50 protein-coding genes, 1 tRNA gene and 1 riboswitch are annotated in these 55,014 nt (G+C 73.2%); of the genes, 21 read left to right on the forward strand and 30 right to left on the reverse strand.

Annotated features, from left to right (window positions below; all coding sequences use genetic code 11):
* Window positions 1-502: 502 nt before the first annotated feature.
* Together ACZ5GT_RS04740 and metX are read left to right on the forward strand one after the other, a co-directional pair.
* Window positions 503-1,864, forward strand: coding sequence for a bifunctional o-acetylhomoserine/o-acetylserine sulfhydrylase (locus ACZ5GT_RS04740; RefSeq protein WP_469014193.1), 1,362 nt, complete (start codon window positions 503-505; stop codon window positions 1,862-1,864).
* Window positions 1,861-3,021, forward strand: coding sequence for a homoserine O-acetyltransferase MetX (gene metX / locus ACZ5GT_RS04745; protein WP_469014761.1), 1,161 nt, complete (start codon window positions 1,861-1,863; stop codon window positions 3,019-3,021). Before ACZ5GT_RS04740 ends, metX begins: the two co-directional genes overlap by 4 nt.
* A 12-nt stretch (window positions 3,022-3,033) precedes the next feature.
* Here metX and ACZ5GT_RS04750 read toward each other — a convergent pair whose 3' ends face one another.
* Window positions 3,034-3,375 carry a DUF5713 family protein gene (locus ACZ5GT_RS04750; RefSeq protein WP_469014195.1) on the reverse strand — a complete coding sequence of 114 codons (342 nt, stop codon included), beginning with the start codon at window positions 3,373-3,375 and terminating at the stop codon, window positions 3,034-3,036.
* A 97-nt stretch (window positions 3,376-3,472) separates the two neighbouring features.
* Here ACZ5GT_RS04750 and ACZ5GT_RS04755 point away from each other — a divergent pair, with 97 nt between their 5' ends.
* On the forward strand, window positions 3,473-4,273 hold the full coding sequence (locus tag ACZ5GT_RS04755; protein WP_469014196.1) for an N-formylglutamate amidohydrolase: 801 nt from the start codon (window positions 3,473-3,475) through the stop codon (window positions 4,271-4,273).
* Between the two features lie 84 nt (window positions 4,274-4,357).
* On the opposite strand, the gene ACZ5GT_RS04760 is transcribed toward ACZ5GT_RS04755, so the two are convergent.
* Genes ACZ5GT_RS04760 through ACZ5GT_RS04770 form a run of 3 tightly spaced genes read right to left on the reverse strand, consistent with a single transcriptional unit; the run spans window position 4,358 to window position 6,968 of the window.
* Window positions 4,358-4,900 carry a hypothetical protein gene (locus ACZ5GT_RS04760; RefSeq protein ID WP_469014198.1) on the reverse strand — a complete coding sequence of 181 codons (543 nt, stop codon included), beginning with the start codon at window positions 4,898-4,900 and terminating at the stop codon, window positions 4,358-4,360.
* Window positions 4,897-5,472: an RNA polymerase sigma factor gene (locus tag ACZ5GT_RS04765; RefSeq protein WP_469014200.1), complete on the reverse strand. Its 576-nt coding sequence runs from the start codon at window positions 5,470-5,472 to the stop codon at window positions 4,897-4,899. The genes ACZ5GT_RS04760 and ACZ5GT_RS04765 overlap by 4 nt, the downstream gene beginning before the upstream one ends.
* Before the next feature lie 59 nt (window positions 5,473-5,531).
* Window positions 5,532-6,968, reverse strand: a complete 1,437-nt coding sequence (locus ACZ5GT_RS04770; protein ID WP_469014202.1) for a S8/S53 family peptidase — start codon at window positions 6,966-6,968, stop codon at window positions 5,532-5,534.
* A gap of 147 nt (window positions 6,969-7,115) precedes the next feature.
* Between ACZ5GT_RS04770 and ACZ5GT_RS04775 the strand changes: the two genes are divergently transcribed.
* Window positions 7,116-9,680 carry a CHAT domain-containing protein gene (locus ACZ5GT_RS04775; RefSeq protein ID WP_469014767.1) on the forward strand — a complete coding sequence of 855 codons (2,565 nt, stop codon included), beginning with the start codon at window positions 7,116-7,118 and terminating at the stop codon, window positions 9,678-9,680.
* A 108-nt stretch (window positions 9,681-9,788) separates the two neighbouring features.
* Here ACZ5GT_RS04775 and ACZ5GT_RS04780 read toward each other — a convergent pair whose 3' ends face one another.
* Window positions 9,789-11,765: a LuxR C-terminal-related transcriptional regulator gene (locus tag ACZ5GT_RS04780; protein ID WP_469014205.1), complete on the reverse strand. Its 1,977-nt coding sequence runs from the start codon at window positions 11,763-11,765 to the stop codon at window positions 9,789-9,791.
* A gap of 71 nt (window positions 11,766-11,836) precedes the next feature.
* On the opposite strand from ACZ5GT_RS04780, the gene absR1 reads away from it, so the two are divergent.
* Both absR1 and ACZ5GT_RS04790 read left to right on the forward strand, forming a co-directional pair.
* Complete coding sequence (gene absR1, locus ACZ5GT_RS04785) at window positions 11,837-12,928, forward strand: beta-glucuronidase AbsR1 (RefSeq protein WP_469014207.1); 1,092 nt, start codon at window positions 11,837-11,839, stop codon at window positions 12,926-12,928.
* A 146-nt stretch (window positions 12,929-13,074) separates the two neighbouring features.
* A complete protein-coding gene (locus tag ACZ5GT_RS04790; RefSeq protein ID WP_469014209.1) occupies window positions 13,075-13,506 on the forward strand; it encodes a hypothetical protein in 432 nt (143 codons plus the stop codon).
* 17 nt (window positions 13,507-13,523) lie between these two features.
* Here the strand turns inward: ACZ5GT_RS04790 and ACZ5GT_RS04795 are convergent, their stop codons facing one another.
* The 15 genes from ACZ5GT_RS04795 to ACZ5GT_RS04865 form a co-directional block, all read right to left on the reverse strand.
* The gene (locus tag ACZ5GT_RS04795; protein WP_469014212.1) at window positions 13,524-14,900 is read right to left on the reverse strand and encodes an NtaA/DmoA family FMN-dependent monooxygenase; all 1,377 of its coding nucleotides are present in this window, start codon (window positions 14,898-14,900) and stop codon (window positions 13,524-13,526) included.
* 20 nt (window positions 14,901-14,920) lie between these two features.
* On the reverse strand, window positions 14,921-16,123 hold the full coding sequence (locus ACZ5GT_RS04800; protein ID WP_469014214.1) for an LLM class flavin-dependent oxidoreductase: 1,203 nt from the start codon (window positions 16,121-16,123) through the stop codon (window positions 14,921-14,923).
* A gap of 131 nt (window positions 16,124-16,254) precedes the next feature.
* A complete protein-coding gene (locus tag ACZ5GT_RS04805; RefSeq protein ID WP_469014216.1) occupies window positions 16,255-17,280 on the reverse strand; it encodes an ABC transporter substrate-binding protein in 1,026 nt (341 codons plus the stop codon).
* 63 nt (window positions 17,281-17,343) lie between these two features.
* Complete coding sequence (locus ACZ5GT_RS04810) at window positions 17,344-18,129, reverse strand: amino acid ABC transporter ATP-binding protein (RefSeq protein WP_469014218.1); 786 nt, start codon at window positions 18,127-18,129, stop codon at window positions 17,344-17,346.
* On the reverse strand, window positions 18,126-19,106 hold the full coding sequence (locus ACZ5GT_RS04815; RefSeq protein WP_469014220.1) for an amino acid ABC transporter permease: 981 nt from the start codon (window positions 19,104-19,106) through the stop codon (window positions 18,126-18,128). Before ACZ5GT_RS04815 ends, ACZ5GT_RS04810 begins: the two co-directional genes overlap by 4 nt.
* Before the next feature lie 193 nt (window positions 19,107-19,299).
* On the reverse strand, window positions 19,300-19,449 hold the full coding sequence (locus tag ACZ5GT_RS04820) for a hypothetical protein (RefSeq protein ID WP_469014224.1): 150 nt from the start codon (window positions 19,447-19,449) through the stop codon (window positions 19,300-19,302).
* A 30-nt stretch (window positions 19,450-19,479) separates the two neighbouring features.
* Window positions 19,480-19,591, reverse strand: a riboswitch (SAM riboswitch).
* A 68-nt stretch (window positions 19,592-19,659) separates the two neighbouring features.
* Complete coding sequence (locus ACZ5GT_RS04825) at window positions 19,660-20,520, reverse strand: glutathione S-transferase C-terminal domain-containing protein (RefSeq protein WP_469014226.1); 861 nt, start codon at window positions 20,518-20,520, stop codon at window positions 19,660-19,662.
* Window positions 20,521-20,645: 125 nt separating this feature from the next.
* Window positions 20,646-20,756 carry a putative leader peptide gene (locus ACZ5GT_RS04830; protein WP_469014229.1) on the reverse strand — a complete coding sequence of 37 codons (111 nt, stop codon included), beginning with the start codon at window positions 20,754-20,756 and terminating at the stop codon, window positions 20,646-20,648.
* A gap of 251 nt (window positions 20,757-21,007) precedes the next feature.
* Window positions 21,008-21,081, reverse strand: a tRNA-Pro gene (locus tag ACZ5GT_RS04835).
* 165 nt (window positions 21,082-21,246) lie between these two features.
* Window positions 21,247-22,572, reverse strand: coding sequence for an MFS transporter (locus ACZ5GT_RS04840; RefSeq protein ID WP_469014231.1), 1,326 nt, complete (start codon window positions 22,570-22,572; stop codon window positions 21,247-21,249).
* A gap of 250 nt (window positions 22,573-22,822) precedes the next feature.
* Window positions 22,823-23,773: a catechol 2,3-dioxygenase gene (locus ACZ5GT_RS04845; RefSeq protein WP_469014236.1), complete on the reverse strand. Its 951-nt coding sequence runs from the start codon at window positions 23,771-23,773 to the stop codon at window positions 22,823-22,825.
* Window positions 23,770-24,846 carry a 4-oxalomesaconate tautomerase gene (locus ACZ5GT_RS04850; protein ID WP_469014772.1) on the reverse strand — a complete coding sequence of 359 codons (1,077 nt, stop codon included), beginning with the start codon at window positions 24,844-24,846 and terminating at the stop codon, window positions 23,770-23,772. Before ACZ5GT_RS04850 ends, ACZ5GT_RS04845 begins: the two co-directional genes overlap by 4 nt.
* A gap of 23 nt (window positions 24,847-24,869) precedes the next feature.
* The gene (locus ACZ5GT_RS04855; protein ID WP_469014238.1) at window positions 24,870-25,583 is read right to left on the reverse strand and encodes a 4-carboxy-4-hydroxy-2-oxoadipate aldolase/oxaloacetate decarboxylase; all 714 of its coding nucleotides are present in this window, start codon (window positions 25,581-25,583) and stop codon (window positions 24,870-24,872) included.
* Window positions 25,580-26,329 carry a PIG-L deacetylase family protein gene (locus tag ACZ5GT_RS04860; RefSeq protein WP_469014240.1) on the reverse strand — a complete coding sequence of 250 codons (750 nt, stop codon included), beginning with the start codon at window positions 26,327-26,329 and terminating at the stop codon, window positions 25,580-25,582. Before ACZ5GT_RS04860 ends, ACZ5GT_RS04855 begins: the two co-directional genes overlap by 4 nt.
* A gap of 65 nt (window positions 26,330-26,394) precedes the next feature.
* The gene (locus tag ACZ5GT_RS04865; protein WP_469014241.1) at window positions 26,395-27,045 is read right to left on the reverse strand and encodes a GntR family transcriptional regulator; all 651 of its coding nucleotides are present in this window, start codon (window positions 27,043-27,045) and stop codon (window positions 26,395-26,397) included.
* Between the two features lie 223 nt (window positions 27,046-27,268).
* Between ACZ5GT_RS04865 and ACZ5GT_RS04870 the strand changes: the two genes are divergently transcribed.
* Complete coding sequence (locus ACZ5GT_RS04870) at window positions 27,269-27,613, forward strand: cupin domain-containing protein (RefSeq protein WP_469014243.1); 345 nt, start codon at window positions 27,269-27,271, stop codon at window positions 27,611-27,613.
* Window positions 27,614-27,696: 83 nt separating this feature from the next.
* Here ACZ5GT_RS04870 and ACZ5GT_RS04875 read toward each other — a convergent pair whose 3' ends face one another.
* Together ACZ5GT_RS04875 and ACZ5GT_RS04880 are read right to left on the reverse strand one after the other, a co-directional pair.
* Window positions 27,697-28,302, reverse strand: coding sequence for a poly-gamma-glutamate hydrolase family protein (locus ACZ5GT_RS04875; RefSeq protein ID WP_469014245.1), 606 nt, complete (start codon window positions 28,300-28,302; stop codon window positions 27,697-27,699).
* A 9-nt stretch (window positions 28,303-28,311) separates the two neighbouring features.
* Window positions 28,312-29,343, reverse strand: coding sequence for a LacI family DNA-binding transcriptional regulator (locus ACZ5GT_RS04880; RefSeq protein WP_469014246.1), 1,032 nt, complete (start codon window positions 29,341-29,343; stop codon window positions 28,312-28,314).
* Window positions 29,344-29,504: 161 nt separating this feature from the next.
* Between ACZ5GT_RS04880 and ACZ5GT_RS04885 the strand changes: the two genes are divergently transcribed.
* The 6 genes from ACZ5GT_RS04885 to ACZ5GT_RS04910 all read left to right on the forward strand — a co-directional run bounded on the left by ACZ5GT_RS04885 (window position 29,505) and on the right by ACZ5GT_RS04910 (window position 35,730).
* Window positions 29,505-30,704 carry a phytanoyl-CoA dioxygenase family protein gene (locus ACZ5GT_RS04885; RefSeq protein WP_469014248.1) on the forward strand — a complete coding sequence of 400 codons (1,200 nt, stop codon included), beginning with the start codon at window positions 29,505-29,507 and terminating at the stop codon, window positions 30,702-30,704.
* Window positions 30,705-30,718: 14 nt separating this feature from the next.
* A complete protein-coding gene (locus ACZ5GT_RS04890; protein WP_469014250.1) occupies window positions 30,719-31,495 on the forward strand; it encodes an SDR family oxidoreductase in 777 nt (258 codons plus the stop codon).
* 60 nt (window positions 31,496-31,555) lie between these two features.
* Window positions 31,556-32,578, forward strand: coding sequence for a Gfo/Idh/MocA family protein (locus ACZ5GT_RS04895; protein ID WP_469014251.1), 1,023 nt, complete (start codon window positions 31,556-31,558; stop codon window positions 32,576-32,578).
* Window positions 32,579-32,867: 289 nt separating this feature from the next.
* Window positions 32,868-34,229 carry a protoporphyrinogen/coproporphyrinogen oxidase gene (locus tag ACZ5GT_RS04900; protein ID WP_469014253.1) on the forward strand — a complete coding sequence of 454 codons (1,362 nt, stop codon included), beginning with the start codon at window positions 32,868-32,870 and terminating at the stop codon, window positions 34,227-34,229.
* Window positions 34,226-35,257: a Gfo/Idh/MocA family protein gene (locus ACZ5GT_RS04905; protein WP_469014254.1), complete on the forward strand. Its 1,032-nt coding sequence runs from the start codon at window positions 34,226-34,228 to the stop codon at window positions 35,255-35,257. Before ACZ5GT_RS04900 ends, ACZ5GT_RS04905 begins: the two co-directional genes overlap by 4 nt.
* The gene (locus ACZ5GT_RS04910) at window positions 35,254-35,730 is read left to right on the forward strand and encodes a GNAT family N-acetyltransferase (RefSeq protein ID WP_469014256.1); all 477 of its coding nucleotides are present in this window, start codon (window positions 35,254-35,256) and stop codon (window positions 35,728-35,730) included. The genes ACZ5GT_RS04905 and ACZ5GT_RS04910 overlap by 4 nt, the downstream gene beginning before the upstream one ends.
* A gap of 25 nt (window positions 35,731-35,755) precedes the next feature.
* Here ACZ5GT_RS04910 and ACZ5GT_RS04915 read toward each other — a convergent pair whose 3' ends face one another.
* From ACZ5GT_RS04915 to ACZ5GT_RS04935, 5 genes are read right to left on the reverse strand one after another with little or no spacing between them, the layout of a single operon-like run.
* Entirely contained in the window at window positions 35,756-36,775 is a 1,020-nt protein-coding gene (locus ACZ5GT_RS04915; RefSeq protein WP_469014258.1) for a Gfo/Idh/MocA family protein, read from the reverse strand.
* 44 nt (window positions 36,776-36,819) lie between these two features.
* The gene (locus tag ACZ5GT_RS04920; RefSeq protein WP_469014259.1) at window positions 36,820-37,722 is read right to left on the reverse strand and encodes a sugar phosphate isomerase/epimerase family protein; all 903 of its coding nucleotides are present in this window, start codon (window positions 37,720-37,722) and stop codon (window positions 36,820-36,822) included.
* A 1-nt stretch (window position 37,723) separates the two neighbouring features.
* A complete protein-coding gene (locus ACZ5GT_RS04925; RefSeq protein ID WP_469014261.1) occupies window positions 37,724-38,650 on the reverse strand; it encodes an ATP-binding cassette domain-containing protein in 927 nt (308 codons plus the stop codon).
* A complete protein-coding gene (locus tag ACZ5GT_RS04930; RefSeq protein ID WP_469014263.1) occupies window positions 38,647-39,726 on the reverse strand; it encodes an ABC transporter permease in 1,080 nt (359 codons plus the stop codon). The genes ACZ5GT_RS04925 and ACZ5GT_RS04930 overlap by 4 nt, the downstream gene beginning before the upstream one ends.
* Window positions 39,726-40,739 carry a sugar ABC transporter substrate-binding protein gene (locus ACZ5GT_RS04935; protein WP_469014265.1) on the reverse strand — a complete coding sequence of 338 codons (1,014 nt, stop codon included), beginning with the start codon at window positions 40,737-40,739 and terminating at the stop codon, window positions 39,726-39,728. The genes ACZ5GT_RS04930 and ACZ5GT_RS04935 overlap by 1 nt, the downstream gene beginning before the upstream one ends.
* Before the next feature lie 296 nt (window positions 40,740-41,035).
* Here ACZ5GT_RS04935 and iolC point away from each other — a divergent pair, with 296 nt between their 5' ends.
* The 5 genes from iolC (at window position 41,036) to ACZ5GT_RS04960 (ending at window position 46,669) form a co-directional block, all read left to right on the forward strand.
* The gene (gene iolC, locus ACZ5GT_RS04940) at window positions 41,036-42,010 is read left to right on the forward strand and encodes a 5-dehydro-2-deoxygluconokinase (protein WP_469014266.1); all 975 of its coding nucleotides are present in this window, start codon (window positions 41,036-41,038) and stop codon (window positions 42,008-42,010) included.
* Window positions 42,011-42,033: 23 nt separating this feature from the next.
* Complete coding sequence (locus ACZ5GT_RS04945; protein WP_469014268.1) at window positions 42,034-42,912, forward strand: Cgl0159 family (beta/alpha)8-fold protein; 879 nt, start codon at window positions 42,034-42,036, stop codon at window positions 42,910-42,912.
* A 124-nt stretch (window positions 42,913-43,036) separates the two neighbouring features.
* Window positions 43,037-43,927 (forward strand): 5-deoxy-glucuronate isomerase, encoded by an 891-nt coding sequence (iolB, locus tag ACZ5GT_RS04950; protein WP_469014269.1) that lies wholly within the window; start codon window positions 43,037-43,039, stop codon window positions 43,925-43,927.
* Window positions 43,927-45,813: a 3D-(3,5/4)-trihydroxycyclohexane-1,2-dione acylhydrolase (decyclizing) gene (gene iolD / locus ACZ5GT_RS04955; RefSeq protein WP_469014271.1), complete on the forward strand. Its 1,887-nt coding sequence runs from the start codon at window positions 43,927-43,929 to the stop codon at window positions 45,811-45,813. Before iolB ends, iolD begins: the two co-directional genes overlap by 1 nt.
* Window positions 45,814-45,883: 70 nt before the next feature.
* A complete protein-coding gene (locus ACZ5GT_RS04960; RefSeq protein WP_469014272.1) occupies window positions 45,884-46,669 on the forward strand; it encodes a GntR family transcriptional regulator in 786 nt (261 codons plus the stop codon).
* Here ACZ5GT_RS04960 and ACZ5GT_RS04965 read toward each other — a convergent pair.
* Together ACZ5GT_RS04965 and ACZ5GT_RS04970 are read right to left on the reverse strand one after the other, a co-directional pair.
* Window positions 46,659-48,470 (reverse strand): ABC transporter ATP-binding protein, encoded by a 1,812-nt coding sequence (locus ACZ5GT_RS04965; protein ID WP_469014274.1) that lies wholly within the window; start codon window positions 48,468-48,470, stop codon window positions 46,659-46,661. The genes ACZ5GT_RS04960 and ACZ5GT_RS04965 overlap by 11 nt on opposite strands.
* Before the next feature lie 163 nt (window positions 48,471-48,633).
* Window positions 48,634-49,788: a Gfo/Idh/MocA family protein gene (locus tag ACZ5GT_RS04970; RefSeq protein ID WP_469014275.1), complete on the reverse strand. Its 1,155-nt coding sequence runs from the start codon at window positions 49,786-49,788 to the stop codon at window positions 48,634-48,636.
* Between the two features lie 122 nt (window positions 49,789-49,910).
* Here ACZ5GT_RS04970 and ACZ5GT_RS04975 point away from each other — a divergent pair, with 122 nt between their 5' ends.
* The 3 genes from ACZ5GT_RS04975 (at window position 49,911) to ACZ5GT_RS04985 (ending at window position 52,837) form a co-directional block, all read left to right on the forward strand.
* Window positions 49,911-50,918, forward strand: coding sequence for a LacI family DNA-binding transcriptional regulator (locus tag ACZ5GT_RS04975; protein ID WP_469014278.1), 1,008 nt, complete (start codon window positions 49,911-49,913; stop codon window positions 50,916-50,918).
* A 153-nt stretch (window positions 50,919-51,071) separates the two neighbouring features.
* Window positions 51,072-52,295: a hypothetical protein gene (locus ACZ5GT_RS04980; RefSeq protein WP_469014280.1), complete on the forward strand. Its 1,224-nt coding sequence runs from the start codon at window positions 51,072-51,074 to the stop codon at window positions 52,293-52,295.
* The gene (locus ACZ5GT_RS04985) at window positions 52,295-52,837 is read left to right on the forward strand and encodes a hypothetical protein (protein ID WP_469014282.1); all 543 of its coding nucleotides are present in this window, start codon (window positions 52,295-52,297) and stop codon (window positions 52,835-52,837) included. Before ACZ5GT_RS04980 ends, ACZ5GT_RS04985 begins: the two co-directional genes overlap by 1 nt.
* Window positions 52,838-52,848: 11 nt before the next feature.
* Here ACZ5GT_RS04985 and ACZ5GT_RS04990 read toward each other — a convergent pair whose 3' ends face one another.
* The gene (locus ACZ5GT_RS04990; protein WP_469014283.1) at window positions 52,849-54,855 is read right to left on the reverse strand and encodes an ATP-binding protein; all 2,007 of its coding nucleotides are present in this window, start codon (window positions 54,853-54,855) and stop codon (window positions 52,849-52,851) included.
* Window positions 54,856-55,014 lie beyond the last annotated feature (159 nt).

Genomic DNA, 55,014 nt, shown 5'->3' on the forward strand with positions numbered 1-55,014 from the left:
GAGAGGGTGGGGGGGGGAGGGGGGGGGGGAGGGGGGGGGGGGGGAGGGGGGGGGGGGGGGGGGGGGGGGGGGGGAGGGGGGGGGCCCCCCCCCCCCCCCCCCCCCCCCCCGCTTTCGGGGTCGAAGTACCGCTGCGGTACCGGGGGCCGGGTCCGGCAGCGGGCTCCCGCCGCCCGGCGTGACGGACGTGTGCCGTTCGTTCATGAAATTCGTATGTCGGCAGCGGCGCCGGGCTGGTCCGCGGTGGGCGTGTGTGTTTCGCTCTTCGCATGACCTTGCTCGTGACCCGCCGCCACGTCGACCACGGGCGCGTCACGACCACGGGTTGTCGCGCCGTGAGCTGACGCTCCGCCCCGGCCCGTACGTCTCTCCCCGTATGTCTCTCCCCGTTCGCCCCGCCCTCCGGCGTGCCCGCACCCGTACCCCGGGTGCGTCCGCACCGTCCGGATGCGGATCCGCGTATCCGCATCCCGCCGGCACCCAGCAGCAGGAGCCACACATCATGAGCCAGCCCATCGACGCCGTCGCCGCCGGTCACACGCCGGACGACAGCTCCACCGAGCCCGCGACCCCGGCCTGGTCGTTCGAGACCAAGCAGATCCACGCCGGGGCCGTGCCGGACCCGGCGACCGGCGCCCGGGCCACGCCGATCTACCAGACGTCGTCGTTCGTCTTCCGGGACACCCAGCACGCCGCGGACCTGTTCTCGCTCGCCGAGCCCGGCAACATCTACACCCGCATCCACAACCCCACCCAGGACGTCTTCGAGCAGCGGATCGCCGCTCTGGAGGGCGGTGTCGCGGCGGTGGCACTGGCATCTGGGCAGGCCGCGGAGACCCTGGCGATCCTGACCGTGGCCGGGGCCGGCGACCACATCGTCTCCAGCGCCTCGCTGTACGGCGGGACCTACAACCTCCTGCGGCACACGCTGCCGAGGTTCGGCGTCGAGGTGTCCTTCGTCGACGACCCGGACGACGCCGAGGCCTGGCGGGCGGCGGTCCGGCCGAACACCAAGGCGCTGTTCGCGGAGACGCTCGGCAATCCGCGCGGCAACGTGCTCGACGTGCGGGCGGTCGCGGACGTCGCCCACGCGGCGGGTGTGCCGCTGATCGTGGACAACACGGTGCCGACGCCGTACCTGCTGCGGCCGATCGAGCACGGCGCGGACGTCGTCGTGCACTCGGCGACCAAGTTCCTCGGCGGGCACGGCACCACCATCGCGGGCGTGGTCGTGGACGGCGGCACCTTCGACTTCGGGGCGCACCCCGAGCGGTTCCCCGACTTCTCCGAGCCCGACCCCAGCTACCACGGGCTGCGGTACTGGCCGGCGCTCGGTCCGGGCGCGTTCGCGGTCAAGCTGCGGGTGCAGCTGCTGCGCGATCTGGGCCCGGCCCTGTCCCCGCACTCGGCGTTCCTGCTGCTGCAGGGCGTGGAGACGCTGAGCCTGCGCATCGAACGGCACTCCGCGAACGCGCTGGCGCTCGCCGAGTGGCTGGAGCGGCGCGACGAGGTCGCCGCCGTCCACTATCCGGGCCTCGCGTCCAGCCGCTGGCACGAGGCGGCGCGGACCTACCTGCCGCGCGGTGCGGGCGCGGTGGTCTCCTTCGAGCTGCGGGACGGCGTGGAGGCGGGCAAGCGGTTCGTGGACGCGGTGCGGCTGTTCAGCCACCTCGCCAACATCGGCGACGTGCGCAGCCTGATCATCCACCCGGCGTCCACGACGCACAGCCAGCTCGACGAGGAGCAGCTCGCGGCCACCGGGGCCTCGCCGGGCCTGGTGCGCCTGTCGGTCGGCATCGAGAACCTCGAGGACCTCAAGGCCGACCTGGAGGCGGGTTTCCGCGCGGCCAAGGGCGCGTCCTGAACGCCGTCCCCGCGGGCCCGCGTTCCACGGTCCCCCTCCCGCCGGCCACCGGGGCCTGGCGGGAGGGGGACCCGCCTGGGCGGCGCCGGTGGCACGTCCTGGACGGGCCGCTGCCGCTGGAGGCCGGCGGTGAACTGCCGGGCGCACGGCTCGCGTTCGAGACGTGGGGGCGGCTCGCGCCGGACCGCTCGAACGCCGTGCTGGTGCTGCATGCGCTCACCGGCGACAGCCACGTCGCCGGCCCGGCCGGTCCCGGTCATCCGACCCCGGGCTGGTGGGACGGGCTGGTCGGGCCGGGTCTGCCGCTGGACACCGACAGGTTCTTCGTCGTCGCCCCGAACGTGCTGGGCGGCTGCCAGGGCAGTAGCGGCCCGGCCTCGCCGCGCCCCGGCGGGCGGCGCAGCTGGGGCGGGGCGTTCCCGTTCCTGACCCAGCGCGACCAGGTCGCCGCCGAGGCCGCGCTGGCCGACGCGCTCGGCGTCGAGCGGTGGGCGCTGGTCGTCGGCGGCTCGATGGGCGGGATGCGTGCCGTGGAGTGGGCGGTCACCCACCCGGAGCGCACCGGCGCGCTGCTGCTGCTCGCCACGACGGCGGCGGCGAGCGCGGAGCAGATCGCCTGGGCCGCCGTCCAGCTGCACGCCGTCCGGGCGGACCCGCACTGGCAGGGCGGCGACTACCACGACACCGGGCGCGGCCCGCACGCCGGGCTCGGCCTCGCGCGCCGCCTCGCCCACGTCACCTACCGCAGCGAGCCGGAACTCCAGCTCCGCTTCGGCCGTACGCCCCAGGGCGCCGAGGACCCGTTCGGCGGCGGGCGGTACCAGGTCGAGTCGTACCTCGACCACCACGCCGCCAAGCTGGTACGGCGCTTCGACGCGGGCAGCTACGTGGTGCTGACGCAGGCCATGAACGCGCACGACGTCGGGCGCGGCCGCGGCGGCGTGCGGGCCGCTCTGCGCCGGGTCACCGCCCGCACGCTGGTCGCGGGCGTCGACTCCGACCGGCTCTACCCGCTCGCCCAGCAGGCAGAGCTGGCGGCCCACATCCCAGCCGCGGACCAGCTGAGGGTGATCGAGTCGCCGTACGGGCACGACGGGTTCCTGATCGAGACGGATCAGGTCGCCGCGCTGGTGCGGGAGCTGCTGGCGGAGGGCTGAGCGGTCGCGCGGTCACCAGTCGCGGGTGGCGATCAGCTCCTCCACGTCGGCGCCGGGGAACCCGTAGGCGTGGGCGACGAAGCGGAAGTCGCGGGCTATCTCCTCCCGGGCCACGGTCTCGATCTCGCTGCCGGCCGCCTCGAATTCGGCCTGCAGGGCGTTGAACTCCTCGGTCGCCGCGTGCGTCAGGGCGTACAGCGCGGCGAGGTCGGCGGGCCGCTCTGCCTCGATGCGTTCGCACAGGGCCAGCAGCACCGCCCTGCCGCGGTCCACCACCCGGTCGGGGAAGTAGCCGTCCCGGTACAGCGCCGCCAGGAAGGGGTGTGCGGTCACCTGCTGGTTGTCGATGGGCATGCGGTTCCCCCGGTGCTCGGCTCTTCGGACCAGTTGTCGGTCCCGTGTGGCACCTTGATCCTGCACCACGCCACTGACAACGCCCCCGGAGCAGCCCATGCCGTACCCCGCCGCACCGTCCTTCGAGCTTCTGCCCGGCGCGGACGGCTCCCCCGTGATCCTGCACGTGCCTCACTCGGCGCGGGAGATACCGGCCGATGTGCGCGCCGGCATCGTGCTGGACGACGCGGCGCTGGAGCGGGAGCTCGACCACATCACGGACGCGCACACCGCGGAGCTGGCCGGCGCGGCGGCCGGGCTGACCGGAGTGACTCCCTGGCGGTTCGTCAACCGGCTGTCCCGGCTGGTCGTCGATCCGGAGCGGTTCCCGGACGAACGGGAGGAGATGCTGTCCGTCGGGATGGGTGCGGTGTACACGCGGACCACCCACCGGGCCGCGCTGAGGCCCGCGGACACCGACCCGGAGCCGCTGATCGAGCGGTACTTCCGGCCCTACGCACGGGCGATGACGGACGCGGTGGCGGACCGGCTGGCCGCCACCGGCCGGGCGCTGATCATCGACGTGCACTCCTACCCCACCGCGCCGCTCCCCTACGAACTGCACGGCGCGGGCCCCCGGCCGCCGGTGTGCCTCGGCACCGACTCCTTCCACACCCCGCCCGGACTGCTCGCCGCCGCGCGCGAGGCGTTCGCCGGGTGCGGGGAGACGGGGCTGGACAGCCCGTTCAGCGGCGCGTACGTGCCGCTGGAGTTCTACGCGAAGGAGCCCCGGGTAGGCGCGCTGATGGTGGAGATCCGCCGGGACACCTATATGAGCGAGCCGGGCGGCCCGGCCGGCCCCGGGCTCACCGAGCTGGCGTCGGCGCTGGCCGCGCTGGTCGACGCGGTGACCGCCTGAGCCCGGCCGGGCACGGGCCCGCCGCGGGCAGCGAGGGACCGCGGACCCCGCCGGTCACCGGCGGGGTCGGCGAGTGACGGAGTGTCAGGCCGTCAGCCAGTCCGTGACGATCACGCCCTCGCCGGTCCGCAGTTTCAGGGCGAACGGGCCGGCCGGCGCCGCCTCGGACGTGAAGCGGCCCATGGCGTCGGCGGTCAGCGCCGCGCCTCCGTGCGGTCCGCCGAGGACCTCGATGCGGGCCGACTGCGGCGGCAGCACCTGTCCCATCAGCCCGTGCCCGGTCAGTTCCACGTCGACGGTGACCCCGCCCGCCTCGAAGGTCAGCATCCGCGGCGTGTCCGTGGCTCCTCTTACGGGGAGCGCGTGGACCACCGAGTCGAAGGTCAGCTCGGCGACCCGGGCCTCCAGGTCGTGCAGGGCGAAGGCCTCCACGGCGAGCTGCCGCAGCTGGGCCGGCACCGGGTCCAGGATGGCCGCCGCCTGGCGGAGCTCCTCCTCCAGCAGGTCGTCGGAGAACTCGTCGCCGTCCAGGCCGCCGTCGAAACCGCCACCGTCGAAACGGCTGTCGTCGAAGACCTCGTCGCCGTTCGCGCCGTTGGTGCCGTTCGTGCCGTTGATGTCGCTCATGCCGCACCCCGTGCCTCGAGTCGTGCCCGCAGGCGCCGCAGGCAGCGCTGGCGCAGCGGTCCGATGCTGCCCACGGCGATGCCCAGGGCGGCGGACACCTCCTGGTAGCTGGGCGGCGGCGAGGCCATCAGCAGGCGCAGCAACTGGCGGCACCGCTCGCCGAGTTCCTCGAACTCCTGCCACAGGTGCCGGATGCGCTCGGTCTCGGCGGCCGCGTCCTCCGAGTCCAGCAGCGACTGTTCGGGCGTACGGTCCTCGCTGACCCGGTCGAGCAGTTGCGGGTCGTCCGTCACGGTCAGCCGCTTCAGGCTCTTGAGCACCTTCAGGCTCTCGTGGCGGGCGGTGCTCGCCAGCCACGACCCCGCCTTCTCGGGTTCGCGGATGCGTCCCAGGTGCTGGGCGAAGCGGAACCACACGGTCTGGTACACCTCGTGGGCGTCGGCGTCGGAGAGCCGGTGTGCGCGCACGACGGACCACACCAGTGGGCTCAGCCCTTCCACCAACGCTTTCCAGGCCGCCGCGTCACCGTCGACGGCGGACTGGACGAGCGCGCCGACATCTGCACGGTCCACGGCCCCACCCCTCGTGTACGGCAAGACATCGTACGCCGTGGAGGGGGCGGTTCCGGACCTCATGCCGCACCGGCCGGCCGCGTGACCGCGCCCGGGCGCCAGGTGGCGGGGAGCAGCGCGGGCACGTGCGCCCCGCGCACCTCCGCGTAGGCCTCGTTCGCGGCGAGGAGTTGCTTGCGGGCCGCCCGCGCGTCGGTCTGCTGGTGGGCCGTCATGCAGGCGGCGACCAGGCCGGCCGCCACCGGGGTGGCGAAGGAGGTGCCGCTCCAGTTGGCGAAGCCCTCGAACACCACCTGGTCCGCCTTGCCGGCGGCGGGGTTGCCGTCCTCGCTGAGCACTCCGGTGTGCGGCGGGTACTGGCACGTGCACGCGTAGGTGAAGCCGTAGCGGCAGGCGTCGTAGGTGGTGTGCTGGTACACGTACGGCACGGGCGCGTCGAAGCCGGTCAGCGCGCCGGTGAGCCGCTCGCCGGGGGCGTAGACGTTGACCCAGGGACCGTAGTTGGTGAAGCAGGCGCCGTACTCGCCGTCGGCGCGCAGCGCGCCCACCGACAGGACGACGTCCTGGTAGTCGGGCAGGGATGCGTAGGCGGCGGGCCAGAACGGGGAGGCGCTGGAGTTGTTGCCGGCGGCCGCGACCAGCAGGGTGCGCTGGGTGCGCAGTTCCTGCATGAAGCTCTCCACCCCGAGCAGGCCGTCGGTGCGGCCGTTGGAGGTGCCGGCGGACAGGCTCATCACGTCCGGCCAGCCGTCCCGCTCGACGGCGTCGAAGAGGCGCTCGCCGAACTCGGACTCCAGCACGGCGCCGGCGTCGTTGAGGGTGTTGCGCACGGTGACGTCGGTGTTGGGCGCGACGGCCGCGACCAGGCCGGCGATGAACGTGCCGTGGCCGACGTACTGCAGGAGGTTGCCCTCGCCGTCGGTCTCGGTGCCGTGCAGGTCGCCCTGGACGCGGGCGAGCAGCGGGAGGGACGCGTAGTCGTGCGTGAGGCCGTTGTCGACGACGAGGACGCCGACGGCGGTGGCCGGGTCGTGAACGCCTTGTGCGGGGGCCGGGTTGGGGCCCTCGGCGAGCGGCACGGGCACGGGCTCGTCGCCGGGGCAGGAGTTCACCGCGATCGACACCACGTGGTTGCGGCTGACCAGCCGGCGTCCGGCGCGGCCCTCGTTCTCGCGCAGGGCGCGCAGGGCGTGCGCCACGGCCCGGTCGGCCCGCCGGTCGCCCTGGCCGGGGTCGCCGACCTGGATGCGGGTGATGCCGGAGCGGTTGGTCTCCGGGCCCGCCCGGCGCACATGGTCGGCGGTCAGCTCCGGCGCGGCGGTGAAGTGGCTGCGCACGGCGTCCTCGACGAGCCGTGCCTCCTCGCCGTCGCGGGCGAGGACGACGCCCTTCTCGTAGAGGAACTCGGCGGAGTCGTCAGGTCCCATCGCCAGCGGGACGTCCGGCATGGAGCGCTGGATCTGGTGGAACTGCTCGTGAAATCGCTGAGGGGCCATGTGCGTGTCCTCCGGTTGAGGCGGCGTTCGTCAGTGAGAGCGGCGGAGTCGGTGATTGATACAGCACCGAACCTGTGTAAACGGCAACAAGCCACTACCATCCGTGGGGTGACAGCGGGAAGCGAGTCGGTTCTCGAACTATTGCCGATGGTGTTCGCGGCCCCCAACGAGGCTCTGGCACGGGCGCAGGACGTGCTGGCATCCGATCCCTCACCCTGGTCCGCCTCGGTCGCCCACCAGGTGATCGGCATCTGGCAGCGGGACTGGGGCGACCTCAGGCTCGCCCTGCACCATCTGCGCCGCGGCCGCGATCTCGCGGCGCGCTCGGGGTCGGCCGACCGGGAGGCGGACGTGCTGGCCGCGCTGGGGGTGGCGCTGGTGCACGCGGGCCGCACCCGGCAGGGCCTGGAGGCGCTGGAGCGGGGCGTCGCGGTCAGCAGCGGGCACACACGCGCACGCGTGCTGTTCCGGCGGGCCTACGCGTCGTGGGTGCTGGGGCGCCACCGGGAGGCGCTGGAGGACGTGCGCCGGTCGATCTCCGTGCTGCGGCAGGCGGACGACGTCATCTGGACGGCGCGCGCGCTGACCCTGCGCGCCACCGTGCACCTCGCGGTCGGCGCGGTGGACCGGGCGGACGCCGACTTCACCGCCGCGGAGGCGCTGTGGGACACCACGGGCCAGGAACACGACAAGGCCGACGTGGTGGAGAGCCGGGGGCTGGCCGCGTTCCGGGCCGGCGACGTGCCGGCCGCGCTGCGGCTGTTCGACGAGGCCGAGGAGCGCTACGACAAGCTCGGCACGCCGAGTTTCATGCTCTACATCCGGCGCTGCGAGGTGCTGATGGCCGCGGGGCTCGCCTCGGAGGCGCTGGCCGAGGCGGACGCGGCCATCGGGATGCTCGACGGCATCGGCGGGCAGTCGACGCGCAAGGCGGAGCTGCTGCTGGTCGCGGCGCACGCGGCCCGTGTCGCGGGCGATCCGCACACCGCGATAGCGCGCGCGGCGCTGGCCGTGCGGCTGTTCGCGGGCCAGCGCCGCACCTGGTGGGAGACGCACGCCCGGCTGGTGATGCTGGAGGCGCGGGTGGCGGCCGGGCGCCGGTCGGGGCGGCTGGTCGGGGACGCCGCCGCGGTGGCCGAACGGCTCGCCTCCCTCGGCGCGCCGGCCGCGTCGGCGGCGTCGCTGCTGGCCGGGCGGATCGCGCTCGCCCTGGGCTGGACCGCCGACGCCGAGCGGCATCTGGCGGTCGCCGCCCGCAGCCGGTACAGCGGGCCGCCGCTCGCCCGGATCACCGGCTGGGCCGCGCAGGCGCTGCGCGCCCGTGCCGCCGGATCGGGCCGGGGCGTGCTGGAGGCGTGCCGGCGCGGCCTGGGCGTGCTCGACGACCACCGGATGACGCTGGGCGCCTCGGAGCTGCGCGCGCGTGCCACCGCGCAGGGCGCGGAGCTGGCCGCGCTGGCCCAGCAGGTCAGTCTGGAGTCCGGCGGGCCGCGGCGGCTGCTGACCTGGAGTGAGCGCTGGCGGGCCACCGTGCTGTCGGCGCCGCCCACCCGCCCGCCGGCCGACCCGGTGCTGCAGAGCAGGCTGACCGCGTTCCGGGAGATCGCCGCCCGCGCCGAGGCCGCCCGCACGGAGGGCCGTCCGGTGCCGGTCCTGGAGCGGGAGCAGCGCCGTCTGGAGCGGGAGATCCGGTCCCGGACGCTGCACATGCGCGGGGACGCGCCGGGCGCCGAGGAACGTTTCGACGTCGGCCGGCTGCTGCGGCGGCTGGGCGGGACGCGGCTGGTGGAGCTCGCCGTGCTCGACGGGCGGGTGCAGGTGCTGTTGTGCGGGGACGGGCGGGTCCGCAGGTTCGAGGCGGGGCTGATCGCCGACGCGGAGGTGGAGGCCGAGCATGTGCAGGCCGGGCTGCGGCGGCTCGCCCACCCCGGTGCTGATGCCCGGCTTCCGGTGGTGGAGGCCGCGGGCCGCCGTCTGGAGGAACTGCTGCTGGGGCCGGCCGCCGCGCGGCTGGGGTCCGGGCCGGTCGTGGTGGTGCCGCCGGGCCGACTGCACCGGGTGCCGTGGGCGCTGCTGCCGTCGCTGCGGGACCGGGTGCTCAGTGTGTCGCCGTCGGCGAGCAGCTGGCTGCGCGCCCGGGAGACCGAGCCGCCGCCGGGCGGCCGGCACGTGCTGGTGCGCGGGCCGGGCCTGGCCAGCGGCGGGGCGGAGGTGCCGGAGCTGGCCGACCGGTACGGCGGCGCGACGCTGCTGGAGCACGACGACGCGCGCGTGCCGCGGGTGCTGGAGGAGCTCGACGGCGCCGCCCTGGCCCACATCGCCGCGCACGGCACCTTCCGCGCCGACAGTCCGCTGTTCTCGTCGCTGCGGATGGCCGACGGCCCCATCGTCGTGCACGACTTCGAACGCCTGGACCGCAGCCCGTACCGGATCATCCTGTCCTGCTGCGACACCGCCCGGTTCGCCTCGGTGGGCGCGGACGAACTGCTCGGGCTGGTCACCGCGCTGCTGCCGCTGGGCACGGCGGGGGTGGTCGCGAGCAGCGCGCCCGTCAACGACGATGCGGTGGTGTCGTTGATGCTCGCCCTGCACAAGGGCGTGAGCGGCGGCCTGTCCCTGGCGGAGGCGCTGCGCGACGCGCGGGCCGCGCTGCCGGGGGACGCGCTGCACCAGGCGACGGGGTGGGCGTTCACCGCGTTCGGTGCGGCCTGAGCGGCTCGCGGCCGCCGGGCGGCGCCGGTTGTTGTGATCGCGGCGGCGCGGGTGGCGGCCTGACCCCTCCCCCGATCACGGGGGTCAGACCGCCTGCTCGGGGGCGGCTCAGGCGGACCGCGTGTCCGGCAGGTCCACCAGCCACGGCAGCGCTCCGCGGTCGCTGGCACCGAGCCGCGCGTAGGCGCTGTAGAGGTGGTTGCCGACCGTGCGGACCGACAGCGTCAGCCGTTCCGCGATCTGCCGGTTGCTCAGGCCCGCGGCGGCGAGGGCGACGATCTGCCGCTGCCGGGCGGTGAGTTCGCCCAGGACCAGGCCGGACAGGGCGGGGGTGCGGGCGCCCTGGCAGCGGCGGGCCAGGGCGACGGCGCGGGTGCGCGAGGTGCGGGCGGCCCGCGGGTCGCGGTGTGCCGCCACGGCCTGGGCGCGCGCCTCGGCGGCGAACAGCAGGAAGCCGGCCGCCTCCAGTTCCTCGGCGGCCCGGTCCAGGCCGGGCCCGTCGCCGCGCGTCAGGGCGTCGGCGTGGAGCGCGAACACGCTGTCCGCCGGAAGCCGGCCGCCGGCCTTCTCCGGTGCGCCGAGGCGGACGGCGTCGTACCGTACGGGTTCTCCACCGTCGTTCCGTACAGCGTCGTGGCGGACGGCGTCGTAGCGCGCGGGTGCTCCGCCCGCCGGACCGGCGCCGTACCCGCGTTCCCCGGCGTCGGCGGCGTCAGCGGTGTCGGGGAGGTCGGCGAGCGTCTTCAGCGCCCCGTCGACGTCACCGCGGGCCGCGGCCAGCCACACCGCGGCCGCGCCGAGCTCCGGCCGCCCGTCCACGGCCTCCTGGGCGGTGGCCGTGTCCCCGGTCTGCGCGACGGCCAGGGCGAGTTCGGCGCGGCACTCCGCGTCGTCCGGGGCCGTGCGCATCCCCTCCCGCGCCCAGGCCGCCGCCTCCCGCAGCTCGCCACGCAGCCGCGCGTACCGCGCGCGTACGGCCGCGTACCCGGCCGGCACCGGTGCGCCCTCCTGCGCCAGCCACTCCCCCACGGGTGTCGGCGTGCCCCGCACGTCGGCCCGCTCGATCCGCCGGACCAGCGCGGCCTCCTCGGTCTTGAGGGCCGGTCCGCAGTCGTCCGGGGTGCGGGCCAGCCGCCTCGCCCGCAGCCTGCCGGCCGCGGCCCGCAGCACCGGGCCGTGCAGGGGGTGGGCGAGGCGGACGGCGCCCCGGTCGTCGACGTGGATCAGGCCGTCGGTCTCCAGGGGTTCGAGGACCCGCGGGTCGAAGTCGTCGACGTGCGGGGCGAGCGGCTCGTCGAAGGCGAGGCGTTCCAGGGTCTCCCGCTCCTGCGGGCCGGGACGCTCCAGGACCCGCGCGGCGCGGGCGCGGACGGTCGCCGTCAGGGGCAGCGGGCCGCGCATCGCCCAGGCGTCGGCGTCGGCGTGCGGCAGCCGGCGCAGCAGTCCGCGCTCGCGCGCGGCGTCGACCAGGTCGCGCAGCAGCCGCAGGTCACCCCGGCACAGGCGGTGCAGCCGGTTCAGGGTGAGCGGTTCCAGTCCCCCGTCGACGGCCGAGGCGAGGAGTTGTTCGGTGTCCTGGCGGGGCAGCGGTTCGAGGGCGAGGCGGGGCAGCAGCTCGTCGGTCCACAACCGGGACACGGCGCCGGGCACCGGGGCGTCGTCGGCCGCGGCGACGACCAGCCGGGTGCGGCCGTGCACGGCGAGCTGGTGCACCAGGGCGGCCGAGGAGTCGTCGAGCAGATGGGCGTCGTCGACCAGCAGCAGCCGGGTGCCGGACAGCAGTTGGACCGCGCGGTGCAGGGAGACCTGCTCGGGCAGCAGGTGGGTGAACGCGGCGAAGGGGATGTGCCGGGTCCCGGGCGTGCCGGCCGCGCGGGCGCGGTCGCCGCCCCGTACGGCCTCGGTGATCAGGCGGGTCTTGCCGCAGCCCGTCGGGCCGGTCACCACGATGCCCGGCCGGCCGCCGGACAGGGACCGGCGGATCAGTTCGAGTTCGTCCTCACGTCCGGTGAACGGCCAGGGCAGTGCGAGTGTCTTCGCTTCGCGTTCGAAAGTCGTCACGGGAGTATGAGCACGTGTACTCATGCCTGATACAGGGTGACTTGAGTAGCCCCCGACTCAGGCGCCCGGGCGCCCGGCGGCGGCAGGCTGTGCGCATGGCCGGACGCTACTGCTCCCTCACGCGGCAGTCGGCCCCCGCATTCGCGCCGGGGCTGACCGCCGAGCGGCGTGGTGCGCTCGTCGGCGGCAGCCGGATGTGGGTCAACGGCACGGTTCTGCACTACTGCTTCTTCGACCGCGACACCGACGCCTCCGTCATCCCGGTTGCGGGGACCGGGCAGTCGCGGCGGGTGTCGTGGGTCGGCGCCGAGGAGCAGCGGGACGTGGTGCGCCAGTGCTTCGGGGAGTGGCAGGGCCTCGGGATCGGGGTGTCGTTCGTCGAGGTCGGCGACCGTTCGGAGGCGGAGCTGCGCATCGGGTTCCAGCCCGGTGACGGTTCCTGGTCGGCCGTGGGCAGGGACGCGCTGCGGGCCGGCGTGAACGACCGCACGATGAACTTCGGCTGGGACCTGACCGCGCCCGGGGAGCGCGGGACGGCCCTGCACGAGATCGGGCACGCGCTCGGGATGCTGCACGAGCACCAGAGTCCGTACGCCGGTCTGCTGTGGGACGACGAGGCGGTCTACGCCGACCTGGCGGGCCCGCCGAACCACTGGAGCCGGGACACCACGTTCTTCAACGTCCTGCGCAAGCTGGACCGGGACGAGGCCAACGCCGGTGTCTGGGATCCGCAGTCGGTCATGGAGTTCGGCTTCCCGTCCGGGCTGATCCTGGAGCCCGAGCAGTTCCGCGGCGGCCTGCACCCGCCCGGCACGCTCTCGCCGGCCGACAAGGAGTTCGTGCTGCGCTGGTACCCGCCGGCCGGCCCGGCCTCCGTGCCGCCGCCAGCGCTGGTGCCCTTCCGATCCGTGCCGCTCGGTCTCCAACCGGGTGAGCAGGCCGACTTCGTCGTCGAGCCGCCGGAGACCCGCGACTACACCGTGGGGACCTTCGGCGACAGCGACACGGTCGTCGTGGTCTTCGAGGAGCGGGACGGGGAGCCCCGTTACCTCGCCGGCCACGACGACGGGGGGACCCCGCACAACGCCACTATCAGGGCCCGGTTCGTCAAGGGCCGCCGCTACTTCGTCCGCGTGCGTCTGTACTCCGCCTGGGGACCGGGACAGACAGCGGTCATGTGCTGGTGACAGCACTGATCCGCGGCACGCGGGCGGCCGGACCACTGTCCGGCGCCGGGGGAGGGGCCCCGGACGCCACCTTCGGGGGAGGGTGACGTCCGGGGCCACGCCACGCCCCTCGCCGCGTTGTCAGTGGGGGCGGGTAGCTTCGGGGCATGGACGTGATCAGCGGATACCTCATCGGTGAGAGCCTGCGCCCCGGCGCCGCGTTCGAGCACCCCGGCCTGCGCCTGCGCAGGGTCGGCCGCCTCGACGTCTCGGAGAGCACCACTGCCGCCCAGCCCCGGCACTGGACGTTCGTGGAGTGGGAGTACCACCCCGAGAGCGCCGCGATCACGGGAACCGCCGAGATCACGGAGACCGCCGAGATCACGGACGGTGTCGACGGGCTCGCGCAGGCACTCGCCGCCGTGCTGGAGCCGGAGAACGGCTGGTACACCGACTTCGTCGCCGGGGACGAGCGCGTCGTCGTGTTCGCCGGGAAGGTCTTCCGCTACCGGCGCGGCGACGAGGCGGGCCGCGCCGAAGCGGTCGCGTACGGCAGGTCGGTCGGCACGCCCGCGCATCAGCTCGACTGGCGGGAGTGATCGCCTGACCGGTGGGGTCAGGAAGCGGCCCGCCGGCCCTCCCCCGGGTCGTCGGGGTGGGTGAGGCCGAGGTGGTGGCGGAGGGTCGGGCCCTCGTAGTCGGTGCGGTAGACGCCCTGTTCCTGCAGCAGCGGGACGACCGTGTCGGCGAAGCCGTCGAGGCCGCCGGGGGTGATGTGCGGGACCAGGATGAATCCGTCGGCAGCGTCGGCCTGGACGTAGTCGTTGATGGTCCGCGCGACGGTCTGCGGGGAGCCGATGAAGTTCTGGCGGTTGCCGGTGTTGATGACCAGCTCGCGGATGGACCAGTTGTTGGCGGCGGCGAGTTCGCGCCACTCGCGGGCGGTGGCGACCGGGTCGCGGTACATGCGGACCTGGGCGCGGCCCTCGGCGATGTGGGTGTCGCTCACGTCCGGGTCGATATCGGGCAGTGGGCCGTCCGGGTCGTAGGAGGACAGGTCCCGGTTCCAGACGAACTCCAGGTGCTTGATGGCGGTGGCCCCGCTGACCTGCTTGCGGCGCACCTCGCGGGCGAGTTCCTCGGCCTCGGCGTCGGTGTCGCCGAGCACGAAGGTGGCGGCGGGGAGGATGAGCAACTGCTCTGGGCGGCGACCGTACTTGGGCAGGCGGCTCTTGACGTCCGTGTAGAAGGCCTGGCCTGCCTCCAGGGTGGAGTGCCGGCTGAAGATGGCGTCGGCGCCGGACGCGGCGAACTCCCGGCCCTCGTCGGAGTCGCCGGCCTGGAAGATCACCGGGCGGCCCTGCGGGGAGCGGGGGACGTTGAACTGGCCGTGGATGTCGAAGTGCTGCCCGTGGTGGACGAACGCGCCGGCCTTCGCGTCCCGCAGGAAGGTGCCGGTGGCCTGGTCGGCGATGATCTCGTCGCCGTGCCAGGAGTCGAACAGTTCGTTCGCGGTGGCCAGGAACTCCTTCGCGCGGGAGTAGCGCTCCTCCTGCGGCAGGAAGCCGCCGCGCCGGAAGTTCTCGCCGGTGAACGCGTCCCAGGAAGTGACGACGTTCCAGGCGGAGCGGCCGCCGGAGAGGTGGTCGAGGGAGGCGAACTGGCGGGCGACCTCGTAGGGCTCGTTGAAGGTGGAGTTGATGGTGCCGGTCAGGCCCAGGCGCTCGGTGACGGCGGCGAGCGCGGCGAGGACGGTGAAGGTGTCGGGGCGGCCGACGACGTCCAAGTCGTAGATCTTGCCGCCCTGTTCGCGCAGCCGCAGGCCTTCGGCGAGGAACAGGAAGTCGAATTTGGCGCGTTCGGCGGTGCGCGCGAAGTGGACGAAGGAGCTGAACTCGATGTGGCTGCCGGCCTCGGGGTCGCTCCAGACGGTGGTGTTGTTGACGCCCGGGAAGTGCGCGGCCAGATGTATCTGCTTCAGCGGCTCGGTCATGGTCGTGAGGTCCTTCCGGCTCAGGCGGTGGCTGCGTAGCGGTTGGCGGGGCGGGCCAGGCCCAGGAGTCCGCGCAGGGTGCCGGCCTCGTAGGAGCGGCGGAAGACGCCGCGGCGCTGGAGTTCGGGGACCAGGCCGCGGGTGATGGCGGGCAGGTCGTGTCCGAGGACGGCGGGCCGGAGCCGGAAGCCGGTCAGTCCTGCGGACCGCAATTCCTGGAGCAAGTCGGCGAGTTGGGAGGGGGTGCCGGTGAAGATCGGGGCGTCGCCGGTGTACTCCTCGCCGTCGAGGGCGTCGAGGCGCTGCTTGCGGGCCGCGGCCTGGCCTGGGGTGTCGTCCAGGAAGACGACGAGGTCGCCGAAGACGTGCAGCGGCTCGTCGGCGCGGCCCGCCGTCTCCTGCTCGGCGCGGATCTCGGCGACGATCGCGCGGGCCTGGCCGGCGTCGTGCGGGGTGACGTAGCCGACGTCGGCCTGGCGGGCCAGCAGCCGGTAGGGGACGGTCCGGTGGGCGAGGGCGGTGACGAGCGGCTGGCCCTGCGGCGGGCGCGGGGTGATGGAGGGGCCCTTGACGCTGAAGAAGCGGCCCTCGAAGTCGATGTAGTGCAGCTTGTCGCGGTCGATGAAGCGGCCGGTGGCGACGTCCCGGATCTCCGCGTCGTCCTCCCAGCTGTCCCACAGCCGGCGCACGACCTCCACGTGGTCGGCGGCCTCGTCGAAGAGGTCGGTCACCGCCGGGCTGTCGTGGCCGTCGAGGTGGTCGACGGTGCGGCGGCCGAAGTGGTCGGCCTCGTGCTGCCGGGCGGTGATCTGCACCCGCAGACCGGCGCGGCCGGAGCTGACGTGGTCGAGGGTGGCGATCGCCTTGGAGATGTGGAACGGCTCGGTGTGGGTGGCGATCACGGTCGGCACCAGGCCGATGTGCCGGGTGAGCGGGGCGATGCGGGCGGCGGTCAGGACGGCGTCGAGGCGTCCGCGGACCTGGTCGGTGCGCCCGTCGAGGTCGAAGGGGTGCGAGGACTGCGGGCCGAGGCCGTCCTCGAAGGTCACGAAGTCGATGAGGCCGCGCTCGGCCTCGGCGACCAGGCCGGCCCAATAGGCGGCGGTGAACAGTTCCCTGGGCCGGGCCACCGGTTCGCGCCAGGAGGCGGGGTGCCAGCCGGTGCCGTCCAGGGCGACGGCGAGGTGGAGGGCGGCCGGGGAGGGTGCGGTGGACGATGTCACGGGGTGCCTTCCGGTGAGTCCGAAGTCCGTACGGAGCGCCGGCCCCCGCGCGGACGGGGGCACGGCGGCGGGCGTGCGCGGTGGGAGGGAGCGCCCCCGGCCGTGGGCCGGGGGCTGCCGGGTCCCGCCGGTCAGGAGTTGTCCAGCGGCAGTCCGGGCGGGTTGACCAGGGACTTGGCGACCGCCTCGTTGGAGAGGTTCCAGGCGGCCAGCCACTTGGCGTACTGGCCGCTGTCGATGAGGTGGTTGATCGCGTCGGCGAGGGGCTTGGCCAGACCGCTGTCCTTCTTGGCGGTGGCCGCGATCAGGCCCTGCAGGTCGGCGCCCGCGCCGGAGAACTTGCCCGCGTTGCGGGTCGGCTGCGGAGTCTTGGCGACCTGGGTGATGTGGTAGGCGATGCCGGGGTTGGGGCCGAAGTAGGCGTCGATCTTGCCGCTGCCCAGGGCCAGGTAGGTGCTGTTGCTGTCCTGGAAGTACTTGACGGTGAGCTTCTTGCCCTCGCTCTCCAGCTTCTTCTTCCACTCCAGCAGGATCTTCTCCTGGTTGGTGCCGGAGCCGACGGCCACGGTGAGGCCGGCCAGGTCGCGGTAGTCGCCGTCGAAGTTCCAGTTGCTCTTCTCGGGCACCTCGAAGGCGAGGTTGTCCTGCCGGTAGGAGGCGAACTCGTACTTCTTCTTGCGTTCCTCGGTGTCGGTGACGTTGGAGAAGGCGACGTCGACCTTGCCGCTGTCGATGCCGACGAAGAGGTTCTCCCAGGTGGAGTTCTTCAGTTCGGGCTTCAGGCCGAGGACCGCGGCGACCAGGCGGCCGAGGTCGGGCTCGGCGCCGGTGAGGGACTTCTGGTCGCTGCCGACGTACGCCAGCGGCGGGAAGCCGGACGGCAGCGCGCCGACGCCGATGACCAGCTTGCCGGACTTGCGCACATCGGCGGGCAGTTCGGCGCTGATGGACTTCACCTCGGCGACCTTGAGGGTGGTCTCCTTCGCGGCGCCGTTGGACAGCCGTCCCACGGTCACGGACCCGGCGGCGGCGCTGCCGGTGCCGGTGGCGGCGTCGCTGTCGCCGCCGCAGGCGGCGAGCCCGGCGGCGAGGGCGGTGACGGCGGTGGCCGCCGTGAGGCCGCGCAGCAGGTGGCGTCGGGAGATGCGGGAAGGCATGGCTGTTCCTTGTCGTTCGGTGAGGGTGCTCACTGGTGTTGCCGGTGTTATGTGTGGGAGGGGTCAGAGGACCTTGCTCAGGAAGTCCCGGGTCCGCTCGTGGCGGGGGTGGTCCAGGACCTGGCCGGGCGGGCCCTGCTCGACGACCCGGCCGCCGTCGAGGAAGACGATCCGGTCGGCGATCCGGCGGGCGAAGCCGATCTCGTGGGTGACGATGACGAGCGTGGTTCCGCCGCTCGCCAGGTCCTCGATGACGGCGAGGACTTCGCCGACGAGTTCGGGGTCGAGGGCGGAGGTGGGTTCGTCGAAGAGGATGACGCCGGGGCGCTGGGCAAGCGCGCGGGCGATGGCCACCCGCTGCTGCTGGCCGCCGGACAGCTGGCGCGGGTAGGCGCCGGTCCGGTCGGCGAGGCCGACCCTGCCGAGCAGTTCGCGGGCGAGTTCCCGCGCCTCGGTCCTGCCGAGGCGGCCGGTGGCGACGGGCGCGGCGGCCACGTTGTCCAGCACGGTCAGGTGCGGGAATAGGTTGAAGTTCTGGAAGACGAAGCCGATGCGGCCGCGCTGGGCCAGGATGGCCCGCTCGCTCAGCTCCTTCAGCTTCTCGCCGTGCCGGCGTACGCCGATCGGCTCGCCGCCCACGCTGACGTAGCCGATCTCCGGTCTCTCCAGGTGGTTCATCACCCGCAGCAGGGTCGACTTGCCGGAGCCGGACGGGCCGAGGATCACCGTGACCTCGCCGGGTCGCACGGTCAGGTCGATGCCGTCCAGGACGCGGTGGGTGCCGTACCACTTGTGCACGTCGTGCACCTCGACCGCGGCGGGCCGGGTGCCGAGGGTCTCGGCGCTCATACGGCGGCCTCCCCGCGCGCACGGTCCCGCAGGTCGCGCAGGCCCGTGCGGAGCTTCTGCAGCGGCGTCGGCGGCAGGGAGCGGGTGGCGCCCCGGGCGTAGTACCGCTCGACGTAGAACTGGGCGACGGACACCAGGCTGGTCAGGATCAGGTACCAGACGGTGACCACCAGCAGCAGCGGCACGATGTCGCCGGGGTAGGTGCTGCCCATCGTCTGCGCGGAGCCGAACAGGTCGAGCAGGGACACGTAGAAGACCAGTGAGGTTCCCTTGATCAGGCCGATGAGCTGGTTGACATAGTTGGGGACGATCGACCGCAGCGCCTGCGGCAGGACGATCCTGGTGAACTGGTAGCCCTTGGGCAGGCCGAGCGCCGCGGCGGCCTCGTGCTGGCCCTGGTCGACGGAGAGGATGCCGCCGCGGACGACCTCGGCGGCGTAGGCGGCCTCGTTGAGGCTGAGGCCGACGACGGCGACCACCATGTCGGTGGCGAGCCTGGACTCGTCGAAGGTGAGGAAGGCGGGCCCGAAGGGGACGCCGAGGCTCAACGTCTCGTACAGGGCGCTGAAGTTGTAGAGGAACAGCAGCACCACGATCAGCGGGACGGAGCGCAGCGCCCAGACGTACGTCCAGCTGACCGCGCGCAGCACCGGGGACTTCGAGAGGCGGGCCAGGGCGAGCAGGACGCCCCCGACGAGGCCCAGCACGGCGCTGTAGGCGGTGACCTCCAGGGTGATGAGCAGCCCGTCCAGGATCGTCGGCCGCAGGAACCAGTAGCCGAACCGGTCCCACTGGTAGAAGGGGTTGGTCGCCAGGCCGTGCACAAACTGGGCCACCAGGACCAGGACGACCGCGGTGGCGATCCAGCGTCCGGGCCGCCGCAGCGGCTGGACGCGCTGTGCTGACAAGGGTTTTGACGGTGTGTCGGCGGGCGGCGCCCCGGCGAGGGACACGGCGGCGCCTGGGAGTTCGCTCATGGAGGGCTCCGGCTGGGTCGGACACCCCGGGCCGTGACGGCGTGTGCCGCTACGGCGTGCGGCGCATACGCGCAGGCGTACGGACCGGGGGCGGAAAGGACAACGGCACACCGCGCGGGCGGTGTTCGTCAGGGATGCGCGGGCCGGTCAGGCCGGTGGCCGGCCTGGGGGCAGAGTCTGCGGGGGCTGGTCGTCAGCCGTGGCAGCGGGCGCGGCCCGGTGCGGTACACAGTGCGCTGCTGACGCGCAGCAGATCGACGGCGCGGTCGGCGACGAGCGGCTTCGCGTACGGCGGTACGCAGCTCAGGGGACGGTGTGCCACCGTCCTGAAAGCTGCGTACATCTCGTCACCGTCACTGTTCCGGCCCTGCGGGCCTCGCGCTTACCGAAAAACGTCATCCGGTCCGGTCGTCACCTGGGGCACCCCACCGCGGAGCGAGGGTTGCCGGTCAGCCAGCCAGGGCTTGTCGCTGACGCTCATGACCGTTGTGAGCCGCAAGTCAATGCGCTCGGCACGGCCGATGTCAACACCGGTCCACCAGGTGGAACGCGGTCAGGGGGTGTGGGCGGCCCAGTCGAGGATCCGGACGGCGGCTCCGGCGTCCTCCAGGCCCCGGCAGCGGGCGTGGTGGCGGCGGGCGATGCCGTCCAGGTCGAGGTGCGGTCCGAAGGCGGGGTGGGCGGTCAGGCGGCGGGCATAGGCCCACAGGGCGGGGTGGGCGGCGACGCGGTGCACGGCGGAGACGTCCAGGTGGTCGCGGTGCACCGTGTCGAGCAGCACCAGCGCGGACCACAACTCGACGTCGGCTGCGGTGATCTGATCGCGAATCAGGTAAATCCGCCCGTCGAGCCACCGCTCCAGCGCGCCCAGCGTCGTGAGCAGCTCCTCCAGTGCGGCGGCGCGTTCGTCCGGCCCGGTGTCCGCAGCGCCGGCCCGCTGCGCGGCGCGTTCGATGCCCTGCGCGCACATCCGCTCGACGGCCTCGATCTCCGACTCCGCGCCTCGGGGATACGGCGAGGGACGGCCGGCGCCGAAGCCGCGGGCGAGGTCGCGCGTGATGTCGGGGGCGTGGGTGCTGACGATGCGCCCGGACCAGTCGTCGCCGAGCACGGGCGCGACGGCGGGGCCGCGGTAGCGGTGGACGCTGGCGTCGTACAGCGGGCGCAGGGCATGGTAGCCGCCGTCGGGCCGGTCGGGGACGGCGGGCAGGACGGTGACCGGACAGACGGCGTCCAGGCCGAGCAGGCTGTGGGTGACGGCGATGCGCAGGCCGTCGGGACACGCGGTCGACAGGTACAGCCGGTAGCGGAGCGGGACGGCGTAGTGGCCGCTGCGGGCGTCCCTGCCGATCCGGCCCCGGAAGGCGGGGCCGGGCTCGGCGGACGTGTGGGCGGCCGGTGGTGCGACGGACATGACTCTCCCCGGGAGCGGGCGCGGACGTGCGCGCGGCGGAAGCGATGTCGGGCGGCTCGGCCGTAGGCACCCCTGTGCGCCGGCGCGGCACGGCTCCGGGCCGTGTCGACGCGGATGGGTACGGCTCAGCGCAGGGGGCCGATCGCGCTGCACACACGCAGCAGATCGATGTGACGGCGGGAGGTCAGCAGAGGCGAACGGCCCGCGTGCGCGGTGACCCACTCGAGGCGCCTCATGCCATTCCCTACCCATTCACTAGGATTCCCTTCTGGAGTGTCGGTCCGGGTGCGTACGCCGTCAAGAGGGTGTCCACCAGGTGGCCGTCGCGGCGGAGCGCGGCCGCTCGCGGCAGGGTTCAGCAGGGCGTACGGCCCCGCGCGCCGCCGGGCGGCGACGGAAGAACGGGGAACGGAGAACGGGAAACGGGAAACGGGAAACGGAAAAAGGGGCCCCGCGAGCTTTCGCTCGCGAAGACCCCTTCGCGCCGTCGGGACGACAGGATTTGAACCTGCGACCCCTTGACCCCCAGTCAAGTGCGCTACCAAGCTGCGCCACGTCCCGGCGCGCGTCACCCGGCCGAAGCCGCGTGATCGTGCAGGTCAACCCTACCGCATGCGGGGGAGCGCCGAAGGCCGGGCCGCTCCCCCGCCGCCGGACGCCGGGGAAGAACCCTTGTCCGCGCGGCTCCGGCGGAGTGATCCCGGACTCGGCGGACCGCGGCGGCGCTCAGTGGGCGGCGGCCAGTTCCTGGCCGGCGCTGCCCTTCGCGCCGCTCCGGGAGCCGCGCAGTGCCGCGATCCCGATGAAGACCATGGAGGACACGCCGGCGAGCGCGAAGGCGGTGAAGCCCCAGTCGCCGTGGCCCGCGGCGAGCAGCTGGCCGCCGAGCCACGGGCCGAAGACGGCGCCGAAGCGGCCCATGCCGGAGGTCCAGCCGACGGCGGTGGCACGGCTGTCGGGCGTGGAGCCGATCGACACCGTGGCGTAGATCATCGTCTGGGCGCTGTTGAGGAAGACGCCGGTGAGGAAGACGACGGCCATGGTGACGCCGGTCGGCATGTGGACGCTCAGCAGGAAGACGCCGGCCGCGGTGAGCGCGAACCAGATCGCCGAGACGCGCGGGGCGCCGAAGCGGTCGGCGGCCCGGCCGGCCACCAGCATGCCCACGATGCCGCCGAGGTTGAAGACGACGACGAAGGTGAGGGCCGAGCCGAGCCGGTAGCCCTCGCCGCGCATCAGGGTGGGCAGCCAGGTGGCGACGCCGTAGACGAGCAGCAGACCGCCGAAGGAGGCCAGCCAGTACAGCAGGGTCTGGGTCCACCGGCCGTCGCGGAACAGGCCCAGCAGGGCGTCGAACCGGTCGGCGGCCGTCTTCCGGTCGGCCGTGGCGGGCAGTTCGACGTCGTAGCGGGCGGCCAGCGCGCGGGCCTCCTCCTCGCGGCCCTTGGCGACCAGGAAGCTCAGCGACTCGGGGAGCGTCCTCGCGAGCACCGGGGCGAACAGCAGCGGCGCCACGCAGACCCAGAAGGCGGCGCGCCAGCCGGCCGGGTCGATGAGCCACTTGGCCACGTAGGCGGAGAGGATGCCGCCCGCGTGGTGCGCGGTCATCAGCAGGCCGATGACGATGGCGGCGCGGCCGCGCGGGGCGTAGTCGGAGACCATGCTGATCGCGGTGGGCAGCAGGCCGCCGAGGCCGACGCCCGCCAGGGTCCGGCCGAGGCCGAAGACCTCGACGCTGCCCGAGATCGCGCAGACGCCGGAGGCCAGCGAGAACAGGGTGACGCAGGCGATCATCAGCTTCTTGCGGCCGATCCGGTCCGCGACGGTGCCGGCGGTCAGGGCGCCGACAAGCATGCCGAAGGTGGCGTAGCTGCCGAGGTCGCCGGCCTGGTCGGGGGTGAGGCCGAAGGTCTTCGTCTCGAGCAGGTGCGGCAGCACCGAGCCGTAGATGAACATGTCGAGGCCGTCGAAGAGGACGGCCAGCCAGCACAGGGCGACGACCAGGAGGGCCAGTCTGCTGCCGCGAGCGGACAGGGAGGGGGAGGAGGACATCTTCGTTTTCCTCTCGTCCAGGAGACGTTACCTGGAGGGGATCTGGGATGCGGGCCGACGCGGCTCGTGCGGCCGGCCCGTGCGCTAGACGCTAAGGAGCCACCCGAAGAGTGTCAACGCTTTTGTCAACAATCTCAGCGACGATCGGGAGACGGCAGGGGGGGGGGGGGGGGGGGGGGGGGTCCCCCCCCCCCCCCCCCCCCCCCCCCCCACCCCCGTGACCGTGACCGGTCCTGTGGCCGTGACCGTTCTAGGCGACCGGTGGCGTGCCGTGCGTGTGGAAGGACTCGATGGTCCTCAGCCCCCACGCCTGGCCCTTCCTGCGCTCTTCCTCGGTCCAGGTGATCAGCGGCCAGTCGGGCGCCAGCACCAGACGGGTCAGCGGGTTGCACAGTTCGACGCGGTTGCCGCCGGGCTCGTAGACGTAGAGGAAGAACGTCTGCTGGATGGCGTGCTTGTGCGGGCCGGTCTCGATGAACACGCCGGTGTCGATGGCGAGGTCGGCGGCGCGCAGGATGTCCTCGCGGGTGTCGGTCGCGAAGGCGATGTGGTGCAGCCGCCCCGAGGAACCGGTCCAGTCCGACGTGTAGACGACGTCGTACGACTTGTTCGTGAAGGTCAGCCAGCGTGCGGCGATCTTCCCCGAGTCGAGCCGGATCTGCTCCGTGGGCCTTGCGCCGAGGACGTGTTCCTGGAACTCGGCGTTGGCGAGCACGTCGGAGGCGAGGAAGTTGACGTGGTCCAGGCGGCGCACGCCCACACCCCGGTTGGGCTTGGCCTGCGGCTGGTTCTTCAGCGCCGGTTTGAGGTCGTCGGGGCAGGCGTAGTGCTCGCTCTCCCAGTACAGGGCGTGCTCGTGGCCGTCCGGGTCGGCCGTGACGTAGACCTTCCCCAGGCCGGGCTCGTCCTCGGCCCACCTGCCGGTGCCGCCCGCCTCCTCCACGGCCCGGACGCGGCGCTGGAGGGCCTCCTCGCTGGAGGTGCGCAGCGCGAGCCGGCCGAGGCCGGGCCGCTCGCGGGCGGTGAGCACCAGACTGTGGTGCTCGTAGTCGTCGAAGGTCCGCAGATAGACCGTGTCGCCCTGCTGACCGTTGACCGTCAGGCCCAGGTAGTCGGTGAAGAAGGCGACACTGGCGTCCAGGTCGGGCGTGTAGAGCTGGGCGTGACCGATGTGGGCGATGTCGCCGAGCGGCGGAGTCATCGTCGACCTCCGGGGGATGGTGCGGACATGGGGGCCGTCCCGGCGGGCCGGGGGAACACGACGCCGTCGAAGATCTTGCGGGCCGTGCGGACCACGGCCGTGCGGCGGGCTACGGGCCGGCCCGCGGAGTCGGTGCCGACGCTGCTGTCGATGTCGAGGAACCCGGTGGGGTGCTCGATGCGGACCCGGTCGCCGCCGGCGGGCAGCTCGGCGAGGTCCGCGCCGACGGCGCCTTCGATCCGAAGGCCTGCGGCGACGCTCGCGGCACCGAGTACACCGATTGAGGGGTGGCAGCGCACCGGAATGAAGGTGCGGGTGGTGACCGCGCCACCGTCGCGGGGCGAGGCGAGGAGCGTGAGCTTGGGCACGGTGGTGTCGGAGACGTCCCCGAGGCCCATCAGCCGGCCCGCCTCCAGACGGATCGCGCGCAGCCGGTCGGCGAGCGCGAGGTCTTCCTCCAGGTCCTTGGGCCGCTCGTAGCCGGTCACCTTCAGGGAGGAGGCGGCGACGAGCACGGTGGGCATGCCGTTGTCCACGCAGGTCACCGGGGTGCCGTCGATGTCGTCGCGGACGTTGCCGGTGGGCAGCAGCGGACCGGCGCCCGGCGGGAAGGCGATCACCACCGGGGCGGCCGTGCCCGGCACGCCGGAGATCTCGGCGTCGCCCGTGTAGCGCACCCGGCCGCCGGGGGTGGGGAAGGTCGCCGTGGCGTGGCCGCCGCTGTTGACCATCCTGATGCGTACGGCAGTCTCCTCCTCCCCCGCCGCGACCAGTCCGCGCTCGACGGCGAACGGGCCGACGCCGGCGAGGATGTTGCCGCAGTTCTGACGATCGCTCACCTCTGGCCGGTCGACCGCGACTTGGAGGAAGAGGTAGTCGACGTCCGCATCGGGGTCGGACGAGGGCGACACGACCGCCACCTTGCTGGTGAGCGGGTGGGCGCCGCCGAGTCCGTCGATCTGCCGCTCGTCCGGGCTGCCCATGACGCGCAGCAACAGCGCGTCGCGGGCGGCCGGTTCGGCGGGCAGGTCGCCGGCCAGGAAGTAGGCGCCCTTGGAGGTGCCGCCGCGCATCAGCAGGCAGGGCACCGCGTCGGTCACGGCCGGGCTCCGGTGTGCGCGGCGTACTCCTCGTACGTCCGGTACTCCACGCCGAGTTCCTTGAGCTTCTCGCGCAACCCGTAGCGGTCCAGGCCGAGTTGGCCGTCGAGGAACGCGGAGCGGGACTTGGCCTCCTTGGCCTCGCGGGCCTCCGAGCGCTCGGCGGTGTCGCGGGCCCGCTCGCGGGGCACGACCACCACGCCGTCGTCGTCGGCGACGATCACGTCACCGGGGCGGACTACCTGACCGTCGATGGCGACCGGCACGTTGACCGAGCCGCCGGTTGCCTTGACGGTGCCCTGCGCGGAGACCGCGCGGGACCAGGCGGCGAAGCCCATGTCGCGCAGTTCCTGCGTGTCGCGGACGCCCGCGTTGGTGACGATGCCGCGCACGCCGCGCCGCCGCAGCGCGGTGGCGAACAGTTCGCCGAACATGCCGTCCGTGGAGGGCGAGGTGGTGGTGACGACGAGGACGTCGCCCTCAGCGCACTGCTCCACGGCGGCGTGGATCATCAGGTTGTCGCCGGGCCAGCTCAGCACGGTCACGGCGGTGCCCGCGATCCGCACGCCCTGCTGGACGGGCCGGATCTCCGGGCCGAGCAGCCCGCTGCGGCCCATCGCCTCGCTCACCGTCGCCACGCCGAAGCGGGCCAGCGCCTCGACGTCCCGCGCGTCGGCCTTCGGAGGGTTGGTGACGATCACGCCGCTCATGCCAGCTCCTTCGCGATCTGCGGGTAGGGACGCATGTACGCCTCGGCCATGGTCTTGTGGGCGAGCCCCAGGTTGGGGCCGGCGTTGCGCTTGAGCTGGACGCCGCGGCGCACGGCGAGGTCGGTGTAGTAGTCCCACAGGTGCTGCTGGGCGCCGAGGCACTCCATCGCCTCGCGCTTGGTCTCCCACACCTCGGTGATGTCGAGCAGCACCTCGGGCCGGAAGCCGCTCATCTCGGGCTGGTGCGGCTCGAAGAAGAAGACCGGCGGGGCGCCGATGATCTCGCCCTCGCCCGGGTAGCCGATGGCCTGGGCCAGGATCCTGGCCTGCAGCGCCATGCGGCTCGCGGCCGGGTGGTCGCCGTTGTACGGGTCCTCCGCCGGATGGGTGAGGACGACGTCCGGCTGGGTCTCGCGGTACACGGCGACGAGCCGGTCGGTCAGCTCCTCGGTGGCCACCAGGGGGTAGTCGCCGGCGTCGAAGAAGCGGACCTCGGCGCCGAGGGCGGCGGCGGCGCGCTCGGCCTCGTCCCGGCGTATCGCCTTGATCTCCTCCAGCTTCCTGCCCTCACGCCACGCCTTGGCGGACTCGCCGCGCTCGCCGAAGGTGAGACAGGCGATGGTGACCTTCTCGCCACGGGACGCGGCCAGGGCGATGGCGCCGCCCGCCCGCCACACGAAGTCTCCGGCGTGCGCGGTGACGACGAGTGTGGATCGTGGGGTGGCGGGCGCGTTGGCCTGGGTCATTGCTCGGATCTCCTTGATGGACAGGTGGGCGCGCCCGCCCCGCGCGCGGTCGGCCGCACAGCGCGTCAGCCGCGCAGCGCCTCGATCACGCTGGTGAGGTGGGCGCGGACGGCCGCCTCGGCCGCCTGCGGGTCCCTGGCACTGATCGCCTCGATCATCGCCAGATGCTCGTTCAGGGATTGCTGGGGACGCCCCGGCCGCAGCGCCAACTGAAAGCGGTGGCGCACCAGTTGGGCGTTGAGCCGCTCCAGGAGGTCCACCGCCGTCCGCTGGCCGGAGAACTCGCGGACCTTGGCGTGCAGTTCCTGGTTGAGTTCGGAGTACGTCACCGGCTCGCCGTCGGCGACCGCCTTGGTCATCGCCGTGCCCAGCTCCGTCAGCTCGGCGAGCTGGTCGTCGTCGGCCAGCACGGCCGCCTTGGCCGCGCAGAGCCCTTCGAGGACCATGCGGCATTCGGTGATGGCGACCGCTTCCTCCACGGTCACCACCCGCACCCGCGACCCGCGGTTGCGGATCCGCTCGACCAGGCCCTGTGCCTCCAGATCGATGAGCGCGGCACGGATGCTGGCCCGTGTCACACCGAACTGCTCGGCGAGCTCGTTCTCCACCAGCCGCTGTGCCGGTGCCATCTCGCCGTGCAGGATCGCCTGCCGCAGCTGCGCGAACGCGTGCTGCTTGGCCTGCTCCCCGGTGCTCGGACGGGCTTCCTTCGGCATCGTTGCCCTCCCTGAGTGAGTGCCTGTCGAACCTAAATCTAGCCAGACAGAATTGTCAACAATTTTGTTCGCCGTATTGCGGGCAGCCCTCGGGGGCACTGACCCCGTCTGTCCTCCCCAGGTCCCCTGCGGCGATCGCCGTGACGAAGTGTCCTGCGGGCGGGGCCGAGACCCCACACTCTGTCGGCGTCGGCCGGGCCGGAGTGGTGGCTAGGGTCGCCGTATGACCCACAGCTTCGCTCTCCACATCCCCGACGCCGAGCTCGAGCCCGAGCCCCTCGACCCGACGCAGATCGTGTCCGGGACTCCGGAGGTGACCGGAAAGGTCGTCTGGGAGTCGGCGGACGGCCGGCAGATCCGCGGGATCTGGCAGATCACCCCCGGCGTCGTCACCGACACCGAGGCCGACGAGCTGTTCGTCGTGATCAGCGGGTCGGCGACCGTCCAGGTGGAGGGCGGGCCGACACTGGACGTCGGGCCGGGCGACATGGCGGTGCTGCGGGCGGGCGACCGCACGACGTGGACGGTCCACGAGACGCTGCGCAAGGCCTACGCCGTCAACCTCTGAGGAAACGGCGACCTCCGCGGAACACGTCAGCCTCCCCGAAACGCGTCAGGCCTTGAGGATCGCGTCAGGCACCGAGGGTCGCGTCACCCCCTGAGGGACAGCAGGCGCACTCCCTCGGCGAGGGCGTCGGCGACCGGCCTCGGCGGGGTGTCCGGCTCGCCCGCCCTCCGGCCCGGCCGCCGGGTGCGGGCGAGCAGCGGAAGCTCCACCTGGACGCCGCCCCCGCGGGTCAGGTTCACCGGGTTCCTCGGGTGCAGTCCGCGCAGCGCGCGCGGTATCTCCGCGAGGTCGGTGACCGCCTCGAACTCCGGCCGCAGCGCGCGCAGCGCGAAGGCGAGCAGCCGGGCCGCCGACCGGTTGCCGCCACCGAGGAAGACGGTGCGCGGCGCCGCCTCGCGCAGGTGACCGTGCAGTGAGACCGTCACCGAGACATGGGAGAGGAAGTCCCGCAGCAGCGCGCAGCGGTCCGTGGCCATGCGCGGCGAAGGGATGTGCACCGGCCGCCGCGTCCCCGGCTGGGTGAAGACCAGGCTGGTGGCGCCGCGGCGCGCGGCCACCGACTCGGCGAGTTCGGCCGTGCCCCCTTCATTGTCGGCGTGCAGCGCCAGCAGCCCGATGCGGCTGCCCGGCGTCAGCGTGGCGAGGAAGGCGACGCCCTCGATCTCGACGCGCTCGGTCAGCTGTGTCACCGGTGTCCCTCAACTCGTCGTCGGAGCGGGCATGTTGTACGGCGTCACCACCTGGGTGGCGGACGGCAGCGTGGGTCCCGCGGGCGGCAGCGCGCCGTGGAAGCGCATCACGAGGTGGCAGGCCTCGCGCATGTCCTGGCGCAGGTCGTGGTGGAGGACGGCGGACAGGCGGTGCTCACGCAGCAGGCGCGTGTTGTCGTGGTCGAGGTCATGCGCGACGAACACCGCGCACTCGCGATCCAGATCCTCGAAGGCGCGCAGGGTGGCGATGTTGCCGCCGCCGATCGAGTAGACGGCGCGGATGTCCGGATCCCGTTCCAGCGCGGCGCGCACCAGGTCGTACTGGGTGGTGTCCAGGCCCTGCCCCTCGGCGATCTCCACCAGCGTGCGGTCGGGGTGGTGGGTGCGCATCGCGCTGCGGAAGCCCATCTCGCGCTCCTCCTCGTTGCGGAAGAAGCCGCTGCTGAGGCTGGTGAGCACGTTGCCGGGGCGGTCGCCGAGCCACTGGCCCATGAGGTACGCCGCCGTCGCGCCCGCCGCCCGGTTGTCGATGCCGACGTAGGCCAGGCGCGGGGTCGCGGGCAGGTCGGTCACCAGGGTCACCACGGGGATGCCCGCGTCGGCGAGCCGGCCGACGGCGGCCGAGACCTCCGGGACGTCCGGCGCCTTGAGGATCACGCCCTGCGAGCCGCGCCGGGCGATGCGGTCCAGGGTGCGGGTCAGTTCGGCGGCCGGGCCGGTCTCGCGGAAATGGAATCGCGAGCGGACGACCGCCGGGTGCAGGGAGGGCAGTTCCGCCTCCAGGGCGGCGCGCACGGCGGTGGAGAACCGCTCCGGCGTCTGCATCACTATGTCGATCATGAAGGTGCGGCCGACCAGCCGGACCTGGGTGCGCTGCCGGTCCAGGTCGGCGATGGCCTGCCGGACCTCGCGGGCGGTGCTCTCCCGCACTCCGCCGCGCCCGTTGAGCACCCGGTCCACCGTGGCCTCGCTCAGGCCCGCCTGACGTGCGATCTCCCGGATCGGGAAGGGGTGGCCCACGGACGGCTCCTTGAGGGGTTTTTGATGGCTTCCTGCTGGTTGTTCGAGGGGTTTGTACTGACAAGAATGGCAGAGCCGTGTCGCTCCGCACCCCCGAAGGGACGACGATGTCCTCGATGTCCTCGATGTCTCCGGCGTCCTCGATATCTCCGGCGTCTCCCATGTCTCCGGCGTCCTCGACGGCCTTCCGTTCCGTGCAACGCCGCGTGTGGCTGTCCGAGCGGGACTGCGACCTCGACGCCTTCCGCGCTGTCGTCGAGACCTCCACCGACCGGGCCGGCTACCCGTACGCCTCCGCCGTGGAACGCGGCGTCCTGATCTACGACAGCGACCGGCTGCGCGGGGCCGCCGACCGCGCCGGCGTGCGGGCCGAGCTGGTCCGCGCGCTCGCCGACGGGCCCGGCATCGTGGTCCTCAAGGGCGCCTTCCCCGACCCGGCCGTCGTCGACCGGCTCGGCGCCGTCTTCGACGCCCTCATCGCCGGACAGCGGGCCTCGGGCGCGCGGGCCGGGGACCACTTCGCCGCCCCCGGCGCCAACGACCGGGTGTGGAACGCGCTGGAGAAGGCGGCCCTGCACGACCCGGAGGCGTTCGCCGACTACTACGCCAACGACATGCTGGCGCTGGCCGCCACCGCCTGGCTCGGCCCCGCCTACCAGGTCACCTCGCAGGTCAACGTGGTCAACCCGGGCGGCGCCGCGCAGACCGTGCACCGCGACTACCACCTCGGCTTCCTCTCCGGCGAGGCGGCGGCCGCCTACCCGGCGCACGTGCACGCCCTCTCCCCCGTCCTCACCCTCCAGGGCGCGGTCGCGCACTGCGACATGCCCGTCGAGTCCGGACCGACCATGTACCTGCCGCACTCGCAGAAGTACGAGCCCGGCTACCTGGCCTGGCGGCTGCCGGCCTTCCGGGAGTACTTCGAGGCCCACCACGTCCAACTCGCCCTCGCCAAGGGCGACGCGGTCTTCTTCAACCCCGCGCTGTTCCACGCGGCCGGCGCCAACAGCTCCGCGGACGTCCGGCGCACCGCCAACCTGCTGCAGGTGTCCTCCGCGTTCGGCCGGGCGATGGAGACGGTCGACCGCGAGGCCGTCGTCGACGCGGTCTTCCCGGTGCTGCTCAGGCGCCGGGCGGAGGGCGCCGGCGAGGAGTGGCTGGAGAACGTGATCGCGGCGAGCGCCGAGGGCTACCCCTTCCCCACCAACCTCGACAGCGACCCGCCCGTCGACGGCCTCGCCCCGCCCGCGCAGGCGGACGTCGTACGGCGCGCCCTGCGCGAGACCTGGACCCCCGAGACCCTGCGCGACGCGCTGCGGGCCGGCGCCGAGCGGCGCGAAAGCCGACCGCGTCACTTCTGAAAGGACCTGCCCTCATGGGACTTCTCGACGACAAGGTCGTCCTCGTCAACGGCGGCAGTCAGGGCGTCGGCGCCGCCGTCGCGCGGGCCGCGGTCCGTGAGGGCGCGGTGGTGGCCGTGACCGGGCGGCGCACCGCGCCGGGCGAGGCGCTGGTGACCGAGCTGACCGCGGCCGGCGGCAAGGCCACGTTCGTGCGGGCCGACCTGTCCGACGCCGAGCAGGCACGGTCCGCCGTCGGCGACGTGGTGGCGGTGTACGGCCGGGTCGACTGCCTGGTCAACTCCGCCGGCCTCACCTCCCGGGGCACCCTCCTGGACACCACGCCCGCCCTGTTCGACCAGCACATCGCGATCAATCTCCGGGCCCCGTTCTTCGCGATGCAGGCGGCGGTGGCGGACATGCTGAGCCGCAAGGCGCCGGGCACGATCGTCAACATCATCACCTCCTCGGCGCACGGCGGGCAGCCCTTCCTCGCGCCGTACGTCGCCGCCAAGGCCGGCCTGATCGGCCTGACCCGCAACGCGGCGCACGCCCACCGCTGGGACCGGATCCGCGTCAACGGCCTGAACATCGGCTGGACGGCGACCGAGGGCGAGGACGCGACGCAGAAGAGGTTCCACGGCGCCGGGGACGACTGGCGCGAGGAGGCCGCCACGAAGCTGCCGATGGGCAAGCTCGGCCAGCCGGACGAGATCGCCGACTTCGTCGTCCTCCTGCTGTCGGACCGGTCGGGCGTGGTCACCGGATCGGTGATCGACTGGGACCAGAACGTGCTCGGCGGACTCGACTGACTTCCCCCCTCCCCCGCTCTCTCCCCACGGCAACAACCCGCACCCAAGGAGCAACACCCCATGCGCATCGGAATCCTCGGCCTCGGCCGCATCGGCGCCTTCCACGCCGAGACCCTCTCCGGACTCGACGCGGTCGACTCCCTCGTCGTCTCCGACCCGTTCGCCCAGGCCGCCAAGTCCGCCGCCGAGCGGTTCGGCGCCGAGGTCGCGGACTCCCCCGAGGCGGTGCTGGCCGCCGGGGTGGACGGCGTGGTGGTCGCCGCGGCGACCGACGCCCACCCGGGCCTGATCCTGGCCGCCGTCGAGGCCGGCGTGCCCGTCTTCTGCGAGAAGCCCGTCGCGAAGACCATGGCCGAGGGCGTCGAGGTCCTCAAGGCCGTCGAGGGCTCCGACGTGCCGATCCAGATCGGCTACAACCGCCGCTTCGACGCCGGCTTCGTCGCGGCGCGGGCCGCCGTGCACAGCGGCGAGCTGGGCACGCTGCACACCGTGCGGTCGACCACCCTGGACCCGGCGCCGCCGCCGGCCGCCTACGTCGCCGCCTCCGGCGGCATCTTCCGCGACTGCTCGGTGCACGACTTCGACATCATCCGCTGGGTGACCGGCCGCGAGGTGACCGAGGTGTACGCCGTCGGCGGCAACCGGGGCGCCGACTACATCAAGCAGGCGGGCGACGCCGACACCACCGGCGCGATCCTCACCCTCGACGACGGCACCATCGCCGTGGTCTCCAACTCCCGCCACAACGGCCGGGGTTACGACGTCCGCATGGAGATCCACGGGTTCGCCGACTCCATCGCGGTCGGCCTGGAGGACAAGCTGCCGCTGCGTTCCGTCGAGCCCGGCGTGACCTTCCCCGCGGGCACCCCGCACGACTTCTTCATGGACCGCTTCACCGAGGCCTACCGCGCCGAACTCACCGCGTTCACCGAGGTCGTGGCCGGCACCCGGACCTCCCCCTGCACGATCGCGGACGCGCTGGAGGCCGGCTGGATCGCGGAGGCGTGCACCCTGTCGCTGCACGAGCACCGGCCGGTGACGATCGCCGAGGTGCGCGCCGGCCAGGGGGTGTCTGACAAATGAGCGTGGAAGAAGGAGCGGTGTCTGGTGCGTGCGATCGCAAGGCGCCGGAGCGTCCTCGTGGCGGAGCCACTAGGGCGTTTCGGCAACGCCGCGAGCGTGCGTGCCAGGCGCCGCGACGCCGCGGGCATTTGTCAGACACCCCCTAGGGCCCGTCGCGGGACAGGCAGGGCTTTCCGCGACAGGCCCGGGGCGGCGTGGTCGCGCTCCCGGGGTGCGTTTACGGTCTTGTGGTCCGCCCGAACGGCGGCCACCAGACCGTCCGCGCACCACCGACCGAGGAGCGACGACCATGAGCAGCGGCCACGCCGTCCACCGACCTGACCTGGTCCGCGACGAGTTACCCGGCCCCCGCCCCCGCAGGGTGGTGGTGATCGGCGCGGGTCCCGGCGGTCTGACCGCCGCCCGGGAACTGGAGCGCGCCGGACACCGGGTGACCGTGCTGGAGGAGCGGGACGAGGTGGCCGGCAAGTGCGGGAGCGTGCACGTCGACGGCCTGGCCTACGATCTGGGCGGCCACATCTGCACCAACCGGTACGCACGGGTGGCGGAGTTGGTGACCGAGCTGGGCGTGAAGACGGAGCGCACCACCCGGTACCGCGTGCTGAACGTCGCGCAGCGCACCGCCAGCCGGCAGACGATGCCGTTCCTGCGCGACGAGGCGTTCGCCCGCTACCGGGCGCTGCGCGAGCGGGAGTTCCCGCGCATCGCCGAACCCGGGCTCGCCCACTCCGCCAGGGCGCTCGCCGCTCCCGTGGGGCGGTGGCTCGACGAGCACCGCCTGCGGTCCATGGCCGACTCGTTCGGCACCGGGTACACGGCGGCCGGCTACGGCCATCTCGACGACGACGTGCCGGCGCTGTACTTCGTCAAGTACGCCGAGATGACGGGGCTGTTGTCGGAGGGGCCGGAACTGCTGGGCCACGCGGGCTCGTTCACGGTCGTCGGCGGGTTCGCCACGCTGTGGGACCGTGTCGCCGAGGGGCTGGAAGACGTGCGGTGCGGGGTGCGGGTCGAGGCGGTCGAGCGGCACGCGGACGGGGTGCGGGTGCACACCGGCGGCGGCCCGGTGGACGCCGACGACCTGGTGCTGGCCGTACCTCTGGACCGGATCCTGCCGGTCCTGGACGCCACCGAGGAGGAACGCGACCTCGCCGCGCGGATGCGCAGCAACGCCTACCACACCACCCTCGCCGCCGCCCCCGGCCTGCCGGAGGACGCCTTCTACTTCCTCGACCGCCACACGGCGACCCGCGAGACGGCCGGCCACTGCGTGTCGTACCACCACCGCTACCCCGGCAGCGACGTGCGGACCTTCTACTCCTACGGCCGTCCCGAGGACGTCGCCGCGCTGCTGCCGGGCGACATCGCGGAGCTGGGCGGCCGGCTGGAGCGGGTGCACCTGCGGCGCCGGTGGGCGTTCATGCCGCACTTCGGCGGCGACGACCTCGCGGCCGGCGCTCTGGACCGGCTCGATGCGCTGCAGGGCCGCAGCCGCACGTACCATGTCGGCGGCCTGCCCGCCTTCGAACTGGTCGAGTGCGTCGTCGCGCATGCCCAGGACCTCGTCCGCCGCCGCTTCCCGGCGGCGGACGGCACACCGACACGGCCGGAGGACGCTCCCGCCACGATCCAGGAGGAGCGCACGTCATGAGCGGACCGGACCGGGAGCCCCTGCGCATCGGAGTACTGGGAGCGGCCCGGATCACCGGACGCGCGCTGGCCGAACCGGCCCGGGCCGGCGGCCACCGCCTCGTCGCGGTGGCGGCCCGGGACCGCTCCCGGGCCGAGTCGTTCGCCGCGGAGCACGGCGTGGAGCGGGTGCTCGGCTCGTACACCGACCTGCTCGCCGACCCCGAGGTCGAGGTGGTGTACAACCCGCTCCCCAACGGTCTGCACGGGCCGTGGAACCTCGCCGCCCTGGAGGCGGGCAAGCACGTCCTGACCGAGAAGCCGTCGGCGAGCAACGCGGAGGAGGCCGCCGAGGTACGGCAGGCCGCCGCGCAGTCCGGGACGGTCTTCCTGGAGGGCTTCCACTACCTCTTCCACCCGGTCACCCGCCGCCTGCACGAGATCCTGGCGAGCGGCGAACTGGGCGAACTCCGGCGGTTCGAGGCCCTGGTCGCGACCCCCGCGCCGCCGGACGGCGACCCGCGCTGGTCGCTGCCGCTGGCCGGCGGCGCCCTGATGGACCTGGGCTGCTACGGCCTGCACGCGGCGCGGATGCTCGCGCCCCTCGCGGGCGGCGCCCCGCGGCTCGTCTCCGCGCGCGGTGGCGAACGGAGCGGCGTGCCCAGCGTCGACGAGTGGCTGGACGCCGAACTGGCCTTCCCCGGCGGGGCCACCGCCTCCGCGCGCTGCCACATGGCCTACGGCGAGCTGGAGATGAGCTGCCGGATCGTCGGCACCCGCGGTGAGGCGACCGCCCCCAACTTCGTGCTGCCGCACCGGGACGACCGGGTGGTGGTGCGCACCGCGGACGGCGAGCGGACGGAACGGCTCGGCACCCGGTCGTCGTACGCCTACCAGCTGGACGCCTTCGCCGCCGCGGTACGCGACGGCGTGCCGCTGCCGCTGGACGCGGACGACGCGGTGGCGACGATGACGCTGATCGACGACTGCTACCGCGCCGCGGGCCTCGCGCCCCGGCCGCGCGCGGACGCCGGACGGACGGCCGGATGACCGACGGCACGGCCGCCGCGCGGATCGTCCCGGCCCGGGTCACCGACATCCAGCAGGCACTCGACGAGCACGCCCGCTACTGGGGCGACCGCGATCTGCGGGCGCTGCATCTGCTGCCGCTGGTGCACGAGTTCGGGCGGACCTGCCTGGTCGCCCGGTCGGACGACGGCGTCCTCGGCTACCTCATCGGCTTCGTCACCCCGGACGGCACCGGGTACGTGCATCTGGTCGCGACCCGCGACGACGCCCGCGGCGCCGGGCTGGGCCGCGCCCTGTACGAGGCGTTCACCGAGGCCGCCGGCCGGCAGGGCGCCGTCCGCCTGAAGGCGATCACCACGGTGGGCAACGAGGGCTCCGTGGCCTTCCACCGCAGCCTGGGCTTCGACGTCCGCGTCGCGGAGGACTACAACGGCCCCGGCCGGCCCCGGGTCGTCTTCACCCGCCCCCTCGCGGGCTTCCCCCCGGGCCGGTGACGAGCCGGGAGCGGCCGCCGGCGCGTCAGCGGTACAGCGGCGGCCGCTCCACGAGTTCCACCTCGGCCCGGCCGCCCTGCTCCAGGGCGCGCACGCCGGCCTCGCAGACCGCCGCCGCGGCGTAGCCGTCCCACACGCTGGGGCCGGTGACCTCGCCGCGGCGGGTGGCGTCCACCCACGCCTGGACCTCGCGGTCGTAGGCGTCGGCGAAGCGTTCCAGGTAGTCCTGGGCGATGGTGCCGCCCCAGCGGCCCGCCATGTTGGTGACCATGGCGTGGCCGTCGCCGATCCGGGCGGTGCCGCGTTCGCAGACCGCCTCGGCCTGGACCTGGTAGCCGAAGCCGCAGTTGACGAAGATCTCGACGTCGACGACCGCGCCGCCGTCGGTCTCGAACACCACGAACTGCGGGTCCTGCATCCCGTCCGGGGCGTTCACGGACGGCGCCGGGCGCAGCACCGTCACGGCCGTGATCTCGTGGCCGAGCAGCCAGCGCGTGATGTCCATCTCGTGCACGACGGAGTCGTTGACGAGCATCTCGCTGCGCCAGCCGGGCGGGGAGGCGACGTTGCGGTGCCGGTTGTGCAGCAGCAGCGGCCGGCCCAGCTGGCCGCTGTCCAGCAGGGCCTTGAGCTTCAGGTACTCGGCGTCGTAGCGCCGCATGAAGCCGACCTGGACGCGGCGCCGGCCCAGGGACTGCTCGGCTTCCAGCACGCGCAGGGCGGAGGCCGCGTCCGGGGTGAGCGGCTTCTCGCAGAGCACCGGCAGGTCGTGCGCGAACGCCGTCAGCAGGGCCGCCTCGTGAGCGGGTCCCGGAGAGGCGATGAGCACGGCGTCGACGTCGGCCGACGCCATCGCGGCGGCCGGGTCGGTGTACGGGGTGCAGCCGTCGACGCCGGCCGCGACGGCCTTGGCGCGTTCCGCGTCGACGTCGACGACGGCGGTCACCCGGGCGCCGCTGGTGACCTCCTGGATACGGCGGACGTGGTCGGCGCCCATCCTGCCGGCGCCGACGACGGCGACGCGCAGTGTGCCGGGCCGGTCCATGGTCGTCCCCCTTCGGACGGTCGGGCGGTCGGGCGGTGAGGCGGTCAGGCGCCGCAGGACCTCAGGAACTTGCGGGTGCGCACCGCGATGGGCAGCGGCTTGTCCGGCTCGCACGGGTACATGTCCTGCTCGACGATCGCGAACAGGTCCACGCCGAGCCGCTGCGCCGCCTCCAGCACCGGGCCCAGCTCCGGTACGCCGGACGGCGGTTCGCACATCACACCGCGCTGCACGGCCGGGCCGAACGGCACCTCGTTCGCGCGCACGTCGGCGAGGATCTCCGGGTCGACCTGCTTGAGGTGCAGGTAGCCGATGCGTTCGCCGTAGGTCTCGATCAGCTTGACGCTGTCGCCGCCGCAGTAGGCGTAGTGCCCGGTGTCGAGGCAGAGGTTGACCAGGCCGGAGTCGGTCGAGTCGAGGAAGCGCTCGACGTGCGCCTCGGTGTCGATGTGGGTGTCGGCGTGCGGGTGCACGACGATGTCGAGGCCGTAGGTCTCCTTCACCTCGTGGCCGAGCCGTTCCATGCCCTTGGTGAGGTGGGCCCACTGCTCGCCGGTCAGCTCCGGGGGCTCCAGGATCTCGGCGGTCTTGTCGTCCCGCCAGAAGGACGGGATGACGACCAGGTGTTCGGCGCCCATGGCCTGGGTCAGCGCCGCGACCCGGCTGACCTGCTCCCAGGTGCCGTCCCATTCGGCGGGGCCGCGGTGCAGTCCGCAGAAGATGGTGCCGGCGGAGACCTTCAGGTTCCGCTTGTTCACCTCGTCGGTGAGCCGGGCCGGGTCGGTCGGCAGGTAGCCGTACGGGCCGAGCTCGATCCAGGAGTAGCCGGCCTCGGCGACCTCGTCCAGGAAGCGTTCCCAGGGCACCTGCACGGGGTCGTCGGCGAACCAGACGCCCCAGGAGTCGGGTGCGGAGCCGACCCGGATGCGATCCAGCGCAGCGGACATGTCAGGACTTCCCTTCGGATGCGGCCGCGCCGGGTGCGGCGAGGGCGTCCTCTTCGGGGAGTTCCTCGACGTCGACTCCGCGGACCTGCGCGAGTTCGTGCTTGAGCGCGGCGAGTTCGGCGCCGCCGGCCATGTGGTTGGTGAGTTCCTCGAGGCTGACCTGGTCGCGGGAGGCGGACATCTCCAGGGTGCCCAGGCGCAGCACGCTGAAGTGGTCGCCGACCATGTAGGCGTGGTGGGGGTTGTGGGTGATGAAGATGACGCCGAGGCCGCGGTCGCGGGCGGCGGCGATGTACTTCAGCACCACGCCGGACTGCTTGACGCCGAGGGCGGCGGTCGGCTCGTCCAGGATGAGCACGCGGGCGCCGAAGTAGACGGCGCGGGCGATGGCCACGCACTGGCGCTGGCCGCCGGAGAGGGTGCCGATGGGCTGTTCCAGGTCGTCCAGGACGATGCCCATCTCGCGCAGCTCGTGGTCGGCCGTCTGCTTCATCTTCTCGATGTCGAGGCGGCGCAGGGGCCAGGGGCCCTTGGTCATCTCCGAGCCGAGGAAGAAGTTGCGCCACACCGGCATCAGCGGGACGACCGCGAGGTCCTGGTAGACGGTGGCGATGCCCTTGTCGAGCGCCTCGCGCGGGGTGGAGAAGCGCACCGGTGCGCCGTCGACGAGGAACTCGCCCTCGGTGTGCTGGTGCAGACCCGAGATGATCTTGATGAGGGTGGACTTGCCGGCGCCGTTGTCGCCGAGCACGCAGGTGACCTGGCCGGGGTACACCTTCAGGTCGACGCCGTGCAGGGCGCGGATGTTGCCGTAGGACTTGCCCGCGCCGCGCAGTTCGACGATCGCCCCGTCCCCGCCGGCGGTGGGGGTGTCGGGGATGATGGCGCCGTGGGTGCCGGCCTCGTCGGCTGTCGTCATGTCGGTCACCTCCGGGTCGCCGTGCGCTGGATGTACAGGTTGATCAGCACCGCGCCGAGCAGCATCGCGCCGAGGAACGCCTTGAACCAGTCGGGGTTCCAGCCGGCGTAGACGATGCCCTGCTGCACCATGCCGAACATGAAGGCGCCGAAGACCGGGCCGATCGCCGAGCCGGCGCCGCCGGTCAGCAGGCAGCCGCCGATCACGGCCGCGGAGATGAAGATCAGCTCCTGGCCCACGCCCTCGCCGGACTGCACGGTGTTGAAGGTGAACAGCTGGTGCATGCCGACGAACCAGGCGCCGAAGCCGACCAGCATGAACAGCGAGATCTTGGTGAAGTTCACCGGCACGCCGACGGCCCGCGCGGACTCCTTGTTGCCGCCGACGGCGAAGATCCAGTTGCCGTACCTGGTGCGCAGCAGCACCCAGGTGGCCAGCGCGGCGAAGACCAGCCAGTACACCACGGTGATCTTCACCTGGACACCGCCGACGTCGAAGGACGAGGCGAAGACCTTCTTCGCCTGGTCGAAGCCGTCCATGTCGCTGATGTCGTCGGTGGCCACGTTGCCGGTGACCAGCTTGGTGACGGCGAGGTTGACGCCCTGCAGGATCAGGAAGCTGCCCAGGGTGATCAGGAAGCTGGGCAGGCCGGTCTTGACCACCATCCAGCCGTTGAAGAAGCCGACCGCGAGGGACACGGCGAGCGCGAGGACCACGCCGGCCCAGACGTTCATGGTCAGCTGGTAGCTCAGCATGCTCGCGGTCAGCGCCGAGGTGATCACGGCGACACCGGACGACAGGTCGAACTCCCCGCCGATCATCAGCAGCGCCACCGGAAGCGCCATGATGCCGATGGTCGACGACTGGTAGAGCACGTTCGCCATCGAGGAGCCGTCACGCACCGGCGGGGCGGTGACGAGGAAGAACACGTACACGGCGACGGCGCCGAGGAAGACGCCCACCTCGGGACGGGCCAGCAGCCTGAGCGCCAGGGGGCGCCGGGCCGTGCGCCCGTCGGTTTCCTTGCCGGGGCCGGAGGCCGGCGGTGTGGTCACCGCCGGCTCGGCGTCCTGCGTCATACTCATCACCGAGTGCCCTTCGCGGCGTACTTCGCGACCGCGTCGACGTTGGACTTGTCCACGAAGGCAGGGCCGGTCAGCACGGGCTGCTCGCCGCCGCCCATGTAGTTGCCGTTGTTCTTGTACAGCCACAGCGAGTCGATCGCCAGGTAGCCCTGGAGCCAGGGCTGCTGGTCCACGGCGAACTGGATGGTGCCCTTGCTGATGGCGCTCGTGAGGTCCTTGTTCAGGTCGAAGGTCGCGATCTTGGCCTTGCTGCCGGCGTCGGACACCGACTGCACCGCGGTCAGCGCGAACGGGGCGCCGAGGGTGGCGACGTAGTCGATGGACTTGTCCTGCTTGAGCTTGGCGGTGATGGTCGACTTCACGGACGGCATGTCGGTGCCGTTGACGTACAGCACGTCGGTCTTGCCGGAGAAGGTCTTCTTCAGGCCGTCGCAGCGCTGGGTCAGGCCGATGTTGCCCTGCTCCTGGACGACGCAGACGGCGTGCTTGGCCTTGAGCTCGCTGAGCTTCTTGCCGAACGCCTCGCCGGCCACCGTCTCGTCCTGGCCGAAGAACTCCATCAGGCCGAGCTTCTTCCAGTCGCTGACCCCGGAGTTGAGGCCGACGACGGGTATGTTCGCCTGGGTCGCCTTGGACACGACGTCCTTCATGGCGTCCGGCTTTGCGAGGGTGACGGCGATGCCGTCGACCTTCTGGTCGATCGCGTTCTGCACCAGGGTGGCCTGGGCGCCGGCGCTCGGGTCCGCGGAGTAGACCAGCTTGATGTTGTCCTTGGCGGCGGCGGCCTCGGCGCCCTTGCGGACGATGTCCCAGAAGGTGTCGCCGGGCGACTGGTGGGTCACCAGGGCGACCGTCATGCGGGGCGTCGTGGCCTTGCCCGCGGAGGCGCCGTCCGCGCTCTCCTCGGCCTTCTTGCCGCCGGAGCTGCTGGAGCAGCCCGCGACGGTCAGTGCCGCCGCGGCTGCCAGGGCCACTGCGGGGGCCAGTCTGCGGGAGAGAGAAGAGCGTTCCATCTGTCCTGCACCTCACTGTGCGACGGGGGGAGACGGGGAACCGGCGGATCGTCGGGATCCAGAACCCGGACCTGCGGTTCAGGTCCGGGCCGTGTGCCGCGGAAGCGGCTGTCGTGCTGGGACGGGATCAAATCCCTTGGCGCGCTCGCTGTCAATACTTTGTTAAGACATCATTTCACTTGCAGGTCCGAATGTAAGTACAAACTATTGACAGCGTCGGCCATGGCGGCCTACACCTGGGAGGCGGGAGGCGCACGGGCCCCCGCTTCCCCAGCACAGGTCGAGGAGCGTCGCGCATGGCTGAGCCCTTGGAGTCCGTCGTCCAGTCCTTCGACTTGATCACTATGGGCCGTCTCGGAGTCGATCTCTATCCTATGCAGTCGGGTGTTCCCCTCACGCACGTGGAGACCTTCGGCAAGTTCCTCGGCGGCTCGGCCGCGAACGTGGCGGTCGCCGCGGCCCGGCTCGGCCGGAACACCGCGCTGGTCAGCCGTACCGGGAACGACCCCTTCGGCGCCTATTTGCACCGGGCGCTGCGGGACTTCGGCGTCGACGACCGCTGGGTGACGCCCGTGGACGCCTACCCGACACCGGTGACGTTCTGCGAGATCTTCCCGCCGGACGACTTCCCGCTGTACTTCTACCGGCAGCCCAAGGCCCCCGACCTGGAGATACACGCCGACGAACTGGACCTCCCCGCCATCCGCGCGGCACGCGTCCTGTGGTTCACCGGCACCGGGCTGAGCGAGGAGCCCAGCCGCTCCGCCACGCTCGCCGCGCTCGAAGCCCGCGGCAGGACCGGCACCACCGTCTTCGACCTGGACTGGCGCCCCATGTTCTGGCGCGACGCCGAGGAGGCCCGCCCGTACTACGCGCAGGCCCTGCGCCACGCCACGGTCGCGGTCGGCAACCTCGACGAGTGCGAGATCGCCACCGGCGTCCGCGAGCCGCACGCCTGCGCGGCGGCGCTGCTCGCGGCGGGCGTGGAACTCGCGGTGGTGAAGCAGGGGCCCGAGGGGGTGCTCGCCGTGCACCGCGACGGCACCACCGCCGAGGTCCCGCCGGTGCCCGTCGAGGTCGCCAACGGCCTCGGCGCGGGCGACGCGTTCGGCGGCTCGCTGGTGCACGGGCTGCTGTCCGGCTGGTCGCTGGAGAAGACCATGCGGTACGCCAACGCCGCCGGCGCCCTCGTCGCCTCCCGGTTGGCCTGTTCCTCCGCGATGCCGACCCCGGCGGAGGTCGACGACCTGCTCGCCCGCGCCGCCGCCTGAACTCCCCGAACGGAGCTTTCGTCTTGACCATCAGCATCCCCGACCTCGTCTCGGTCAGGGCCCGGAACCCCGAGGCCGTCGCCGAGGCCGCCGCCCGCCGGGTGCGCCGACCCCTGCTCGGCGACAGCGGCCGTCTCATGATCGTGGCCGCCGATCACCCGGCTCGCGGCGCCCTCGGCGTGGGCGGCCGGCGCCTGGCCATGGCCAACCGGGCGGATCTGCTGGAACGTCTCTGCACGGCGCTGTCCCGGCCCGGCGTCGACGGGGTGCTGGCCACCGCCGACATACTGGAGGACCTGCTCCTGCTCGGCGTGCTGGAGAACAAGGTCGTCATGGGCTCCATGAACCGCGGCGGTCTCGCGGGCGCGGCCTTCGAGATGGACGACCGCTTCACCGGCCACCGCGCCGAGGACATCGCCCGGCTCCGCTTCGACGCCGGCAAGCTGCTGCTGCGCATCGACTACGACGACCCGGGGTCGCTGACCACCCTGGAGTCGACCGCCCGCGCCGTCGACGCGATGGCCGCGCACCGGCTCCCGCTGTTCGTGGAGCCGTTCGTCTCCCGCCGCGTCGAGGGCCGGGTGCGCAACGACCTGTCCGCCGAGGCCGTCACCCGGTCCATCGCCATCGCCTCCGGGCTGGGCGGCACCTCCGCCTACACCTGGCTGAAACTGCCCGTCACCGACGACCCCGACGACATGGGCGAGGTGCTGGAGACGTCGACCCTGCCGGCCGTCCTGCTCGGCGGCGAGGTCGGCGACGACCAGGAAGGCGCCTACGAGCGCTGGCGCAAGGCCCTGCGGCTGCCCACCGTCATGGGCATGGTCGTCGGCCGCTCGCTGCTGTACCCGGCCGAGGGCAGCGTGGAGAGCGCGGTCGACACGGCCGTGGGGCTGCTGTGACGCGCCGCCGCGCCACGCCCTGCGCGGTGCGCCGTGACGAGTCGCGTGCCGTGTCCTGTGCTGTGACCTCTGACGGGCTCGCCGACCCGCCCGCCGACCCGCCCGTCGTGACCCGGAGGAACCGATGACGTATCACCTTCCCGCCGGAAAGGCCGAAAATGGCCCGTACGCCGTGGACGTCTCCCCCGAGAAGGCCGGCTGGGGCTACTCCAGCCTGCGTGTGCTCCGGCTGCCGCCGGGCGGCACGCACACCTTCGACACGGGCGACAGCGAGTGGATCGTGCTGCCGCTGTCCGGCGGCTGCACCGTCGCCGCCGACGACGACTTCGGCCACGACACCTTCGAACTCACCGGCCGCGAAAGCGTGTTCACGGCCGTCAGCGACTTCGCGTATGTGCCGCGGGACGCCCGGGTGACCGTCTCGTCCGCCGGCGGCGGGCGGTTCGCGCTCACCGGGGCGCGCTGCAGCCGCAGGCTGCCCGCCCGTTACGGGCCCGCCTCCTCGGTGCCGGTCGAACTGCGCGGCACCGGCAACAGCAGCCGCCAGGTCAACAACTTCGGCGCGGCCGGCGTCTTCGAGTGCGACAAGCTGATCGCGGTGGAGGTGATCACCCCGGGCGGCAACTGGTCGTCGTTCCCGCCGCACAAGCACGACGAGCACCGCCCCGGCGAGGAGTCGGTGCTCGAGGAGATCTACTACTTCGAGTTCGCCGCCCACGACGCCGTTCCCGGCCTCGGCTACCAGCGCGTCTCGCCCTCCGGCCACGGCCGGGGCACCGACGTCCTGGCCGAGGTGCGCGACGGCGACGTCGTCCTCATCCCGGACGGCTGGCACGGGCCGTCGATGGCCGTGCCCGGCCACCACATGTACTACCTCAACGTCATGGCGGGCCCCGAGGCCGAGCGCGCCTGGCTGATCTGCGACCACCCCGATCACGCCTGGATCCGCGGCACCTGGCCCGACCAGCCCGTCGACCCCCGTCTCCCCCTCTACACGGCACCGGAGAAGTCCTGATGAGCACCCCCACCCGCCGCCTGACCGTCGCGCAGGCCCTGGTGCGTTTCCTGTCCGTCCAGTACACCGAGCGCGACGGCGTACGGCACCGGCTGATCGCCGGCACCTGGGGCATCTTCGGGCACGGCAACGTGGCGGGCATCGGCCAGGCCCTCCTGGAGGCGGGCATCGGACCGGACGCGGCGATGCCGTACCACCAGGGCCGCAACGAGCAGGCCATGGTGCACGCGGCCGTCGGTCACGCCCGGCAGCTCAACCGCCTGTCCGCGCAGGCCGTGACCACCTCCATCGGGCCCGGCGCCACCAACCTGGTCACCGGCGCCGCCCTGGCCACCGTCAACCGGTTGCCGGTCCTGCTGCTGCCCGGCGACTACTTCGCCACCCGCGCCGCCGACCCGTTGCTGCAGCAGCTGGAGCACCCCACCGAGGCCGACGTCTCCGTCAACGACACCCTGCGCCCGGTCTCCCGGTACTTCGACCGCGTCACGCGCCCCGAGGCGCTGATCCCCTCGGCGCTGAACGCCGTGCGGGTCCTCGCCGACCCGGCCGAGACCGGCGCGGTGACGCTGGCCCTCCCCCAGGACGTGCAGGCCGAGGCGTACGACTGGCCGGAGGAGTTCTTCGCCGAGCGGGTGTGGCACGTGCGGCGGCCCGCGCCGGACCCGGCCGAGCTGGCCGCGGCCGTCGACGCGATCCGCGCGGCGCGCCGCCCGCTGATCGTCGCGGGCGGCGGCGTCCACCACAGCGAGGCCGAGGAGGCGCTGAGGGCGTTCGTGGACGCCACCGGTATCCCGGTCGCCTCCACCCAGGCGGGCAAGGGCTCGCTGCGCCACGACCACCCCGCCGACCTGGGCGGCATCGGCCACACCGGCACGGCAGTCTGCGACGACATCGCCCGCACCGCCGACCTGGTGATCGGCGTCGGCACCCGGTACACGGACTTCACCACCGCCTCCGGCACCCTCTTCCAGAACCCGGACGTGCGGTTCGTCAACCTCAACATCGCCGCGTTCGACGCGCACAAGCTGGCCGCGCGGACGGTGGTGTGCGACGCGCGGGCCGGTCTGGAGCGGCTGACCGAGGCGCTCACCGGCCACCGCGTCGACGCCGGGTACGAGGCGGAGTACGGCGCGGGCAAGGAGCGCTGGGAGCAGGTCGTGGAGGCCGCCTACCGCGCAGCCGACGACAGTGCCGTGCCCACCCAGACGCAGGTGCTCGGCGCGCTGGACGCGGTCGTCGGCGACGACGACGTGGTGATCAACGCGGCCGGTTCGCTCCCTGGCGACCTGCACAAGCTGTGGCGGGCGCGGAGTCCGCGCCAGTACCACCTGGAGTACGGCTTCTCCTGCATGGGCTACGAGATCCCGGCCGCGCTCGGCGTCCAGCAGGCCGCGCCCGGCACCCCGGTGTGGGCGCTGGTCGGCGACGGCACCTACCTGATGATGCCGACCGAGATCGTCACGGCCGTGCAGGAGGGCCTGCCGGTCAACCTGCTGCTCATCCAGAACCACGGCTACGCCTCCATCGGCGGCCTGTCGGAGAGCGTCGGCGGCGAGCGGTTCGGCACCGCCTACCGCTACCGCGCCGCCGACGGCACCTTCACCGGCGACCCGCTCCCCGTCGACCTGGCCGCCAACGCGGGCAGCCTCGGCATGGACGTGCTGCGCGCCAAGACGGTCGGCGAGCTGCGCTCGGCGCTCGCCGCGGCCCGCGCCTCCGACCGGCCGACGTGTGTGTACGTCGAGACCGACACCGCCGGCCCGGCCGCTCCCCCGGCCGAGGCCTGGTGGGACGTGCCGGTCGCCGAGACCGCCTCCCGCGAGGCCGCGGTGCGGGCCCGGGAGGAGTACGACCGCCAGGTCGCCGACCGCCGCCGCCACCTGTGAACTCCACGCTCACGTAAGGCCCTTCGGTTTCCCAGCCACTCCTGACACACCATCACAGGGAGGTACGGCCATGGCGAGGACCAGTGGCTCCGCACGTGCCACGAACGCCGCCGCGCTCGACTCGCTGGACTTCGCCCTGGACCGGGGCAGTCCCGTACCGCTGTACTACCAGCTGGCGCAGCAGCTGGAGGCGGCGATCGAGCACGGGGCCCTCGCCCCGGGCAACCTGCTGGGCAACGAGGTCGACCTGTCCAGCCGGCTGGGCCTGTCCCGGCCCACCGTCCGCCAGGCCATCCAGTCCCTGGTCGACAAGGGGCTTCTGGTGCGCCGCCGCGGCGTCGGCACCCAGGTGGTGCACAGCCAGGTCAAGCGCCCGCTGGAACTCAGCAGCCTGTACGACGACCTGGAGGCGGCCGGGCAGGGGCCGACCACCGAGGTGCTGCGCCACGAGCACCGGCCGGCGTCCGCCGACGTGGCGGCCGCGCTCGGCGTCGCGGAGGGCAGCGAGGTCGTCGCCCTGGAGCGGCTGCGCAGCACGCACGGCCATCCGGTGGCGTTCCTGTGCAACTACCTGCCCGCCGCCCTGCTCGAACTCGACACCGCCCGGCTGGAGTCGACGGGCCTGTACCGGCTGATGCGCACCGCCGGCATCACCCTGCACAGCGCCCGGCAGACCGTCGGCGCCCGCTGCGCCACCGCCGAGGAGGCCGCCCGCCTCGACGAGAAGGAGGGCGCCGCCCTGCTGACCATGCAGCGCACCGCGTACGACGACACCGGCCGGCCGGTCGAGTACGGGTCGCACGTCTACCGCGCCTCCCGGTACGCGTTCGAGTTCCAGCTGCTGGTCAGACCGTGACGGACGCGCCGGGGCTGTCGTCGAGGAAGCCGCCCGACTGGTGCTGCCACAGTCTCGCGTAGGCGCCGTCCCGCGCGAGCAGCTCCTGGTGGGTGCCCTGTTCCACGATCCGTCCGCGGTCGAGGACGACGAGCCGGTCCATGGCGGCGACCGTGCTGAGCCGGTGCGCCACCACGAGCGCCGTCCGCCCCTCCATCAGCCGCCACAGCGCCTCCTGGACCAGCACTTCGCTCTCCGAGTCCAGGGCGCTGGTCGCCTCGTCCAGCAGCAGGATCGGCGCGTCGCGCAGGATCGCCCTGGCGAGCGCGACGCGCTGGCGCTGACCGCCGGACAGCTTGACGCCGCGTTCGCCGACCATGGTCTCCAGGCCCTCCGGCAGCGCGTCGGCGAACTCCGTGACGTGCGCCGCCTCGGCCGCGGCGCGGATCTCGGCGTCGGTGGCGTCCGGGCGGGCGAAGGCGATGTTCTCCCGCAGGGTGCGGTGGAACATCGCCGGCTCCTGCGGGACGTAGGCGATCAGACCGCGCAGGTCGGCCTGGCGGAGCCGGCTGATGTCCCGGCCCCCGATCAGGATCCGGCCGCCGTCGATGTCCGTCATCCGCAGCAGCAGCCGGGTCAGGGTGGACTTGCCGCCGCCGGACCTGCCGACCAGGCCGATCCGCGCCCCGCCGGACACGTCCAGGTCCAGGCCCTCGAAGAGCGGTTCGGCGCCCGTGTGGGCGAAGGTGACGCGCTCGAAGCGGATGTCGGCGGCGCTGGTGGGCGGGGGCTGCGGCGACGGCGGGTCGAGGACGGTCGGCGGGGTGTGCAGCAGCTCGGTGAACTGGGCGGCCTCCGTCATGGCGCTCTCCAGGCGCCGGTAGATCTGGTTGAACTCGAACATGATGCGCGTCGCGTTGGTGTAGTAGGTGAAGGCGACCACAACCGCCTCCACGCTGTGGCCGCCCCCGCCGAGCGCGATCGCGAGCAGCAGGCCCAGCGCGTTGGTCAGCACGGACAGCGGCGCGACCAGTGTGTCGATGCGCAGGTTGCCGTAGTCCCATGACCTGAGCGTCAGGCGCCGGGAGTGCGCGACGCGGGAGCGGTGCTCGGCGGCCTCGCGTTCCTCGGCGGCGAACGCCCGGACGGTGTCCATGTTCATCAGGCTGTCGGCGACGTGGCCCGACACCCGCGCGATCGCCTCCTCGCGCTGTCGCACCAGCGACTGACGGCGCCGGATGAGGGGCGCCACGCACAGCGCCGTGACGCCGATCATCACCAGCAGCCCGACGACGAGCCACGGTTCGTAGCGCCACAGCACCACCGAGCCGAACATCAGCGGCACCAGGCTGCCCACGATCTGGAAGGTGAGGGTGTCGACGAACGCCTCGAAGCGGGAGGCGAAGCTCAGCACCCGCTTGGTCAGCGACCCGGCGAAGTTGTCGTGGAAGAACGCGGCGTCCTTCGCGAACAGCTCGTCCATGCCGATCACGTACAGGTGCTCGATGCCGAGGGCGTCGAGACGGTTGAGGCAGTGCAGGCCTATGCGCCACAGCGCCTCGGCGAGCAGCAGCACGCCGGCGAAGGCGAGGACGTAGGGCAGCGCCGCGTCGAGTGCGAGGCCCGCGCCGCCGGCGATGCGTCCGGCGAGCTTCGCGACGGCCAGCGGCGCGAGGTAGTTGATGCCGATGTTGCCGAGCGCGGGTAACAGCATCGCCGGCAGCGTGAGCCACCTCAGCCGGGTCAGCTCCCGTCCGTAGTACCGCAGTGCGAGCAGCACCGAGCCCTTGCCCGGCACGACGCGTGATTCAGCCGATCCCATGACCACCCCGAGACGTCGTACGGCAGCCCGCCACGTGCTGCCGCAAGGCCTCGAAGTGTCCCGCCACGGCGCTGACGCGGTCCATGCGTTTTTCTCGGCCGACGTGGCCTGTCCCGCACCCGCCCGTCCGTCCTTGACCTGCGGTTTCGTGGATTTCGTGGGCTCAGTCCAGGGTGACCCAGGTCCCCCGTTCGGCGGAGCGCGTCATGGCGTCGAGTGCTACCGCGCTCGCCACCGCGTCGCCCAGTGTCGCGCCGTGTGCGCCGCCCCCGGCGATGGACCGCAGGAAGTGGCGGGCCTCCACGACCTTCAGGTCGTCGTAGCCCATGGCGTTGGCCGAGCCGGGCTGGAACGCGGCGTACTCGCCGTCGCCCGGGCCGACGTAGCGGGTGGTGACGGGCTGGTCCTGGTAGTCGGTGCCGCGGCTGACGCCGAGTTCGCCCATGCGGCGGAAGTCCCAGAAGAGGGCTCCGGTGGTGCCGTGGATCTCGAAGCCGTAGTTGTTCTGCTCGCCGACCGAGACCCGGCACGCCTCCAGGACGCCGCGGGCGCCGGAGGCGAAGCGCAGCAGGCAGCTGACGTAGTCGTCGTTCTCGACCGGGCCGAGCTCGCCGCCGGCCGCCCTGGTGTGCCCGGCGGTGGCGCCGGCCGGACGCGCCCGCTCGGGGACGAAGACGGCCGTGTCGGCGGTCAGGGACGCGATGTCGCCGAGCAGGTACCGGGCCAGGTCCACACCGTGCGAGGCGAGGTCGCCCAGCACCCCGCTGCCGCCGCGCAGGCGCTCGTAGCGCCAGGTCAGGGCGCCTTCGGGGTGGGCTGCGTAGTCGCTGAACAGCCGGATGCGGACATGGGTGACGGCGCCGATCGCGCCGGCGGCGATCAGCTCGCGGGCCGCTTCGACGGCGGGCGCGTTGCGGTAGTTGAAGCCGACCGTGCCGTGCACGCCCGCCGCGGCGGCGGCGTCGGCGACGGCGCGGGCGTCCTCGGCGGTCAGGCCCACCGGCTTCTCGATCCAGATGTGCTTGCCCGCCGCGGCCATCGCCACGCCGATCTCGCGGTGCAGGAAGTTCGGGGCGGTGATGCTCACCGCGGCCACCCGCGGATCGGCGGCGATCTCGCGCCAGTCGTGGAACGCGGAAGCGAAGCCGTAGCGCCGCGCGGCCTCCTCGGCGCGGCCCGGCACCTCGTCGGCGACGGCGACCAGTTCCGGCCGCAGCGGCAGCTCGGGGAAGTGGTGCGGCAGGCGGCTGTACGCCTGCGTGTGCACCCGCCCCATCCAGCCGAACCCCACGACGGCGACGCCGAGCGTATTCACCATGACAGCCCCTCTTTGGACCGATCCAAAAGCCTGCGCTCACCATGGTTGCCGCTTCCATGAGGTGTCAAGGCCCTGCTTCGGGGGCTTTACAACTCGGAGGCGCCTATGGAACGGTCCACACCATGAGCGCTCCGACCATCCGGGACGTCGCCGCGCGGGCCGGCGTCTCCAAGTCCCTGGTGTCTCTGGTGCTGCGCGGCGCCCAGGGGGTGCGGCCGGAGAAGCGGGCGGCGGTGCTGGCCGCGGTCGAGGAGCTCGGCTACCGGCCCAACGCGGCCGCGCGCAGCCTCAGCGAACGGCGCACCCGCACCGTCGGCGTGCTCCTGAACGACCTGCGCAACCCCTGGTTCGTGGAACTGCTCGACGGCCTCAACTCCCGCCTGTACGACAGCGGTCTGCACACGCTGCTGGCCGACGGCCACCTCAACCGGCGACTCGGGGAGGACCTCACCCGGACCTTCGCCGAACTGCGCGTCGACGGCCTGGTCGCGGTCGGCACCCTGCACGACCCGGGGGCGCTGCGCGCCGCCGCCGGGCGGGTCCCCACCGTCGTGGCGGGCACCCGCGAACCGATGCTGCCCGGCGTGGACCTCGTCGCGGGCGACGACGAACTCGGTGCCCGGCTGGCCACCGAGCACCTGATCGCCCTCGGCCACCGGCACATCGCCCACATCGCCGGCCGGGGCGCGGTCGGCGACCTGCGCCGCCGCAGCTTCGAGGCCACCATGCGCGAGCACGGGCTGGCCGCCACGGCGATCGTGGAGCGGGGCGACCTCACCGAGGAGGGCGGCTACCGGGCCACCGTCCGGCTGCTGAGCCGCCCGCGCCGGCCCACCGCCGTCTTCGCGGTGAACGACATGACCTGCGTCGGCGCCCTGTCCGCCGCCGAGGAGAGCGGCCTGCGGGTCCCCCGCGACCTCTCCCTCGTCGGGTACGACAACACCTATCTCTCCCGCCTGCGGCACCTGTGGCTGACCACCGTCGACAACGCCGGCCACGAGGTGGGCCGACGTGCCGCCCAGCGCCTCCTGGAACGCATCGAAGCCCCGGACCGCCCCGCACGGGTCGACCTCGCCGTACCGGCGCTGGAGGTCCGCGGCACCACGGCCGCGCCGGCGAGCGCCGCCTGACGACGGCTGCCGCGGCCGCGGGACCTGCGGTCGGCACGACGGGCGGCCCGCTGCAAGGTTTCCGCAAGGTCCCGGCAGGTCTTCCGTCCACCGGCGGGGGCAGAGGCTCGCCGAACGGGCCGAGCCGGGCCCGCACGGACAACGGGGGACATCATGTCCGCACTGCGGAAAGGCACGGAAGCGTCGGTCGAGGGACGCGAGTGGCTGACGCTCGTCGAGCGCAAGACGGTACTGGTCGTCGTGCACACCCTCACCTACGGAAAGCGTCTGGTCGACGTCCTGTCGCTGCTGGAGGCCGACTTCAGGCTGCAGGTGGTGTTCACCGCCCCGCCGCACGTCTTCGGGGACGAGGTGCCTCGCTTCCTGCAACTGCTGGGCGGCGCGGTGCTGCCCTGGGAGGAGGCCGTGCGGATGAGGTTCGACCTGGCCCTGGCGGCCGGGCCGCGCGGCGTCGAGAGGATCTCCGCCCCGCTGATCACGCTGCCGCACGGGGCCGGTTACCTCAAGCGTCTGGACTCGGGGCCGCACACCGGTGTGGCCGGGCTGCGGCGGCAGGATCTCGCCCCCGGCGGCCGGCTGCCCGCCGCCGTCGTGGTGCCCCACCACGGCGAACTGGCCGTCCTGGCACGGCACTGCCCGGAGGCGCTCCCGCTCGCCCACGTCGTCGGGGACCCGGTGCACGACCGGATCGCGGCGAGCCTGCCGCTGCGCGCGGACTACCGCCGGGCCCTGGGCGTCACGGACGACGAGAAGCTGGTGGTCGTCGTCTCGACGTGGGGCACTCGCTCGGCCTTCGGCCGGCTCGAGGCCCTGCTGCCCCGGCTCGTGGCGGAACTGCCCCCAGGCCGGTTCCGGTCCGTCGTCCTGGTGCATCCCAACGTGTGGTCGGGGCACGGTCACTGGCAGGTCAGGGCGTGGCTGGCGCGCTGCGCCGGGCGGGGCGTCACGCTCGTGCCCCCGGAGGCGGACTGGCGCAGTGTCCTGATCGCGGCGGACTGGATCATCGGGGACCACGGTTCCGTGACGCTGTACGGCACGCTCACCGGCGCGCCCATCCTGCTGGCGAGCGCGCCGGAGCGGGAGATCAACCCCGCGTCGCCCGCCGCCGCGCTCGCGGTGACCGCGCCGTTCCTGTCCCCCGCCCATCCGCTCCTCGGCCAGCTGCGCTACGCGGCTGACGAATACCGTCGGGAGGAGTACGCGGCGATCGCCACGCGCATCACCTCGGAGCCCGGCCGCTTCAACCGCAACATGCGGCGGCTCATGTACCGCCTGCTGGGACTGGGCCGGCCCGCTCACGAACCGGAGACGGCCGCCTTGCCGGAGCCGCCGTCGCTGACGGCGTGGGAGCGCGGACACCGCGGGGTTCCGGCGTGATGCGCATCGTCTCGGTCCGGCTGGAGACGCCGCGGCCGCACGCCGGGGTCGTCCGCCCCGGCGCCGTGCCGGACCTGTGGCTCGGCGTGCGGTCGGCCGGGCGCCTACGCCTCCATCACCTGCTGGCCCGCGTCGGCCGCCCGGCACCCGCTGCCGACGGCCCGCGGTACGACACGCACGACACGCACGACACGGATGACATCTACGACACGGACGAGCACGTCGCCGCGGAGGTGGCTCCCGGGAGCCGGTGGCCCGCCGTCTGTGCCGACGTGCTGCACGATCGGCACCCGCACGCGTTCGCCGACGCGGCGCGCCGGCTGGACGACATCGCGGCCGCTCATCCGGGTTGCCGGCTGGTGGCGGCGCCGCTGGCCGCGGGCGGCTGGGCGGTCGCCGGGGGAAGGAGCCGGACGGTGGTGCCGCTGGCCCACCGGGTACGGCCGGACGAGCCGCTGCTCGCGTCCTGCCTGCACGCCTGGCTGGCGACGGGACACACGCTGGAGGAGATCCAGGACATCCGGGTGCTGCACGGCACGTGAGGAGGCGGCTCCTACGAGCCCCGCATCCGGCGTGCGTCCGCCGGGCTCGTGGTCTCGTACAGGGCGAGGGCTCGGCCGTGGAAGTCGGCGGCGGCCGTGTCCGCGCCCTGTTCACGCGCGGTGTCGCCGAGCATCTCCAGCGTGCGGGCCTGCCAGTGGACGGCTCCGGAGGCCGTGAACACCGCCAGCGCCTCCTCCAGCTGCGCGGCGCCCGTCCGGTAATCGCCGGTCCGGGCCCGGGCCCGGCCGAGGAAGGCGAGGGCGCGGGCCGCGTCGTGCGGGTCGGACACGGCGAGGAGCTCGGTCCGGGCCCGGGCGAAGCAGGCGACGGCCCGCTCGGGATCCTGCTGGGCGAGGGCGACCTCGCCGAGCAGGACTCGGGCCAGGGCGACTCCGCGCCGGTAGCCGCATTCCTCCCAGGTCGCCACCGCGCGGTTCAGATACGGCACGGCTTCGGCGGGGCGTCCCGCCTCGTAGTGGCAGCCACCGAGGCCGAGCAGTGCCTGCCCCTCGTCTCGTGCGTCACCGGCGTCCCGGGCCGCCCGCAGGGACGCCGCGTACCAATCGGCGGCGTCGTCGAGCCGGCGGGCGGCGCTCAGACCGATGGCCCCGGAGTTGAGCATCTGCCGTTCGGCCTCCCGGTGTCCGTCCCTGCGGGCGGCTTCCAGGCCGATGCGGTGGGCCTCGATCCACAGGTCGTAGTGGCGCAGCCGGAGGAACAACGGCCACATGGCGTCGACGAGTTGCCAGGCCGTGGCGTGCCAGTCCCGCTCGGCGGCCAGCCGCAGGACCGCCATGAGGTGGGCGCGCCGGTCGTTCAGCCAGCGCAGCGCCCCGGCCTCGTCCGTGAAGGGGACGGGCAGCCGGGAGGGGTGGGCGTAGTCCCGGTCCAGCGTCAACTGGGCCGGTGTGATCTGGCGTTGGGCCTCGGTGGCGGTCCGGAGGTACCAGTCGGCGACCCGCCGGAGCACGCGCTCGCGGTCCGCGTCGGTGTCGGTCGCGGTTGCCCGGTCATGGGCGTGGACGCGGACCAGGTCGTGGAAGCGCACCGTGTCCGGGCCGGTCTCCTCGAGCACGTTGGCCTCGACGAGTTCGTCCAGCCGGCGTTCCGCCCATTCCAGGGACTCCGCGCAGGCCGCGGCGACCGTCCGGACGTCGAAGTCGGGCAGGGGCAGCAGACCGAGTGCCCGGTACGTCCGGGCCGCCTCGGCGCCCAGCACGGCGTACGACGCGTCCAGGGCCTTGCGCACGGTGGCCTCCCCCTCGACTTCCAGCGCGGCCAGGCGGCCGGCGTCCGGCGTGAGCGCGTCCGCGAGTGCGGCGACCGGCTGTCTCGGGCGGGCGGCGAGCCGGGCGGAGGCGAGGCACACGGCGAGGGGCAGGCCCGCGCAGAGGTCCACGACCTGGCGGACGGCCGGCAGTTGACCCGATACGCGGCTCTCGCCCGCACCCCGGATGAACAACTCCAGCCCCGCCGCGGGCCCGAGCGCCTGCAACCGGTGGAACTCCGCTCCGTCCAGCCGCAATCCGGTCAGCCGATGCCGACTGGTCACCACGACGAGGCCACCGGGTCCGGCGGGCAACAACGGCCGGATCTGCGCCGCGGAGAAGGCGTTGTCCAGCATGACCGCCAACCGCAGGTCCGCGGTGACGGTCCGCCACAGGGACGCTCTTTCCGCCAGTTCCATGGGCACGGCCCAGCCGCCGAGCGCCCGCAGGAACCGCCCGAGCACGTCCCCGGGGTCCGCCGGCCCGTCCGCGCGCCCGTCGGCCGGTCCGTCCGCCCGTCCGTCGGCCGGTCCGTCCGCCACGTGTCCGCGCAGGTCGGCGTACAACTGCCCGTCGGGAAAGTCGGACCGGTGCCGTCGCAGCCACCGCGAGACCAGGGTGGTCTTGCCGATGCCGGCCGGGCCGTTGACCACGATCAGCGGCTGGGTGGAGCCGGTGTCCAGGTGTCGTGCGAGGAGCCGGTCCAGGGCGGCCAGTTCGTCCTGGCGGTTCGTGAAGTGCGCTGGCACGGGGAGGAGTTGGCGGGGCGTCGGCGGGGGTGGGGGTGGAGGCGGGGCGCTCTGGATCCGGATGCCGCCTTGGACGTCGCGTGCCTGGATGGTGGGCCCGTTGAGCTGGGCCGATCCGCTGATGGAATTCCGGCTCCGGCTCCCTCCGCCGTCCTGCCC

The organism is Streptomyces sp. NPDC031340 (assembly GCF_055569945.1).

Coding starts and splice junctions, on each gene's coding strand:
- ACZ5GT_RS04855 (WP_469014238.1), bottom strand. CDS start 25,583: ATGAGCGGCGTGATCGTCACCAACCCTCCGAAGGCCGACGCGCGGGAC.
- ACZ5GT_RS04810 (WP_469014218.1), bottom strand. CDS start 18,129: ATGAGCGCCGAGACCCTCGGCACCCGGCCCGCCGCGGTCGAGGTGCAC.
- ACZ5GT_RS04820 (WP_469014224.1), bottom strand. CDS start 19,449: ATGTACGCAGCTTTCAGGACGGTGGCACACCGTCCCCTGAGCTGCGTA.
- ACZ5GT_RS04890 (WP_469014250.1), top strand. CDS start 30,719: ATGGGACTTCTCGACGACAAGGTCGTCCTCGTCAACGGCGGCAGTCAG.
- ACZ5GT_RS04960 (WP_469014272.1), top strand. CDS start 45,884: ATGGCGAGGACCAGTGGCTCCGCACGTGCCACGAACGCCGCCGCGCTC.
- iolC (WP_469014266.1), top strand. CDS start 41,036: ATGGCTGAGCCCTTGGAGTCCGTCGTCCAGTCCTTCGACTTGATCACT.
- ACZ5GT_RS04865 (WP_469014241.1), bottom strand. CDS start 27,045: ATGCCGAAGGAAGCCCGTCCGAGCACCGGGGAGCAGGCCAAGCAGCAC.
- ACZ5GT_RS04985 (WP_469014282.1), top strand. CDS start 52,295: ATGCGCATCGTCTCGGTCCGGCTGGAGACGCCGCGGCCGCACGCCGGG.
- ACZ5GT_RS04970 (WP_469014275.1), bottom strand. CDS start 49,788: ATGGTGAATACGCTCGGCGTCGCCGTCGTGGGGTTCGGCTGGATGGGG.
- ACZ5GT_RS04870 (WP_469014243.1), top strand. CDS start 27,269: ATGACCCACAGCTTCGCTCTCCACATCCCCGACGCCGAGCTCGAGCCC.
- ACZ5GT_RS04790 (WP_469014209.1), top strand. CDS start 13,075: ATGGACGTGATCAGCGGATACCTCATCGGTGAGAGCCTGCGCCCCGGC.
- ACZ5GT_RS04815 (WP_469014220.1), bottom strand. CDS start 19,106: ATGAGCGAACTCCCAGGCGCCGCCGTGTCCCTCGCCGGGGCGCCGCCC.
- ACZ5GT_RS04805 (WP_469014216.1), bottom strand. CDS start 17,280: ATGCCTTCCCGCATCTCCCGACGCCACCTGCTGCGCGGCCTCACGGCG.
- ACZ5GT_RS04930 (WP_469014263.1), bottom strand. CDS start 39,726: ATGAGTATGACGCAGGACGCCGAGCCGGCGGTGACCACACCGCCGGCC.
- ACZ5GT_RS04915 (WP_469014258.1), bottom strand. CDS start 36,775: ATGGACCGGCCCGGCACACTGCGCGTCGCCGTCGTCGGCGCCGGCAGG.
- ACZ5GT_RS04770 (WP_469014202.1), bottom strand. CDS start 6,968: ATGGCCCCTCAGCGATTTCACGAGCAGTTCCACCAGATCCAGCGCTCC.
- ACZ5GT_RS04935 (WP_469014265.1), bottom strand. CDS start 40,739: ATGGAACGCTCTTCTCTCTCCCGCAGACTGGCCCCCGCAGTGGCCCTG.
- ACZ5GT_RS04825 (WP_469014226.1), bottom strand. CDS start 20,520: ATGTCCGTCGCACCACCGGCCGCCCACACGTCCGCCGAGCCCGGCCCC.
- ACZ5GT_RS04755 (WP_469014196.1), top strand. CDS start 3,473: ATGCCGTACCCCGCCGCACCGTCCTTCGAGCTTCTGCCCGGCGCGGAC.
- ACZ5GT_RS04900 (WP_469014253.1), top strand. CDS start 32,868: ATGAGCAGCGGCCACGCCGTCCACCGACCTGACCTGGTCCGCGACGAG.
- ACZ5GT_RS04795 (WP_469014212.1), bottom strand. CDS start 14,900: ATGACCGAGCCGCTGAAGCAGATACATCTGGCCGCGCACTTCCCGGGC.
- ACZ5GT_RS04965 (WP_469014274.1), bottom strand. CDS start 48,470: ATGGGATCGGCTGAATCACGCGTCGTGCCGGGCAAGGGCTCGGTGCTG.
- ACZ5GT_RS04920 (WP_469014259.1), bottom strand. CDS start 37,722: ATGTCCGCTGCGCTGGATCGCATCCGGGTCGGCTCCGCACCCGACTCC.
- ACZ5GT_RS04860 (WP_469014240.1), bottom strand. CDS start 26,329: ATGACCCAGGCCAACGCGCCCGCCACCCCACGATCCACACTCGTCGTC.
- ACZ5GT_RS04840 (WP_469014231.1), bottom strand. CDS start 22,572: ATGTCCTCCTCCCCCTCCCTGTCCGCTCGCGGCAGCAGACTGGCCCTC.
- ACZ5GT_RS04830 (WP_469014229.1), bottom strand. CDS start 20,756: ATGAGGCGCCTCGAGTGGGTCACCGCGCACGCGGGCCGTTCGCCTCTG.
- ACZ5GT_RS04775 (WP_469014767.1), top strand. CDS start 7,116: ATGGTGTTCGCGGCCCCCAACGAGGCTCTGGCACGGGCGCAGGACGTG.
- ACZ5GT_RS04780 (WP_469014205.1), bottom strand. CDS start 11,765: ATGAGTACACGTGCTCATACTCCCGTGACGACTTTCGAACGCGAAGCG.
- ACZ5GT_RS04760 (WP_469014198.1), bottom strand. CDS start 4,900: ATGAGCGACATCAACGGCACGAACGGCACCAACGGCGCGAACGGCGAC.
- iolB (WP_469014269.1), top strand. CDS start 43,037: ATGACGTATCACCTTCCCGCCGGAAAGGCCGAAAATGGCCCGTACGCC.
- ACZ5GT_RS04910 (WP_469014256.1), top strand. CDS start 35,254: ATGACCGACGGCACGGCCGCCGCGCGGATCGTCCCGGCCCGGGTCACC.
- ACZ5GT_RS04740 (WP_469014193.1), top strand. CDS start 503: ATGAGCCAGCCCATCGACGCCGTCGCCGCCGGTCACACGCCGGACGAC.
- ACZ5GT_RS04975 (WP_469014278.1), top strand. CDS start 49,911: ATGAGCGCTCCGACCATCCGGGACGTCGCCGCGCGGGCCGGCGTCTCC.
- ACZ5GT_RS04750 (WP_469014195.1), bottom strand. CDS start 3,375: ATGCCCATCGACAACCAGCAGGTGACCGCACACCCCTTCCTGGCGGCG.
- iolD (WP_469014271.1), top strand. CDS start 43,927: ATGAGCACCCCCACCCGCCGCCTGACCGTCGCGCAGGCCCTGGTGCGT.
- ACZ5GT_RS04850 (WP_469014772.1), bottom strand. CDS start 24,846: ATGCGCGGCGGCACCTCCAAGGGCGCCTACTTCCTGGCCGGCGACCTG.
- absR1 (WP_469014207.1), top strand. CDS start 11,837: ATGGCCGGACGCTACTGCTCCCTCACGCGGCAGTCGGCCCCCGCATTC.
- ACZ5GT_RS04885 (WP_469014248.1), top strand. CDS start 29,505: ATGTCTCCGGCGTCCTCGACGGCCTTCCGTTCCGTGCAACGCCGCGTG.
- ACZ5GT_RS04895 (WP_469014251.1), top strand. CDS start 31,556: ATGCGCATCGGAATCCTCGGCCTCGGCCGCATCGGCGCCTTCCACGCC.
- ACZ5GT_RS04845 (WP_469014236.1), bottom strand. CDS start 23,773: ATGACTCCGCCGCTCGGCGACATCGCCCACATCGGTCACGCCCAGCTC.
- ACZ5GT_RS04980 (WP_469014280.1), top strand. CDS start 51,072: ATGTCCGCACTGCGGAAAGGCACGGAAGCGTCGGTCGAGGGACGCGAG.
- ACZ5GT_RS04905 (WP_469014254.1), top strand. CDS start 34,226: ATGAGCGGACCGGACCGGGAGCCCCTGCGCATCGGAGTACTGGGAGCG.